Source organism: Streptomyces sp. NPDC002838 (assembly GCF_040295365.1).
Classification (GTDB): Bacteria; Actinomycetota; Actinomycetes; order Streptomycetales; family Streptomycetaceae; genus Streptomyces.
Window position 1 is genome coordinate 1 of record NZ_JBEOVF010000071.1, and the last position, 42,200, is coordinate 42,200.

The 42,200-nt window shown below is 68.8% G+C and carries 35 protein-coding genes and 3 pseudogenes; 10 read left to right on the plus strand and 28 right to left on the minus strand.

What is annotated here, in order from left to right:
* On the minus strand, positions 1 to 366 hold a 366-nt coding region (locus ABT063_RS45950), incomplete at its 3' end, for a transposase (RefSeq protein ID WP_502991025.1).
* A 117-nt stretch (positions 367 to 483) separates the two neighbouring features.
* Here ABT063_RS45950 and ABT063_RS45955 point away from each other — a divergent pair.
* Together ABT063_RS45955 and ABT063_RS45960 are read left to right on the plus strand one after the other, a co-directional pair.
* Positions 484 to 1,080, plus strand: a complete 597-nt coding sequence (locus tag ABT063_RS45955) for a hypothetical protein (protein ID WP_351067122.1) — start codon at positions 484 to 486, stop codon at positions 1,078 to 1,080.
* Between the two features lie 17 nt (positions 1,081 to 1,097).
* Positions 1,098 to 2,198, plus strand: coding sequence for a tyrosine-type recombinase/integrase (locus tag ABT063_RS45960; protein WP_351067124.1), 1,101 nt, complete (start codon positions 1,098 to 1,100; stop codon positions 2,196 to 2,198).
* 22 nt (positions 2,199 to 2,220) lie between these two features.
* Here ABT063_RS45960 and ABT063_RS45965 read toward each other — a convergent pair whose 3' ends face one another.
* The 5 genes and pseudogenes from ABT063_RS45965 to ABT063_RS45985 form a co-directional block, all read right to left on the minus strand.
* Positions 2,221 to 2,808 carry a DinB family protein gene (locus ABT063_RS45965; protein ID WP_351067125.1) on the minus strand — a complete coding sequence of 196 codons (588 nt, stop codon included), beginning with the start codon at positions 2,806 to 2,808 and terminating at the stop codon, positions 2,221 to 2,223.
* A gap of 69 nt (positions 2,809 to 2,877) precedes the next feature.
* Positions 2,878 to 3,069 (minus strand): annotated as a pseudogene (locus tag ABT063_RS52505) (transposase); the annotation flags it as partial.
* 420 nt (positions 3,070 to 3,489) lie between these two features.
* Entirely contained in the window at positions 3,490 to 4,836 is a 1,347-nt protein-coding gene (paaK, locus tag ABT063_RS45975) for a phenylacetate--CoA ligase PaaK (protein ID WP_351067127.1), read from the minus strand.
* Positions 4,837 to 5,207: 371 nt separating this feature from the next.
* Positions 5,208 to 6,227: a carbon-nitrogen hydrolase family protein gene (locus ABT063_RS45980; protein WP_283973607.1), complete on the minus strand. Its 1,020-nt coding sequence runs from the start codon at positions 6,225 to 6,227 to the stop codon at positions 5,208 to 5,210.
* Between the two features lie 50 nt (positions 6,228 to 6,277).
* The gene (locus ABT063_RS45985) at positions 6,278 to 7,318 is read right to left on the minus strand and encodes a phenylacetaldoxime dehydratase family protein (protein ID WP_351067129.1); all 1,041 of its coding nucleotides are present in this window, start codon (positions 7,316 to 7,318) and stop codon (positions 6,278 to 6,280) included.
* Positions 7,319 to 7,548: 230 nt separating this feature from the next.
* Between ABT063_RS45985 and ABT063_RS45990 the strand changes: the two genes are divergently transcribed.
* Positions 7,549 to 8,526 (plus strand): AraC-like ligand-binding domain-containing protein, encoded by a 978-nt coding sequence (locus ABT063_RS45990; RefSeq protein WP_351067131.1) that lies wholly within the window; start codon positions 7,549 to 7,551, stop codon positions 8,524 to 8,526.
* A gap of 629 nt (positions 8,527 to 9,155) precedes the next feature.
* Here ABT063_RS45990 and ABT063_RS45995 read toward each other — a convergent pair.
* From ABT063_RS45995 to ABT063_RS46050, 12 genes are all read right to left on the minus strand, one after another.
* On the minus strand, positions 9,156 to 9,338 hold the full coding sequence (locus tag ABT063_RS45995) for a hypothetical protein (protein ID WP_351067133.1): 183 nt from the start codon (positions 9,336 to 9,338) through the stop codon (positions 9,156 to 9,158).
* A 93-nt stretch (positions 9,339 to 9,431) separates the two neighbouring features.
* Complete coding sequence (locus ABT063_RS46000; RefSeq protein WP_351067135.1) at positions 9,432 to 11,384, minus strand: excinuclease ABC subunit UvrA; 1,953 nt, start codon at positions 11,382 to 11,384, stop codon at positions 9,432 to 9,434.
* A 148-nt stretch (positions 11,385 to 11,532) separates the two neighbouring features.
* Positions 11,533 to 12,492, minus strand: coding sequence for a TerC family protein (locus ABT063_RS46005; protein WP_351067137.1), 960 nt, complete (start codon positions 12,490 to 12,492; stop codon positions 11,533 to 11,535).
* A gap of 386 nt (positions 12,493 to 12,878) precedes the next feature.
* Positions 12,879 to 13,781, minus strand: coding sequence for an amidohydrolase family protein (locus tag ABT063_RS46010; RefSeq protein ID WP_351067171.1), 903 nt, complete (start codon positions 13,779 to 13,781; stop codon positions 12,879 to 12,881).
* A 5-nt stretch (positions 13,782 to 13,786) separates the two neighbouring features.
* Positions 13,787 to 14,821: an aldo/keto reductase gene (locus ABT063_RS46015; protein WP_351067139.1), complete on the minus strand. Its 1,035-nt coding sequence runs from the start codon at positions 14,819 to 14,821 to the stop codon at positions 13,787 to 13,789.
* Positions 14,818 to 15,576 (minus strand): SDR family NAD(P)-dependent oxidoreductase, encoded by a 759-nt coding sequence (locus ABT063_RS46020; protein WP_351067141.1) that lies wholly within the window; start codon positions 15,574 to 15,576, stop codon positions 14,818 to 14,820. The genes ABT063_RS46015 and ABT063_RS46020 overlap by 4 nt, the downstream gene beginning before the upstream one ends.
* Positions 15,577 to 15,596: 20 nt before the next feature.
* Positions 15,597 to 16,448, minus strand: a complete 852-nt coding sequence (locus ABT063_RS46025) for a fumarylacetoacetate hydrolase family protein (RefSeq protein ID WP_351067142.1) — start codon at positions 16,446 to 16,448, stop codon at positions 15,597 to 15,599.
* A 61-nt stretch (positions 16,449 to 16,509) separates the two neighbouring features.
* Positions 16,510 to 16,848, minus strand: coding sequence for an L-rhamnose mutarotase (locus ABT063_RS46030; protein ID WP_351067144.1), 339 nt, complete (start codon positions 16,846 to 16,848; stop codon positions 16,510 to 16,512).
* A gap of 128 nt (positions 16,849 to 16,976) precedes the next feature.
* On the minus strand, positions 16,977 to 17,804 hold the full coding sequence (locus ABT063_RS46035; protein WP_502991026.1) for a carbohydrate ABC transporter permease: 828 nt from the start codon (positions 17,802 to 17,804) through the stop codon (positions 16,977 to 16,979).
* A gap of 134 nt (positions 17,805 to 17,938) precedes the next feature.
* Positions 17,939 to 18,859, minus strand: coding sequence for a carbohydrate ABC transporter permease (locus tag ABT063_RS46040; protein WP_351067145.1), 921 nt, complete (start codon positions 18,857 to 18,859; stop codon positions 17,939 to 17,941).
* 12 nt (positions 18,860 to 18,871) lie between these two features.
* Positions 18,872 to 20,236, minus strand: a complete 1,365-nt coding sequence (locus ABT063_RS46045) for an ABC transporter substrate-binding protein (protein WP_351067146.1) — start codon at positions 20,234 to 20,236, stop codon at positions 18,872 to 18,874.
* Between the two features lie 94 nt (positions 20,237 to 20,330).
* Entirely contained in the window at positions 20,331 to 21,446 is a 1,116-nt protein-coding gene (locus ABT063_RS46050) for an enolase C-terminal domain-like protein (protein ID WP_351067148.1), read from the minus strand.
* A 127-nt stretch (positions 21,447 to 21,573) separates the two neighbouring features.
* Here ABT063_RS46050 and ABT063_RS46055 point away from each other — a divergent pair, with 127 nt between their 5' ends.
* Positions 21,574 to 22,341 carry a FadR/GntR family transcriptional regulator gene (locus tag ABT063_RS46055; RefSeq protein WP_351067149.1) on the plus strand — a complete coding sequence of 256 codons (768 nt, stop codon included), beginning with the start codon at positions 21,574 to 21,576 and terminating at the stop codon, positions 22,339 to 22,341.
* A 207-nt stretch (positions 22,342 to 22,548) separates the two neighbouring features.
* On the plus strand, positions 22,549 to 25,707 hold the full coding sequence (locus tag ABT063_RS46060) for a DUF1349 domain-containing protein (RefSeq protein ID WP_351067151.1): 3,159 nt from the start codon (positions 22,549 to 22,551) through the stop codon (positions 25,705 to 25,707).
* 702 nt (positions 25,708 to 26,409) lie between these two features.
* Here ABT063_RS46060 and ABT063_RS46065 read toward each other — a convergent pair.
* The 5 genes and pseudogenes from ABT063_RS46065 to ABT063_RS46085 form a co-directional block, all read right to left on the minus strand.
* Entirely contained in the window at positions 26,410 to 27,252 is an 843-nt protein-coding gene (locus ABT063_RS46065) for a carbohydrate ABC transporter permease (RefSeq protein WP_351067152.1), read from the minus strand.
* A complete protein-coding gene (locus tag ABT063_RS46070) occupies positions 27,249 to 28,160 on the minus strand; it encodes a carbohydrate ABC transporter permease (protein ID WP_351067153.1) in 912 nt (303 codons plus the stop codon). The genes ABT063_RS46065 and ABT063_RS46070 overlap by 4 nt, the downstream gene beginning before the upstream one ends.
* A 2-nt stretch (positions 28,161 to 28,162) precedes the next feature.
* Positions 28,163 to 29,422: an ABC transporter substrate-binding protein gene (locus ABT063_RS46075; RefSeq protein ID WP_351067155.1), complete on the minus strand. Its 1,260-nt coding sequence runs from the start codon at positions 29,420 to 29,422 to the stop codon at positions 28,163 to 28,165.
* Positions 29,423 to 29,480: 58 nt separating this feature from the next.
* Positions 29,481 to 30,704, minus strand: a complete 1,224-nt coding sequence (locus tag ABT063_RS46080; protein WP_351067156.1) for a hypothetical protein — start codon at positions 30,702 to 30,704, stop codon at positions 29,481 to 29,483.
* A 404-nt stretch (positions 30,705 to 31,108) separates the two neighbouring features.
* A pseudogene (locus tag ABT063_RS46085) lies at positions 31,109 to 31,219 on the minus strand (aldo/keto reductase); the annotation flags it as partial.
* Positions 31,220 to 31,892: 673 nt separating this feature from the next.
* On the opposite strand from ABT063_RS46085, the gene ABT063_RS46090 reads away from it, so the two are divergent.
* Positions 31,893 to 34,301 carry a right-handed parallel beta-helix repeat-containing protein gene (locus ABT063_RS46090; protein WP_351067158.1) on the plus strand — a complete coding sequence of 803 codons (2,409 nt, stop codon included), beginning with the start codon at positions 31,893 to 31,895 and terminating at the stop codon, positions 34,299 to 34,301.
* Between the two features lie 145 nt (positions 34,302 to 34,446).
* Here the strand turns inward: ABT063_RS46090 and ABT063_RS46095 are convergent, their stop codons facing one another.
* The 3 genes from ABT063_RS46095 to ABT063_RS46105 all read right to left on the minus strand — a co-directional run bounded on the left by ABT063_RS46095 (position 34,447) and on the right by ABT063_RS46105 (position 37,866).
* Positions 34,447 to 35,772 carry an MFS transporter gene (locus tag ABT063_RS46095; protein ID WP_351067160.1) on the minus strand — a complete coding sequence of 442 codons (1,326 nt, stop codon included), beginning with the start codon at positions 35,770 to 35,772 and terminating at the stop codon, positions 34,447 to 34,449.
* Positions 35,773 to 35,893: 121 nt separating this feature from the next.
* Positions 35,894 to 36,994: an LLM class flavin-dependent oxidoreductase gene (locus tag ABT063_RS46100; protein WP_351067161.1), complete on the minus strand. Its 1,101-nt coding sequence runs from the start codon at positions 36,992 to 36,994 to the stop codon at positions 35,894 to 35,896.
* Between the two features lie 104 nt (positions 36,995 to 37,098).
* Positions 37,099 to 37,866 carry an MBL fold metallo-hydrolase gene (locus ABT063_RS46105; RefSeq protein ID WP_351067163.1) on the minus strand — a complete coding sequence of 256 codons (768 nt, stop codon included), beginning with the start codon at positions 37,864 to 37,866 and terminating at the stop codon, positions 37,099 to 37,101.
* A gap of 86 nt (positions 37,867 to 37,952) precedes the next feature.
* Between ABT063_RS46105 and ABT063_RS46110 the strand changes: the two genes are divergently transcribed.
* The 3 genes from ABT063_RS46110 (at position 37,953) to ABT063_RS46120 (ending at position 40,284) form a co-directional block, all read left to right on the plus strand.
* Positions 37,953 to 38,570 (plus strand): CGNR zinc finger domain-containing protein, encoded by a 618-nt coding sequence (locus ABT063_RS46110; protein ID WP_351067164.1) that lies wholly within the window; start codon positions 37,953 to 37,955, stop codon positions 38,568 to 38,570.
* A 142-nt stretch (positions 38,571 to 38,712) separates the two neighbouring features.
* Positions 38,713 to 39,318, plus strand: coding sequence for an MBL fold metallo-hydrolase (locus tag ABT063_RS46115; protein WP_351067165.1), 606 nt, complete (start codon positions 38,713 to 38,715; stop codon positions 39,316 to 39,318).
* 576 nt (positions 39,319 to 39,894) lie between these two features.
* Positions 39,895 to 40,284, plus strand: coding sequence for a winged helix-turn-helix transcriptional regulator (locus ABT063_RS46120; RefSeq protein WP_351067166.1), 390 nt, complete (start codon positions 39,895 to 39,897; stop codon positions 40,282 to 40,284).
* A 97-nt stretch (positions 40,285 to 40,381) separates the two neighbouring features.
* On the opposite strand, the gene ABT063_RS46125 is transcribed toward ABT063_RS46120, so the two are convergent.
* Both ABT063_RS46125 and ABT063_RS46130 read right to left on the minus strand, forming a co-directional pair.
* Positions 40,382 to 40,777: a nuclear transport factor 2 family protein gene (locus ABT063_RS46125; RefSeq protein WP_351067168.1), complete on the minus strand. Its 396-nt coding sequence runs from the start codon at positions 40,775 to 40,777 to the stop codon at positions 40,382 to 40,384.
* Between the two features lie 46 nt (positions 40,778 to 40,823).
* Positions 40,824 to 40,958 (minus strand): hypothetical protein, encoded by a 135-nt coding sequence (locus ABT063_RS46130; RefSeq protein ID WP_351067170.1) that lies wholly within the window; start codon positions 40,956 to 40,958, stop codon positions 40,824 to 40,826.
* Positions 40,959 to 41,764: 806 nt separating this feature from the next.
* Between ABT063_RS46130 and ABT063_RS46135 the strand changes: the two are divergent.
* Positions 41,765 to 42,109: pseudogene (locus tag ABT063_RS46135) on the plus strand (alpha-L-fucosidase); the annotation flags it as partial.
* Between the last annotated feature and the right edge of the window lie 91 nt (positions 42,110 to 42,200).

The window sequence follows — 42,200 nt, forward strand, 5'->3', positions numbered from 1 at the left end:
GATGCCATCGCGACGAAACTCAACAACCGTCCGCGCAAGTGCCTGGGATTTCGCACACCAGCCGAGAGTGTTGCCTTGACCGGTTGAATCTAAGGTGGCCCGCTTGAGGATCTCCACGTCCTCCCGCAGCCGACGGTTCTCCCGCCGCAGCGCGGCCAGTTCCTCGCGCTCGCTGCTGGTCAGGCCGTCCCGCTCGCCCGCGTCGACCTCGGCCTGGCTGACCCACAGCCGCACCGCCGTCTCCGTCAGATCAAAGTCCTTGGCGACCTGGCCCACCGAGCGGTCACCACGTCGGCACAGCTCGACGATCTCGGCCTTGAACTCCGGCGTGAACGAACGGCGAGGCCGAGGCTTCTTCTTCCCCATGCTCTCCATGATGGACATCCTTCCGGGGCAGAACCCCTGATCTCGGATGTCCGTCAAAGCGGATCAAGCCCACTGGCCGACTGGGGCTATCGCCGTGACGCCGCCAAGCTGGCCGCGGTGATCTGCCAGATGCTGCTGCTGAACCGCAGCCCGCTGCTGGAGGATCTGTCCACCGAGTCCCTGGCCGCACTGCGTGTTCACCCGGCGATGAGTGGGCAGTGGGGCAAGGATCTCTACGGCCTCCACCGGGCGGTCGCGGCACTCGGCCACGCGGACCCGCCACCGTCAGGGCATGAGGCCGGACCGGCTGCGATGGAGGGAGTGCCAGCCCCGTGGGCGGCGTCGGTTGAGCATTGGTACGCGACATCGACGCTGACTCCGAAGATCCGCAGAGGCTACCGCAGCGTGCTCGCGAAGATCGGCCGCTGGTTCGCCGCCGAGCACCCCGAGATCACCGAGCCCAGCCAGTGGACCCGCCAGACCTGCGCGTCCTGGGTCGCCGCGGTAGACCGGATGACCGTCGGCGACTTCTCACAGTGGACCCACGGCATGCGCTCGCAGGATCGCCTGGGGAAACCTCTCACGCCGCAGACGAAATCCGGCTACCTCAAGGTGCCCCGCGCGTTCTTCCGCGACCTGCACGAATGGGAGTTGATCCCGCGCAGGTTCGACCCGGCCCATGCCCTGAGAACCCGCGAAGCGTTCGCGCCCTGATGGGGCCGGACCCGCGGGTGATCGCCGATGACATCTGGGCCAAGTTGCTCTGGGCGGGCCTGAACGTCGAGCTCGGCGATCTGCCGACCGCGGACGGCCGCACCTATCCGGTCGAGTTGATCCGGGCCATCACGTTGACCTGGCTGTTTGCCGGTCAACGCAGTGACGAGATCGCCCGGTTCCGGGTGGGGTGCATCCGCTGGCAGCACGACGGCCTGCCCATTCCCGGCGATTCCGGCGAGGTCCTCGCCCGCGACGCCGTCTGCCTGCTGGACGTGCCGACGCACAAGACCGGCACCGCGTTCACCAAGCCGGTCGATCCGCTCTTGGGCCAGGCCATCGAGGCATGGCAGGCCGTCCGGCCTGCCCAGCCGCCGATGCTCGACTCCAAGACCGGCGAGTACGCCGACTTCCTGTTCGCCCACCGCGCCCGCCGGGTCGCCAAGCACTACATCAACACGGCGATCATCCCGATGCTCTGCCGCAAGGCCGGCGTCCCCAGTGCCGATGTCCGCGGCAGCATCACCAGCCACCGGGCCCGGTCCACCATCGCCAGCCAGCTCTACAACGCCAAGGAGCCGATGACCCTCTTCGAGCTGCAGGAATGGCTCGGCCACCGGACGCCCGAAGCGACCGCCCACTACGCAAAGATCACCCCGAACACCCTGGCCAGGGCCTACCAGGACGCCGGCTACTTCGCCCGGAACGTGCGCACCATCGAGGTCCTCGTCGACCGAGACGCGGTCGCCTCCGGCGCCGCCGCCCGCGGCGAACCGTGGCAGTACTACGACCTCGGCCACGGCTGGTGCACCTACACCTTCTTCGAACAGTGCCAGCACCGCATGGCCTGCGCACGCTGCGACTTCTACACCCCGAAGGACTCCAGCAAGGGCCAACTGCAGGAGGCGAAGGACAACCTGCAGAAGATGCTTGCTGCCATTCCGCTCACCGATGACGAGCAAGCCGCCGTCCAAGACGGCCAGCTCGCGCTGGACCGCCTCCTGGGCCGCCTCGCGGACGTCCCGACACCCGCCGGCCCCACTCCCCACGAACTCGGCCACCCTCCCACCGCCACGATGCTGCCCATCGTGGAAGTCCGCCAAGGAAGAGGGGACTGAGCGGGGCCGGAAGGCACTTGATCTACGAGCCTGAGTCTGCCTCCTTGGCCACCTGCTCCAGTCGGCTCCGGTAGTCCTCCCACCAGGCCGAGTCGCCGGGCGCCACGTTGTCGCTCCCGGGCCGCTGTCCTGTGGTCCCGTCGATGAGTTCACGGACGATGTCGGCATGCCCAGCATGCCGCTGAGTCTCGGCGATCATGTGGACAAGAATCCGGCGGAGTGGCAGCTCAGGCCGTGGACCCCACGGCACCTGGCCGACAGCGTCGAGGGGAAGCGACTCGATCGTCACGTCCGAGTGAGCGCACACCCGGCGGTAATCGTCGACGATCTGCTCACGCGTCTCGTCGGCGGTCGCCCACAGGTCAGTGTTCGGCTTGGCAGCCCCCGTGATCCAGAGCGGCGGCGCCTCAACCGGCCGGCCGAAGGTCTCGCCGAAATACGCCGCTTCGGCGCCGGTCAGGTGCTTGACCAGCCCCAGCAGGTTGGTGGCTGTCGGAGTCATGGGTCGGCGGATGTCGTACTCCGACAAGCCTTCCAGCTTCCACAACAGCGCGTCACGGGCATCCTGCAAGTAGAGACGGAGATCCGCCTTCGTGTCTGATTCAGTCATCGAACCAGTGTCCCGTTCGCGTGATCACCGTCCACTGCTTTTCTTCACGGCAAAAGGGCCACAACCTTGAAAAATCTGATTCCACAGAAAGGCGGGGAAGTCCGCGGGCATCGCCCGCCAGGAGATCCCGCCCGCGACCAGGTAGCGGATCGCGTCCAGCAGTTGGCGGTGGCAGTAGCCCTCGGGCCGTCCGCCCCGCCCCTGAAGCCAGGCCGGCACCGGCAACAACGGCCGGATGGCCGCCCACTCCGCGTCCGTCATGTCCGACGGATACCGGCGAACCCGATCGGGATGATCGGCAGCGTTGCCGTACACGTGCGCGAGGCAATCGCACGACACGGCGGGCGAGTTGAAGTGGGCGGGCTCGGGCGCGTACAACAACGACAACAGGGCCTCCGGGAACCGCTCGGAATGGGGTCGCACCCCCGAGCTACCAGGAGGCCCTGCCTTCATGCGCGTACCGCCGGGAGATCACCCCCCCAGGAACTCCGTTCGATCCACACGTTCCAAGATCGGTTGAGATACGGCTTCTGATGTCGATCCAGGACGCTGGTGGGGTTCGTTCCGGCCGAAACCGATGCCTCTGTGATGCCGGTGAGCTTGCAGGTCAGCGTGGTGCTGGGGACCGTCCACAAAAACAGGCCGGCTCTGTCCACCCAGCCGTGTCCGCGAGGTCGGCGGTCACACCCGGCGGAGGTCCTTAATCCGGCGAAGCTTGCCGAGCGAACGCTCCAGGGTCTCGGGGTCGACCACGGCCACCTCGACGGTGACGCCCACCCTGTCCTTGACGCCCTGGGCGATCGTTCGAGCGGCCGTCTCGCGCCGTTCGGGGCTGGCGCCGGGGCGGGCCTCGACCCGGACGATCATATGGTCCATGCGGCCGCGCTCGGTGAGCTGGATCTGGAAATGCGGGGCGACGCCGGGTGTGCTCAGCACGATCTCCTCGATCTGACTGGGGAAGACGTTGACTCCACGCAGGATGATCATGTCGTCGCTGCGGCCGGTGATCTTCTTGATGCGGCGGAAGACGGGCCGGGCGGTGCCGGGCAGCAGCCGGGTCAGGTCGCGGGTGCGGTACCGGATGACCGGAAGGGCTTCCTTGGTGAGGGAGGTGAAGACGAGTTCGCCACTGTCGCCCTCGGGTAGAGCGGCGCCTGTGAGCGGGTCGACCACCTCGGGGTAGAAGTGGTCCTCCCACACGTGCAGACCATCCTTGGTCTCCACGCACTCCTGTGCCACGCCGGGGCCGATCACTTCGGACAGGCCATAGATGTCGACGGCGTGGATGTCCATGCGCTCCTCGATCTCGCGGCGCATCTCCTCGGTCCACGGCTCGGCGCCGAAGATGCCCACCTTCAGGGAGCTGGTGCGCGGGTCGATGCCCTGCTTCGCGAATTCGTCGAGGAGGGTGAGCATGTAGGACGGGGTCACCATGATGATCTCAGGCCGGAAGTCCTGGATGAGCTGCACCTGCCGTGCCGTCATGCCACCGGAGGTCGGGATCACCGTGCATCCGACGCGCTCGGCTCCGTAGTGCGCGCCGAGTCCGCCGGTGAACAGGCCGTAGCCGTAGGAGATGTGCACCTTGTGCCCGGGGCGGCCGCCGGCCGCCCGGATCGAGCGGGCGACGACGTCCGCCCACATGGAGAGATCGTTGTCCGTGTAGCCGACGACCGTGGGGCGGCCGGTGGTGCCGCTGGAGGCGTGGACGCGCCGGATGTCGGTCATCGGGACGGCGAACATGCCGAAGGGGTAGGTGTCCCGTAGGTCGGCCTTCGTGGTGAAGGGGTACCGGGAAAGGTCGTTCAGGCTGCGGCAATCGTCGGGCCTCACCCCGGCCTCGTCGAATTTCCTCCGGTACAGCTCCACGTTCTCGTATGCGTGCCGCAGAGTCGTGCGCAGGCGGTCGAGCTGGAGTTCTTCGAGCTGCTCGCGGCTCAGGCGCTCGCTGTCGTCCAGCAGGTTGTGAGGAAGCGGGTCTCCCCGGCGGGGTGTCGGGGCCGCCATGGCCATCGGCTGGTTACGCATCGCGACTCCTTCGTGTTGGTGCTCGGCGTCCTGGCCGCCTTTGTGTCCTTCGTCGTGGTCCTCTGATGCTGTGGCTGCGTCTGCGGAACTCGGCGATCACGTCGTCGCAGCGCCCGACGGTCACGTCGCAGATGCCGCTGCCGTCCGGGTGCGTTCCTCGGCGCTCCCCACGAGCACGTCGCCCTCGTACGCCCGGTCGACGAAATCGATGCCGCCGCCCGCCGCGACGGTCACAGGCAAGGGTGGTGTTGGCGAGCAGGGACACGTAGCCGCCGCAGGTGGTCTCGTGTCCGTTCGCCATCACCGAGGCCACGGTCATACGTGGTACGGCCGTGGCCTCGCCGTTCCAGCAGTTCGATGCCGGTTCCGGGTCAGGCGTCCGCCGTCTCCGGTTCCGCAGCGGTCAACTCGTCGAAGCCCTCGACGCCTGCGGCGGTGTTCTCGACAGGCCGGCGCGGTGCCGGGTTGAGCAGGAGACGGGTGACGTCGGGGCGGGAGTAGTGCCCGACGGGGTCGGCCGCGGACTTGGCGATGGGGATGGCGGACAGGTCGATGTCGGCGTAGAGGATGCCTTCAGCGTCCTCGGGCAGCGGCTCGGCCAACGGGCGGCCGTCGGGGCCGTAGACGCGGGCGAAGCCGCCGCCGCGCTGCAGCAGCTGCCGCTTGACGGGGTCGTCGCCACAGAACAGGTCGAGACCTGCGTCACCGACCATGGCGCACGGGGCAAGAACGAAGACCTGGCCCTCCACAGCGTAGAGTTGCGAGGCGGCCGTGTTGACCTCGGGACCGAGTGCGTAGGCGGCGCCCTTGTAGACGGAGAAGCTGGGCCAGGCGGCCACGTGTACCTGCTCATGCTTGCTGAACATGGCGTACTTGGTGAGCGGCTGGAGGTGTTCCCAGCAGCACAGGGCACCGACCCGGCCCAGGGCGGTGTCGTGGACGGCCAGGTCGGAGCCGTCACCCTCACCGAAGACGGTGCGTTCCACGTGGGTCGGCTTGAGTTTGCGCCGGGCGCCCACCAGTTCGCCGTCCGCGGAGATCACAGCCTGGCCCATGTAGAGGCTGCCGCCGCCGCGCTCGCTGTAGCCGGCGACCACGGCGATGTCGTTCGCGCGGGCGGCGTCGAGCAGGCGCTGGAAGCGCGGCCCGTCCAAGGTGAGTGAGTTCTCGTGGTAACGGCCGATGAACTGGAAGCCCGCGGCGGGCGAGTCCAGCCACAACCACCAGGGGTAGCCCGGGATGAACGTCTCGCCGAAGGCGATGAGCTGTGCTCCGGCCCGGGAGGCTTCCTCGATCAGGGCGATGCTCTTGTCGATCGTGGCGTCGGCATCGAGCCATACCGGCTCCGCCTGGACCACGGCGGCCTTGAAGGCGCCGGTGTACTCGACCATGGGTTGCTCCTTGATTCAGGCTCGTTCGTGCCGGGCGGCCCGGCACGTCGTCAAACGGCTGCGGTGATGCCGTGGTGAGCGGCGGGGAGGGGAAGGAATCCGGTGCGCGGGTGGCAGTTGACGTACTCGGCGGTGACCGATCCACTGGGTAGCACGGACACCTCGTGCCAGAACGCGACGTCCAGCGGCCCTTCGCCGCCACCGACCATCTGGAAAAAGCTGGCGTAGATCTCAAGATGGGTGCGGTGCGGCCGGCACCAGGTCATGAGGTGGTCCAGCGAGGCGAACCAGGCGATGGTGCAGGCCCGGTCGAGAGGCGCGCCGTCGGCCGACTCCTCGGCGAGGTTGCGGGCCGCGATGCAGCCGGATTCCGCGTGCGTGGCGAGGAAGTCGACACCTCGGTCCTTCACCGGCTTGACGTCGGCCAGGTACTTCTCGCGGTACAGCGCGCTCGCCGACCAGTCCTGGGCGGTGCGGATCAGGGCGACGTTCCCGGGCACCTCCACGGCGACGCGCCGGCCCAGCGTGCCACCGGCGTCCGGGTCGCGCGGTGCGAACACCGGCAGCGCGGGTTCCAGCGTCTCGGTCGCCGAAGCGGCGATACGGTCGCGGGCGGCGCCCCAGTAGTCGTGCACCGGGGTCTCGGGCAGTTCCACCGCAGCGTTCTGGGACAGTCCACCGGTGGCGTAGTCCTCGCGGCGGTGGGTGTGCAGGGTCTCGCTTCGCTCGAGCGGAATGACGGACACCTCGCGCCAGTGGCCCACGGGCCCCTCATCGGGCAGGGACTCCCAGGCGGAGCGGACGGGCGGCGACTCCTCCCACCGGCGGTGGGCCTCGAGGTCGTACCAGTACGCCAGCCAGAGCGCGTTGTGCGCTCCGGCGGCATCGGTGAACGACCCCCGGTCCAGCACGTCCGGGCCGTCCGGGCCGGCGAACAAGCCCGCGAGCGTGCCCGCACCCTTCGCGGCCTCGCCCGCCGACGCCGCCTGACAGCCGTACTGAGCGAATACGAACGTCTCCGTGCCCCGGGGGAACCGGGCACTGTACGCGGTGAAGCGGGGCGTATGCCCGGGCGTTGCGTTTCTGGCCATGTCACCTCCTGTGGAGTCTGTGCCGTGGAGGCTACGGTCGGCGCAGGGGGCGGTCTTGACCGCAGGCGTCCAGGTACTTGCCCAGAGACGACGAACCGGGTGACCCTGTGCTTCACAGATCTGCCGAGTGAGCCGGACGCCGTGACGCCTGTCCGAAACGCACCTGGGACATCCGGTGGACTCCGGCTTGACTACGCTGTTCGCGCGGCGGGTGAGAAGGGAGGCGCATCGTGGCCTTCGTCCTTTCCACGGATTCCGTACCGCCCAATGACAGGCTGTCCTACTGGCATGACGCCGTGTGGCGGACCTTCGTGCCGCTCGACGTCACCACGCCCAGGGACACGCTCTTCTCCGGAAGCGTCGCCACTGAGCAGCTCGGACAGCTGCGGATCTCCACCGTGGACGCCGACCGGGAGCTGGTCCGGCGCACCAGGAGCCTGATCGCCGAGTCGTCGGACGAGTACATGCTGCTCGGCCTGCAGACCCGCGGCAGGGGTGTGGTCGTCCAGAACGAGCGGACCGCAGTGCTGGGCCCTGGTGAGCTCGCCCTGTACGACACGACCCGCCCGTACACGCTCGACTTCCCCGATCGCTTCGAGACAGTGGTCTTCCAGATGCCGCGGCGGACGCTGGGGGTACCCGAATCCGACCTCCAACGCATCACCGGGGTGACGATCGGCCCGGATCAGGGCCTGGCCGGCATGGTGGTGCCCCTGCTGTACAAAGTGGCGGCCGAGGTGGATACATACCACCCTGAAATCGGCGAACTGCTTGCACGGAACATAACGGACCTGATCACCACCCTCATCACCGAACGCCTCTGCCAAGGCACCGCCTCGTTGGACGCCGCGAGGCAGACCCTGCTGTTGCGGATCCGGGCATTCATCGACGCCCGCCTGGCCGACCCGGCGCTGTCGGCGGAGGCGGTCGCCGCCGCCCACCACATTTCCGTACGCCACCTGCAGCGTCTCTTCCAAGCGGAGGGGACGACGGTGAGCGAGTGGATTCGCCGGCGCCGTCTTGAGGCGTGCCGCCGCGAACTCGGCCGTCCACGCCGGACCAGACCGGCCGTGGCCGCCGTGGCCCAACGGTGGGGCTTCGTCAGCCCCGCCCATTTCAGCCGGGCGTTCCGTGCCTGCTACGGCATGTCCCCGCGCGAATGGCAGAACCTGGCGGACGAGACCGGCGGTGGGTATCCAGGCCCGTGACCGCCGCGGCTGCACCAGTGACCTCTGAGGGCCGGTTCTCTGAGGGTGGCTGCTCGGTCGTAAGCCGCTCAGCGTCAGCCCGCTGGGAAGGGCTCCGCTCAGCAGGCCGCTGCTGACGGGCGGGTGGTCGGGGTCGACCCGGTCTTCTGGCTGACCAGCAGGTGGGGTTGGCTGAGGCGGGCCACCGCTGGTGACGCTAGGCGGTCCAGTCGTCGGCGAGTTGGTGGGTGAGTTCCTCCAGGCAGAGGGGGTCCGCAGCAGGCCGCCTCGTACTTCGAGGGTGCCGCGGGCAGGTCGAGGCCCGTGGCGTACAGGGTTCGGATCTCGTGTCCAGGCAATGTGTGGATGGCGGCGAAAGCAACGACGAGGCGGCCTAGCGGCGTCGCCGCCTGTGCGAGCACCCCCATCAGAAGGTCGGAGGGGATGGCTTCGGATGCCCTTGAGATCGCTTCGGATGCCCTTGAGATCGCCGACCGGACGGTTCCGGATGGGGTTGCGGAAGATCACTCGTTCGCGTTTGAGTGCACGGAACAGGCTGCGCAGGGCTGTTGCCAGCCCTCGGCGGTCATAGCCGGGCACACCGTCCAGGGTGTTCTCGACGTGGTCCTTCGTGATCGCCCTCAGTGAGTTCACGCCGGCCGTCGTGGTCCAGAGGCGGTGAGGGTGGGCTGGAGCGTGCTGAGGTAGCGGCGGATGCCGTCGTACCCGTGCGGTCCGCCTTCACGGCGGCCCTGCTCGCGCATGACCTTGCCCCAGGTTCCCCCTCGCTCGCGACCGGCTCCGGCGGAGCGGTGAGCGTCGACTCGATCCACGCCGGATCCGCATCCCGATGCAGGTCGGGGTCCTCCACCAGCAGGCCGCGGGTGCGCAGGAACCGGCAGACGGGCTGGGCAGCGAGGTTCACGTCAATCCTGGCCAAGTCGTGCACGTTCGAAAAGCGAGTGAAGCACAAGCTGCGCCATCGTCTCGCCGTCCGGCAGGCGATCCGCCCACTCCCCACTCCACCTGAGCAGGAAGGACCGCCAGTCGAATGCGGGTAGCCGGCCTTGTCGAGGCGCCGCCCCAGCGCCATCGGACCGCAGAACCCTCTCTGCCGGGCGGGTCCGGATGAAGCGAACCGCGGTCACATGGTCAGGCAGCGTTCTACCCGCGGCTTTCGCCTGGAGCGCGGGGATCAGGCTTTCGAGGATCAACGTGGTCTTGCCCGATCCGGACACGCCGGTCACGGCGGTCAGGCGGCCCCGGGGGATGTCGACGTCCAGGGCGTGCACGGTGTGCAGGGGCCGGGTGGAGAGGTGGATGCGCCCTTGGTCGAACACCTTGTCGCGGCCGGCCCGGTGGCGGACGAGGACGGGTTCGCGGCCGGTGAGGAATCCACCGATCAGGGAGTCGGGGTCCTTGCCGAGTGTGGTGACGTCGCCGGTGGCCAGGACGGTGCCGCCGTCGGTGCCGGAGCCGGGACCGATCTCGATGAGCCAGTCGGCTTCGCGCAGGACTTGGACGTCGTGGTCGACGAGGACCACGGAGTTGCCGTCGCGGAGCAGGTCGCGCATGACACCGAGCAGGCCGTCCACGTTCGAGGGGTGCAGGCCGATGGAGGGTTCGTCGAGGACGTAGAGCACGCCGGTGGTCTGGTTGCGTACGGCGCGGGCCAGTTGGACGCGTTGCCGCTCGCCGGTCGACAGGGTGGAGCTCGCCCGGTCCAGGGCGAGGTAGCCGAGGCCGAGTTCGACCAGGCGGCGGGCGGTCTCCAGCAGGGTGGCGACGATGTTGTGTGCCATCGGGCGCATCTCGGACGGCAGGGCGTCCGCGAGGGTGGGGGGCCAGGCGATGAGTTCGTCGAGCGTCTTCGCAGTGGCTTCGGCGAGGTTGATGCCGTCGACGAGGGTGGCGCGGGCCTGCTCGCTGAGCCGGGTGCCGTGGCAGGACGGACACACCTGGGCGCTGATGAACCTGTTCACCCGGTTCAGCCCGCGTTCGGTGGTGGCGTTGTTCAGGGCCTCCTCGACGGCCCGGCGGGCGTTGCGGTAGGTGAAGTCGAGCTCGAAGAGCTTGCCGTTCTTGGACCGGACGCTGATGTGCCGCTGCTCCGCGGGGCCGCGCAGGACGATTTCCCGCTCGCGAGCGGTCAGTTCCGCGTACGGCACGTCGGTGCGCACCCCGAACTCGGCGACGACCTGCGGCATCACCGTCAGCCCGAACATCGACCACGGTGCCACCACCCCTTCGGCGATGGTGCGTTGCGGATCGGGGACGAGAGCCGCTTCGTCGACTTCCCGGACGATGCCGGTACCGGTGCACTGCGGGCACGCTCCGTCCGAGTTGAAGGCCAGCGACTCCGCGCCCGGCGGATAGAACGTCACCTCGCACACAGGGCAGGTCAGGTCCAGTCCCGCGGCCACGTCGATCGTCGGGTCCTGTCGGTGGCCATTGGGGCACAGGTGTGATCCCAGCCGGGAGAACAGCAGACGCAGCACGTTGAGCAGCTCGGTCGACGTACCGAAAGTGCTGCGCGCCCCGGGCACTCCGGGACGCTGCCGCAAGGCGAGGGCCGCGGGCACGTGCTCGACGCCGTCCACCGCCGCACGCGGTGCCTGCGCCATGCGCCGGCGGGTGTACGTGGACAGCGCCTCGATGTAGCGCCGTGAGCCCTCCGCGTACAGCACCCCCATCGCCAGCGACGACTTCCCGGAGCCGGACACCCCTGCCACTGCAACGAGTTGACGCAGCGGCACCGTCACGTCGACGTTCTTCAGGTTGTGGACCTTCGCCCCGTGCACCTGGATGGACAGCGGCGGATCCGCCGGGTCCGCACCTCGTGCGCCCGGGACCCCGCCCGTCACCTCGTCGTGCGCCATCGCGCTTCTCCCTCCTGAGCGTATCGCCCGACATCAGGCAGGCCGAGTCACAACTTGCCCCGATTTACCATATTTCCGGCTGACCACCGAGGCGGATGCCATGACGCGCGATCTGTTCGCTCTGATGCCTCGGTGATGCGTCAGTCCTCTATGCGGCCTCAGCCGCCGCCTGCTTCTTTGAAGCGCGCAGGCTGGTGACGGTGGTGACCGTCAGGACGAGCACGATGAAGCCGAGCGAGAAGGGGATACTGATCTCGGGCACGTGGACGCCCGACTCGTGCAGGGCGTGCAGCACCAGCTTCACCCCGATGAAGCCGAGGATGATCGACAGGCCGTAGGAGAGGTGGACCAGCTTCTTCAGCAGGCCGCCGATGAGGAAGTACAGCTGGCGCAGGCCCATGAGGGCGAAGGCGTTCGCGGTGAACACGATGTACGGGTCCTGCGTCAGGCCATAGATCGCGGGGATGGAGTCGAGGGCGAACAGCACGTCGGTGGAGCCGATGGCGAGCATCACGACCAGCATCGGGGTCATGATCCGCTTGCCGTTCTCGGTGATGAACAGCTTGGTGCCGTGGTAGCGGTCGGCGACGCCGAAGCGCTGCTCCGCCATCTTCAGCAGCTTGTTCTCCTGGTACTCCTCCTCGTGGTCCTCCTTGCGCGCATCCTGGACCAGCTTCCACGCGGTCCAGATCAGGAAGGCGCCGAAGACGTAGAACACCCACGAGAAGGCGGAAATGATCGCCGCGCCGGCCGCGATGAACACGGCCCGCAGCACGAGCGCCACCAGCACGCCGACCATCAGCACCCGCTGCTGGTACTGCGACGGCACCGCGAACTTGGCCATGATCAGGACGAACACGAAGAGGTTGTCGACGCTCAGCGACTTCTCGGTGATGTAACCGGCGAAGAACTCACCCGTGGGCCCGCTCCCAGCGAAGTACCACAGCCCCAGCCCGAACAGCACGGCCAGGACGATCCACACCACCGTCCATGTCCCGGCTTCCTTGACGGACACGTCGTGGGGCTTGCGGCCGACGAAGAAGTCGACGGCGACGAGCAGGCACAGGGCTGCCACGGTCAGCAGCCAGACGGCAAGGGAGACGTTCACTGGTACTCCGGGTACAGGTGGGGAGATGGGACATCGTTTTCCATGTCGCTGCTATCCGCGTTGGCCCGGAGCTGGGGGACGGCGGGCGCAGTCGAAGGCCGGAGGCGCTTGCGTCGATCAGCGCTCCGGCGAGAAGCAGCGGGGCGCGACGATCAAGGCGAACGCTTGGAACACCCGGCGGCTTCGACGGCACGCGTCGGCACGGGCTGCCCGACGGTGCGAGAATCCGCGCAGTTCGGCATCGTGGCTCCATCCTCGTGACGCATGGAGAATGGTGGCGAAGGCCGGTCAGGCACCTCAACGTAACTAATGAACGAACGTGGCGCACGTCATAACAAAACATCAGTCCGCCTCTACTGGAGAGCGCCGAGCCGCTGTTGGCGGCGCTATGCGCATGGTTCTTCCTGAGCGGCCGGGGAGCCGGTGACGGTCAGTCCGTAGGTCCGCAGGGCGGTTCCGGCGAAGACCTCGTGGCGTTCGGCAGGATGGAGTGCTGACGTCAGCTCCTGTGCGACGGCGGCGACTTCGGCGTAGGTGGCGGCCAGCCGACAGACGGGCCAGTCGGAGCCGAACATCAGCCGCCGCGGTCCGAAGGCGTCCAGCACTGTGTCCGCGTACGGCCTGAGGTCCTCGACGCTCCACTGGCCCCAGTCGGCCTCGGTCACCATGCCGGAGAGCTTGCAGACGGTGTTGGGCAGCGAGGCCAACAGGCGCACCGCGTCCGCCCACGGCCGCAGCCCGCCCGAGGCGACGGGGGGCTTGCCCATGTGATCGAGTACGAAGGTGAGGCCGGGAAGCAGTCGGGCGGCCTCCTGGGCGGCCGCGAGCTGGTGGGGCCTGACGACGAGGTCGTAGACGAGCCCTGCCTCGGCCACTGCGGCGAGCCCACGCAGCACGTCCGGCCGCACCAACCAGCGCGGATCGGTTTCGCCCTGCACCTGGTGGCGGATGCCCACCAGGTGCTCGCCACCGGGCCCCGCCCGCAGTGCCGCGAGGGCGCGGGCGACATCCGGGGAGGTCAGGTCGGTCCAGCCCACGACGCCGGCCACCAGGTCGCTGTCGTGGGCCAGGGCCAGGAACTCGGGCGTTTCCTCCGGGACATCGATCGTCTGGACCAGGACCGTCGCGGCGACGCCGGCTGTCCGGGCCTCCGGCTCCAGGTCGGCGAGTGTGAAGTCACGGCGCAGCGGGGCGAGTTCCCGTCCGGTGATCCAGTCCTGGTCGCGGACGGAGAGGTCCCACACGTGGTGGTGTGCGTCGACGACGCCCTCACCGGTGTTCGCCTCCATGGTGGTCACCCCCACGACTCCTCCTTCGGTCGATCGGCTTCTTCGGGTCGTGGGGCGTCAGGGACGGGGACGCGCCGGGGCAGCAGCCCCTCGGCGCGCAGTCCGTCCCAGACCGCGGCCGGTACCGTTCCCCCCAGCTGATCCACCGTGTCGCGGACCTCCTCGGCGGAACGCGCGCCGGACAGTACGCTCGCGACCGCCGGATGGCCGAACGGGAAGCGCAGAGCGGCTGCGCGCAGCGGTACGCCGTGGCATTCGGTGACCGCTTTCATGCGCAGGGCCCGGTCGAGCACATCTGGTGGGGTGGGCGCGTAGTCGTACATGGCCCCGAGCCTCGGGTCGGTGAGCAGACCCGAGTTGAACACCCCGCCGACGATGACGCTCCTGCCGCGGGCGGCGGCCTCCGGGAGTACCTCCGCCAGCCCCTCCTGCTCCAGCAGGGTGTAGCGGCCGGCGAGCAGCACCACGTCGATGTCGGTCTCGCGCAGGAAACGGGCGGGGAGCGCGCACTGGTTCACTCCGATACCGATCGCCTTGACGACGCCTTCGCCGCGCAGCCGTTCCAGCGCCGGGTATGCCTCGGTGAGGGCCTGCTCGGCGTGGTGGTCCGGGTCGTGCAGCAAGGCGATGTCCACACGGTCCAGGCCGAGACGGTCCAGGCTCGCTTCCAGGGAGCGCAGGACTCCGTCGGAGCCGAAGTCCCAGACTCGCCGGTGGGTGTCGGGCACGGCGAAGCCGTGGGCGAGATCGTCGTCGCCGCCACCCTCCGGGTTGGGTTCGAGCAGTCGTCCGACCTTGGTGGAGACGGTGTATGTGTCGCGGTCGCGTCCGCGCAGCGCGGCACCCAGGCGTCGCTCGGACAGCCCGAGTCCGTAGTGCGGGGCGGTGTCGAAGGTGCGTACGCCCGCGTCCCAGGCCGCCTCCACCGCGGCGGACGCGGCCTCGTCGGTGACCGGGCGGAAGAGGTTGCCGATGCCGGCGGCCCCGAACGACAGATCGGTGACCTTGACACCGGTGCTCCCCAGTGTCGTCGCTCTCATGTGCCGACCGCCGGGCGCAGCCGGAGTCCCTGCATGCCACCGTCGACGGCGAGGGCGATGCCGGTGACGGAGGCCGCGGCAGGGCTCGCCAGGTAGACCACGGCCGCTGCCACCTCGTCCGCGGTGACCAGGCGGCCCAGGGGCTGGCGTGCGTCGAGGGCGGCGCGTTCCGCCTCCGGGTCGTCTGCGGCGTCCAGGAGCCGGGTCACCCAGGGTGTGTCGGCGGTGCCTGGGTTGACGCAGTTGACGCGGATGCCCTCACGGACATGGTCCGCGGCCATCGCCAGGGTCAGCGACAGCACCGCACCCTTGCTGGCGGAGTACAGGGCGCGCTGCGGGAGGCCCGCGGTGGCCGCGATGGAGCAGGTGTTGACGACCGCCGCGTGCGACGAGCGCCGCAGATGCGGCAGGGCGGCCCGGGTGGTGCGCACCGTCCCCAGGACGTTGACATCGAGGACGCGGTGCCACTCTTCGTCCGGGTTGTCCTCGACGGTACCGACGGCGCCGATGCCCGCGTTGTTGACCAGGATGTCCAGGCCGCCGAGCTGCCCGGCGGCGGTCTCCACAGCAGCGCGTACCTGGGCGTCGTCGCCGAGGTCGGCCTTGATGGCGATCAGCGGCTCGGGGGCGCCGGAGGGGTCAAGGTCGAGGACGGTCACCGTGGCGCCGTGCTCGGCCAGCATCCGGGATGTGGCCAGTCCGATGCCGGACGCGCCGCCGGTGACGACGGCCTTCAGCCCTGACAGGCCGCTCACGCTGCTCAAAGGGGTGCCTTTCACGCTTGGGCGAAGGTCTGGCGCTGGGCGCCGAGGCCGTCGACGGCGAGCTCGACGGTGTCGCCGGGGCGCAGGTAGGGGGCGCCGGGAAGGCCGAGGGCCACGCCCGCAGGAGTACCGGTGTTGATCACGTCGCCCGGCTCAAGGACCATGTACTGACTCAGGTACGACACGATGTGGCCGACCGGGAAGATCATGTCGCTGGTGTGGCCGTCCTGCCGCTTCACGCCGTTGACACTCAGGTGCAGCGCGAGGTCCTGCGGATCGCCGGCCTCGTCGGCGGTCACCAGCCACGGGCCGAGCGGGTTGAAGGTCTCGCAGGACTTGCCCAGGTCCCACTGCGGGGAGTACTCCAGCTGGAACTCGCGCTCCGAGACGTCATGGCTGATCGCATAGCCGGCGATCACGGCCCGCGCGGCCTCGGGTCCGTCGAGGTAGCGGGCCCGCCGTCCGATGACGACCGCCAGCTCGACCTCCCAGTCGGTCTTGACCGAGCCTCGGGGGATCAGCACCTCGTCGTGCGGGCCGACGACCGTGCCCGGGTCCTTCATGAAGACCACCGGGCGGGGTGGGATCGCGGCGCCGGTCTCGGCGGCGTGGTCGCGGTAGTTCAGACCGACGCAGACGATCTTGCCGGGACGGGCTACGGGTGCTCCGATCCGCAGACCATCCGGGTCCAGTTCGGGCAGACTGCCCGCCGCGACGGCCGCCCGGGCCCGGTCGACACCTTCAGAGGCGAGGAAGGCGCCGTCGATGTCGGAGGTGATGGAGGACAGATCAAGCAGCCGGCCCTCCCCCGTGCGAACGGCGGGCCGCTCATTGCCGGGCGCGCCGACTCGTAGAAGCTTCACTGGGCCTTCCTTGCCATGGATGATTGTCAGGTGGCTCGGGCGAGGGGCGGGGGAACGACCGTCAGGGTGTGCCGGACTCACTCAGATGCCAGATCTCGGTCAGGTCCGACCAGCTGCCCCCGGCGCCGGTATCGGCCCAGGGCTCCTGGCAGGGGCCGGTGAGCTTCCACCAGGCCTGGGTGGCCGCGTCGGCGCCGATCGCCGCCATGTCTGCCTCGAAGTCGTCGCCGTGGTACTCGAAGTAGCCGAACAGCGTGTCCTCGCGCAGAAAGATGCTGTAGTTGCGGATGTTCGCGGCCCGCAGCGCGGCTTCGACGCCCGGCCAGACGGCGGAGTGCAGGCGCAGATACGCGTGACGGTGCTCAGGCCGCAGGCGGATCGTCTGGGCAACCCGTTTCATCGGGGTCCTTCCATGGGCCTGCCTGGTGACGCACTGGCGTGGCCGTCCGCACCGCGTGGGGCCTGGCACGACGCCGGTATCAGGGAATGCCGGTTCAATACGGCGGCGCCGAGGTTGCGGCTGCCGCATCACTCCTTTGTCGCGCCGGCGAGCATGCCGGACACGAGAGCGCGTTGGGAGAAGAGGAACACGATCAGAACAGGGACGATGGTCACCAGGGTGGCCAGAGCCAGTTCGGGCCGCATGATCTGGTTGCCCGCGCCGCCGGCGGTGTTGAACAGGGGCGAGGCGGCGAGCAGGTTGTTCAGCCCCACCTGCGCCGGATACTGGGAGCTGTCGGGCAGCATCACGAACGGCAGGAAGAAGTTGTTCCAGTTGCCGACGAAGTTGAAGAAACCGACCAGGGCGATCACGGGCTTGGCCAGCGGCATGGCGATGAGACGGAAGACCTGCCACTCCGAGCAGCCGTCGATGCGCGCCGCGGCCAGCAGGTCGGAGGGGATGTTGGAGGAGAAGTAGATGTAGGTGAGGTAGACCCCGAACGGGAAGAAGGAGAAGGGCAGGATGACCGACCAGATCGTGCCGTCCAGGTGCACGGCGTTCATCCCCAGGTACAAGGGCAGCACCATCGCGGCCGTCGGCATGAGCATCACGAGCATGGTGACGGTCAGCAGCATCCGCCGCCCGATGAACTGGGTGAGAGCCAGCGCGTATCCGGCGGGGATCGACGTCACCAGGGTCAGGGCCAGCGCGCCGAACGTGTAGAGGGCCGAGTTCAGCAGCCAGGTGAGGATGACGCCGTCCTGGAACGCGTAGAGGTGGTGCCAGGTGTCGGCGACCGCGCCGAGAGAGCCGAAGGAGAACGGGTTGTCCCGCACGATCTGGCTGTCGGTCTTGGTCGGGGCCAGCAGGAGCCACACCACCGGCACACAGAAGAACAGCACGGACAGGCCCATGACGATGAGCCAGGCCAGCCGGGCGGCCAGTGACCTTGGGCGGCGCTTTTGGCGCATGGGCTTCCTCGGGCTGGTGTGGGCGCCGGCGGTACGGGGCGGCGGGGTTCGGCGGGCTGTGGTCGTGGGGGCCGTGGTCATCCTTCGTCCCTGTCGAACAGGCCGGTACGGAAGACGACGAGCGCCGCGCAGGCGAGCCCCAGGATGAGGAGATCGACGGAGAGCGCCGCCGCGCCGTTGAAGTCGCCTGCCTGGAAGGCGTACTGGTAGGAGAGCTGGTTCGGTGACCAGCTGTCGGGAATCATGCCCCAGCTGGCGAGGGAGACCAGTTGTGGCTCGACGAAGAGCTGGGTGCCGGCCGCGAAGGCCAGGATCAGCATGTACGCGATCCACTTGGTGATCATCGGGATCTGGATGCGCAGGGCGATCTGGAGCGTACTGGCGCCATCGATGCGGGCCGCCTCCAGGATCTCGTCGGGGATGCTGTTGAGCGCGCCGTACATGACCACGATCCAGCCGCCGGCCCCCGTCCAGAAGGCGATGACGGTGAAGAGCACCGGCAGGTGACCGGGGGCGTTGACCTGGGCCAGGGTGTTCCAGCCGAAGCCCTTCAGCAGCCAGCCGACCGGACTGGCCGCCGGGTCGAGGAGGATCAGGAAGAGCACTACGCTCGCCACCCCGGCGAGGGCACCCGGCAGGTAGAACAGGAACCGCAGGCTGGTGGAGGCCCTGCGCATGCGGCCGTGCAGCATCAGGGAGAGCAGCACCACCAGAATCATCAGGCTGGCCAGCCACACCACCAGGTACAGACCGATGTGGAGGAAGGCCGGACCGAAGCGGTAGTCGGTGAACGTCCGGGTGAAGTTGCCGATCCCAACGAGCTGGTTGCGGGAGTTGGACAGCGACAGCCACACCGCGTAACCGGTGGGCAGGACGCCGAAGGCGAGCAGGAGGAGGACATAGCCGGAGACGAAGACGTAACCGGCGCGTCCGACCGGGTTGCGGGCGGAGCGGCCGCCGCGGCGACCGCTCCGCTCCCTTGCGAGGTGGGTGGTCATCGGTCCGCTTCGCTAGTTGACGGTGTATCCGAGGGACTTGGCCTTGTCGGTGATGGCCGTCTCCCAGGTGTCCAAGGTGTCGGTGAGGGTCTTTCCGGAGTTCAGGGCCGGGATCACGGTGGAGGAGTAGATCGCTTCCTGGCTGTACTGGGTGGCGGACCAGCCGGGCCAGATCAGTTCCGCCGCCTCCTGGAAGACCGGGCTGACGTCCTCGGCGAAGTAGCCGGTCCTCTGCTGGCCGGCGAGCCAGGCGACGGCTGCCTCCTTGTACGCGGGATACGTGCCTGCGGTGGCCTGGTAGGCGTTGGAGGTCGCCATCCAGGTCACCAGGTCGGAAGCCGCCTTGAGGTTCTTGCTGTGGGAGGAGACGAACCACAGTCCGCCGCCGACGTTGCCGGTGTAGTTCTTGGCGTCGCCCTCGAACTTCAGCGGTGAGGCGGCGGCGATCTGCCCCTTGGGGATCTTGAAGGTGGAGTTGAAGAGCACCTGGCCGTACCAGGAAGGACCGGGGAGCATGAGGACCTTGCTCGCCTTGCTCTTGATGAAGCCGGCGCTGAAGACGGTGTCCTTGGAGACCGAGCCCTTGGCTATCAGGCTGTCGAGCAGCTTGGCCATCCGGGTGCACTTGGAATCCTGCAGGTCGACCTTGACCTTCTTGGCGCCGGTCGCCGTGCTGGCAGGGCACTGGCTCGCCCAGAAGTACACCTCGGGGCTCCAGGCGTCCCCGGCGGTTCCGACCAGGTAGCCGGGGTGCTCCTTGGCGACCTTCTCGCCGAGTGCCTGGTACTCCTCCCAGGTGGTCGGGACGGAGTACCCGAACTTGTCCATGAGCTTCTTGTTGTACCAGAGCACGTTCTGCGCCAGGTCGTTGCGCAGGCAGTAGGTGTCCCCGTTGACGGTGCAGGGGTCGAGCGCGCCGTCGGCGAAACCCTTGAGCGTGGACTGGGAGACCACGCCCTGGTTGACGGGCGCGGCATAGGGGGTCTTGCCCTGGGATGCCCAGCTGGCGTCGTTGACGTTGGCACTGAAGGCGACGTCGGGCCAGCCGCTGCCGGTGCGGTCGAACAGCTGCACCTTGGTCTGCAGGTCAGTGGCTCCGTTGGCGTTGCCGCTGTACGTGACGATCTTCATCTTCACGTCCGGGTGCGCCTTCTGGTACGCCTGCACGCCGGGCACACGGGCGGCGTCCGCCCAGACCGTGATCTCGCTGCCTTCCTTCTGCGCGACAGGTTTGAAGACGTCGTGGGAGGAAGCCGTCGTCGGTGTGGGGTCCGCGCTGCCGCAGGCAGCGAGCGCGAGCAGGGAGACGGCGCTCAGGGCGGCGGCGGCCGTGTGTCTGAGCTGGCGGCGGGAGGAAACCGGAACGTCGTCGTTCATGACTGACCTCAGATCTTGGGAAAGGGCGCACAGCGGTGAGAGACGCCGCGTTCGGGGTCTTCGGGACAGGCAGTCGGGCCTGGGGCTCCGGTCATCAGGCCCGGGGCGGGGTGACGGTCTCCTTGTCGATAAATGCCTGAAGAGCGGGAGGGTAGTCCAAGCCCGCCGGAAGGGCGACGCCCGGACCGGTGGGGGCATGAACGAGGCCGTGGGCGTCGATGCCGCTCTCACGGCTGATGGGATTGCCCATGACCAGCGACTCGTAGTAGGTGGTGTTCGAGATGGCCATGCACAGGTGCCGGTTGGGGATCTCCGGCCCGTGCACCTCGGCGCGCAGCCGGTAGGCGTCGGCGAGGTGGGCGGTGCGCATCGCGCCGGTGAAGCCGCCGCGCAGTTGGGTGGAGGCGCGGACTCCGAAGGTGGCGGCGCCGGCCTGGATGAAATCGGCCGAGTTCATGTGCGCCCCGTCGGAGGTCTCGGCCACGAGGAGGGGAACGGCCACCGCGCCGGCGAGGCGCTTGTACGCGGTGACACTGAACTCCCTCATCGGCTCCTCGTACCAGAGGTAGCCGGCGTCCGAGAGAGCACGCCCGAGATGGATCGCGTCGGGGAGGTCGAAGCCCGCCGACCCGTCGAACATCAGCGGGATGTCGTCCCCCACATGCTCGCGCAACGCCACCGACAGGCGGGCGTCGCGGCGGGCGTCACCCCAGGCGTGGAGCTTGATGGCCGGGTAGCCGAGCTCCAGGGCCTGGTCGGCGATGTCCAGGTACTCCTCGACCGAGGAGTAGGTGACGGTGGAGGCGTAGGCGGGTATCGAGGTGCGGTAACCGCCGAGCATCTGCCAGGTGGGCCGGTCGGCGAGTCGTCCGGCCAGGTCCCACAGCGCGGTGTCGACCAGACCCAGCAGGTAGAGCGGTAGCTCCTCCGTGCGGTCCAGCTCCCACATGCGGTGCCAGAGCCATTCCCGCTGCAGGGGATCCTGCCCCACCAGCTCCTTGCGCAGTACGCGGTTCAGCAGGTCGGCCAGGATGACACCGCTGCCACGCCGGGGGGACATCGCCACCCCCTCGACCCCTTCGTCCGTGCGGATGCGCAGCACCGCGGCCTCGCCCTCGGACGGGCTGCCCAGGAGTCCGTCCCGCCAGACGAAGGGCGGACTGGCTCCCGGCACCCGGACGGGATGGCACTCGACTTCGGCAATGCGCACGGCTTGCACCCCTTGTAGCGGGAAGTACTGCTGCGAAATTTTCGTGTAACGTAAGTCGTCATACGAATGCTGTCAAGAAGTCCCACGCAGTAGACTCACCGCCATCCGCATCAGCAAGGGGGACCCCATGGCCAAGGACAGCACCGGCACGACAGGAGAGGCTCCCGTTCTCAAGCCCTGGCCCAAGCGTCCGGCCCGACTGGCGCAGGCCGTCATGGAGAGCCTCACCGACACGATCGTGTCGGGCGCCATTCCTCCAGGATCGACCCTCCCGGTCGAACCCGAGCTCTGCGAGACGTTCGGCGTCAGCCGCATCACCGTCCGCGAGGCGGTCAAGTCCCTGGAGGCCAAGGGGCTGGTCCTGGCCCGGCAGGGCTACGGCACCACCGTCACCTCGCCCGAGGAATGGAACCTCCTCGATCCCGTCGTGCTCGCCGCGACCGTCCAGCATGACGACCAGCTCGTCGTTCTCGACCAACTGGTCGACATCCGGTCGACGCTGGAAGCCCAGATGACGGCCCAGGCCGCGGAGCTGGCCACCGACGACGATCTGCGAGCCGTCGAGCGGCTGCTCGCCCGGCTCGACGAGGAGACCACCGTCCCGGCACGCTTCATCGAGACCGATGTGGCCTTCCACGACCGGATCATGCAGGCATCCCACAACAGGCTCGGCCGTTCCATCATCCGGATCCTCCACGCCCAGGCGCGCACGACGTTCCTGTACAACGGCACTCCGGACGCGACCGCCTGCGAGCGGGCCAACGAGGAGCACCGCGCGGTCGCCGAGCGGCTGCTGGCCCGCGACTCCGACGGGGCGGCGCAGGCCATGGCGGCACACATCCAGACCGCCTGGAGCCGCCGCCGCTCACCGAACGTCGGCTCGCCCGCCTCCTGAGAGCACTCCCCCCGACTCGCCCCCGAGCCAAGCAGGCCGGGGGCGTTCGCATGTCCAGGTCCAGCCGAGCCGGTTACGCGCGACCTATTGACGAAATTCATATGACGTCTAATGTTGCATCGCTCTTACCCCTTCCCCCTCTTGCCGCTGGGCTCTCCCGCGCCCGCCAGGAGCACCGCGGGCCCTGAACCTCCCGGAAGGTGTCACATGCGAACAACCCGCATACGTCCCGCGGTTCCTGACCGTCTCCGATCATGGCTGGCCACAGCCGCCGTCCTCACTGCCTCGACCGCGGCAGTCCTCACCCAGGCCGGCCCCGCCCACGCGGCCGGCACGACGCTCCACGCCGCACCGAACGGCTCCGGCACCGCCTGCTCCACGAGCCAGCCGTGCTCCCTCACCCAGGCCAAGGCCCAGGTGCGGGCGAGCAACGGCGCCATGACGGGTGACATCACCGTCGAGCTCGCCGACGGCACCTACCGGCTCTCCTCGCCACTCGCCTTCACCTCGGCAGACTCCGGCACAGGCGGCCACACGGTGAACTGGAGGGCCGCGCTGGGCGCCCGTCCCGTCATCACCGGAGCGCAGAAGGCCACCGGCTGGACCGTGCAGGACTCGGCCAAGAACATCTGGAAGAGCAACGTCGGCACCGGCTTCGACACGCGCCATCTGTTCGTCGACGGCGTCCTGGCCACCAGGGCACGCTCCTCGGTCCCCCGCTCCCACCTGACCGCGACCACCAGCGGCTACACCTTCACCCACAGCTCGCTGAGCTACCTCAACAGCCTCGCGCAGCCCGGCCGTACCGAAATCCACGGCATCGGATCCTTCACCGACCGCTATGCCCCGGTGACCGGCATCAGCAGCGGCACCATCACCATGTCCCAGCCCTCGTGGGACAACAACACGTTCGGCTACGACACCCTGACGAGTCCCTTCCACGCCGGCCCCCTCTACATCGAGAACGCCTACGAATTCCTCGACACGGCCGGCGAGTGGTACCTCGACACCGCTACCGGCACCCTGTACTACAAACCGCTCGCCGGGCAGGACATGAGTGAGGCCGACGTCGAAGTGCCGAAGCTGGAGTCACTCATCGGCGTCGGAGGGACGTACTCCTCCCCCGCCACCCACATCGCCTTCTCAGGGCTGCAGTTCTCGGGCACCAGTTGGCTGGACCCCACCGTCCACGGCTACGCCAGCCAGCAGACCGGCGCGTACCTCTCCGGTACCTGGGACCGCCCGTCGGACGCACTGACCTCGTGTCAGAGCGGCTGCCGGCTCTTCGAGGCGACACGTCCTCACTGGGACCAGATGCCCTCCGCCGTCCAGGTCTCGGCCGCCGACCACATCACCTTCACCGGTAACCGGTTCACCCAGCTCGGCCAGAACGGCCTCGGTATCGGCAACGACGCCAACGCCCACACCACCGGCGTGGGACTCGGCGCCGACACCATCACCGCGACGGGCAACGTCTTCACCCAGGACGCGGGCGGCGGCATCGTCGTCGGCGGCATTCAGGCAGACGCACACCACCCCAGTGACAGCCGGATGACCAACCGGAACATCACATTGAACAACAACCTCATCCACGACGTGGCGCTGGAATACCGCGACATGTCGGCCATCCTCGTCACCTACGTGAACGGCGCGACCGTCTCGCACAACGAGGTGTACAACCTGCCCTACTCCGGACTCACCATCGGCTACGGCTGGGGCGTCAACGACATCGGCGGCAGCCAGGACTACGTCAACCGGGGCCTGTACAACTACCAGCCCACCTACACGACAACGACCACCGCCGCGAACAACCACGTCACCGACAACTACATCCACGACCTCATGCAGCAGATGACCGACGGCGGCTGCATGTACACCTTGTCGGCGTCACCGGGCAGCACCTTCGAACGCAACTACTGCCACAGCAACAACGGTTGGTTCGGCTTCTACCACGACGAGGGCTCCCGGAACTTCACGGACACCAACAACGTCTTCCGCAACACCGGCAGATGGGCCCAACAGAACAGCACCTCGGTCAACAACACCGGTGCCCTGACCCTGACCGACAACTGGACGAGCAACAGTTCCTCGATCATCAGCAACACCGACGGCCGCGGTAACGTGGTGAGCGGTACCGTCGTCGTCAGCAACGGCAACTGGCCGGCAGCCGCCAAGACGGTCATGAACAACGCCGGTATCCAGCCCCAGTACCGTCCGCTGACCACCGACCCCGTCAGCTCCCCCTACAGCGCCTACTCGTCCACCCCCGCCAACACCGGCCAGAACGGCGGCTACTTCACCATCACCGACGCGGGCGAGGACATCTGGGGTGCCGGCGGACAGCACGACGACGAGTACGGCACCGTCTTCCGAAAAGGTGCAGCTGTCAACGGCACATCGGTGACCGCCCGGGTCGACAACCTGGACAACACCAACGACTGGGCCAAGGCCGGCGTCGTCCTGCGCAACGACCTCACGGACGACGGCGCCTCCGCCGGATACGCGGCTGTGGTGGTGACCCCGAAGAAGGGCGTCAGCTTCCAGCGGGACTCCGACGCCGACGGCTACCTCGACCAGCTCACCAACACGGCCGCCACCGTCAAGGCACCGGTCTGGGTACGCCTCACCCGCACTGCCACCCAGGTGTCCGCCTCCTACTCCACCGACGGATCCACCTTCACTCAGGTCGGCTCGACGGTGACCCTGCCCTCCATGGCGACCACCCAGGACGCCGGTGTCATCCACACAGCCCACAGCACCACCGCCGGCAGCGCGACCTTCAGCAACCTGCGCGTCGTCACCTCTCCCTACAAGGCATACAGTTCGATCCCGGCCGCCGTCAGCCAAAGCGGCGGGGTGACCTCCCTGACCAGCGCGGGCATCGATATATGGCGCTCCGGCACGGCATACGACGACGAGTACTCCGCCGCCTACCGGTCGGGGGCCGCCGGAACGTCCTCAACCGTCACCGTCCGCGTCGCCAGTCAGGACGAGACCAACAGCTGGGCCAAAGCCGGCCTGATGCTGCGAAACGACATCGCCTCCGCCGGCTCGTCCACCGGCTACCTCGTCCTCGCCACCACCCCCGGCAACGGAATCGCCCTGTCGTCGGACTCCAACGGTGACGGCTACCTCGACACCAACACGATCAAGACCGGAAGCGCCACCGTCGCCCCGGTCTGGCTCCGCCTGGTCAGGAACGGCACGTCGGTCACCGGCTCCTACTCCGCCGACGGCACCACCTGGACCACTGTCGGCACCGCGACACTGACCGGGGCGAACAGCACCCTGGACGCGGGCATGTTCTCCACGGCCCACGCCGGAAGCATCGGCACCGCGACCTTCAGCCAGTTCTCCGTCAGCTGACGAAGCGGTTCGGGTCACGATCTCCGAAACGAGCTCCGTGTGCCGGCGCGGCCTCCGCACCGGCACACGGAGCGCCGTCATGTCCGGGCCGACCTGCGCGCGGCATGGCAAAGCGCACGCGGCATCGACGGTGCCGCGTCCACCCCTGCAACGCGCTGAGTGTTCACGGCCGCGCCGACGAGCCGGTCGGCCGCCCCGGGTACGGGCGGCGGGCCCACAGAGCGTGGGTGTGAGCAAGAATCTCAGCTGAGGATGAAGCCTGGATCCGGACTCGCGTTCTGCGGGCGCAGTGTGCTCGGGTGCCCCGCGTCGTGTCTCCGCGGTCCGGGATCACGCCCGGACCGAGACGGGTGGATATCAAGCCGCCGCGAGGTCGAGCCCCCGAAGTGTGAGCCGGGGTCCGCGGTCAGGGCCTGCCTGTCTCGGCTGCCTCCTCTGCGCTTCCGCAAGATCGGCTCGCCTCATGGTGCAGGGCGTCCGCGAGGTGAAGAACTCATCGATGCCCTCGCCCGCGCGGGGCGCCGCCGGCTGCTGCGAGCGGGAGCCGTAGCCGGGGCGGGCTGGAGCGACGGCGCGCTGGTCGAGCTCGGCCGCGGCGGCCCGGGCGGCGGCCCGCGCCCCTGCAACTCCTCAGCCCTGAGCGCGGGAGCCGCTGTCCTCGCGCGCTGGCGCCTGGACCCTGAGCCGGCCCTGGAACCCCCGTCAGCCCTTCACCGACCCCGCGGCCAGGCCGCTCATGACATGGCGTTGCAGCACGACGAAGAGGACGAGGATGGGGATGACCGCCAGCAAGAGGGTGGGGAACACCTTCGTGTAGTCGGCCGAGTAGGCGCCGACCGCCGCGTAGACACCGGTCGTGACCGTGTAGACGTCGCTGCCGGGGCCGAGGATGACCTGGGGGCCGGCGAAGTCGTTCCAGACGCTCAGCGCGTTCAGGATGAACACGGTCGCGACGATCGGCCGCATCAGCGGGAAGATGATCCGCCACAGGGTGTACTGGACGCCGGCGCCGTCGATGGCCGCCGCTTCGTCCAGTGCCCGGGGCAGCATGCGGATGAAGCCGACGAACACGAACAGCGTGAACGGGATCGTCGTCGCCGTGAGGAACAGGATCAGGCCGGGCAGCGTGCCCATGAGGCCCAGCCCGCGCAGCACGAAGATCACCGGGATGAGGATGACCTGCGTGGGCACGAACATGCCCGCCACGAAGAACAGCAGCACCAGCCGGAACACCCGGGTGGGCGTGCGGGCCAGCACGTAGGCGGCCGACGTGCACACACCGATGGACAGCGCGTTCACGGCGGCCACCAGCAGCAGCGTGACGGCGTAGCCGTAGGGCACGCTGAAGTCCGGGTTGCTCCAGGCGTCGGCCAGGTACCTCGTGGTCGCCGAGCCGAGGTCGATGGTGAACGGGCTGGTGAGAATGGCCTGCTGGTCCTTGAAGGCGTTGATGACCAGGATGTACATCGGCGCCAGCATGAACAGGGACAGCAGCGACACGAACGTCACGCGCGCCGCGCCCGCCAGCCGTGGGGAGGTTCTCATCCGACCGACTCCGCTCCTTCCTCGGCCCGGCGGCGCAGCGCCAGGACGGTGAACGCCAGGACGGCCGCGGCCACGACCAGCACCACCGCCTGGGCCGAGGCCAGCCCGACGCGGCGCTCCGGGAAGGACACGGCCAGGATGTTGTACGCCAGCGTCTTGGTGGACCCGGCGGGGCCGCCTCCGGTGAGGGAGACGACCACGTCGTACGTCTTCAGCAGGGAGAGGCAGGAGGTGATGATGGCCACGGTCACCGTGGGGGCGAGCGAGGGCCAGGTCACGGCGCGGAAGACCTGCCATCTGCCGGCTCCGTCGATCCTGGCGGCCTCGACGAGGTCGGGAGAGATCGTCTGGAGACCGGCGAGGTAGATCACGAGCTGCACGCCGAACAGGGCCCAGGCGATCACGAAGATCATCGTCCACAGCGCCCACGTCTCGTTCGACAGGAACGGCAGCGACGACGCCCCGGCCTTCTCCATCATCGTGTTGACCACACCCTGCGGACCGAGCAGCGCCTGCCACAGGAAACCCACGACCAGCGCGCTGAGCACGTGCGGGTAGAACATCACGATGCGGCCGAAGGTGTTGAACGGGTTGGTCTGCCGCAGCAGCAGCGCCAGGCCCAGGGCCGCCGCGTTGACGATCGCCGCTCCGGCCGCGGCGACGATGCCGGTGACCACCATCGCGGCGGTGATGTCCGTGGAGGTGAACACCTCGCGGTAGTTGTCCAGGCCGGTGAACTCCGGTGTCTGGCTGGGGAAGCCGTTGTAGTCGGTCAGGCTGTAGTAGACGGCGTAGCCGACGGGCACCACCAGCAGGCCGACGTAGATCATGACAGCGGGGACGACCATGCCGGTGCGCGTCGCCGCCTGGCTCCATACCCGCCGCCCCGCCATTGCTTTGTATGCCATGGTCAGCGGTTCTCGCTTACCCACTGGTCTATCGCATTGGCCGCCTGCCCGGGCGCCCGGCCGGTGTACAGGCTCTGGACGATCTCGGTGAACTTCGGGTTGAAGCCCGTGACCGGCAGCCGGTTGTCACCGGCGCCCTCGCCTACCGAGACCAGTTCCGGCGCCTTGTCGACGATGGCCTGCACCTCGTCGGACAACTCCGAGGCGTCCGCCAGGTCGGTGCCCTGGCGGAAGATGCCGTCGGCGCGCAGCTGGGTCTCGATCGCCGTCTTGTCGGTCGCCAGGTACTTGACCAGCTGCTTGGCCCCGTCCACGTTGCCGGAGCCCTCCCAGATCATGTACGGGTCGGCCATGGTGGCGCCCTGCGGCCCCGGGTAGGGCTGGCCGTCGTCCACCGGTGGCGAGAAGACGCCGACCTCGAAGGGCAGCTTCCCGGCGGCGTCCAGGCTGGCCAGGAACCAGCTGCCGTTGGGGTAGACGCCGACCTTGCCGGCGACGAAGTTGCCGTCCGCCGTGGACGGGTCGAGGCCCACGTCGTCCTTGGCGATGTAGCCGGCCTCGAGCCAGTCGGCGTAGTGCCGGAACATCGGCTGGTAGGCGTCGCCGATGTTCAGCTCCTCCTTGGTGACGGCGGTCTGCCACTTCGGGTGGCTGGTGTTGAGTGTGGGGTGGAAAAGCTGCTGCAGCTGAAGGCCGGTCATGTACTGCCCTGCAGTCTGCATCGGCGTGTAGCCGGCGTCGTCGAGCCGCCCGAGGGCGGCGGTGAACTCCTTCCAGGTGGTGGGCGTCTTGTCGATGCCCGCCTTGTCGAAGGCGGTCTTGTTGTAGAAGACCAGGGACTGTGCCTGGGAGCCGACGCCGACCACGTAGCGCTTGCCGTCGAGGGAGTAGGTGTCGACCATCGGTGTGCCGTCGACCCAGTCGAGGTCGGAGAGGTCCAGCAGTTCGGGCGCGGTGTTGGCGTCGGGGTAGATCGACTGGATCACGTCGGGGGCGGTGCCCGCGGCCAGCTGCTGCGGGAAGGTCTCGGCGACCGACTTCCCGGTCGGGCCCTCGATCTCGACGTCGATGCCGGTGCTCTTCTCGAAGGGGCTGACCAGCTTCTCCCAGTACGCCTGGTTGAGGTTGTCGGTGAGGTTCACCAGCATGCGCACCTTCTTCGCGTCCCCGCCGGCGGAGTTGTCGCCGCATCCGGTGAGGGTGAGTGGGAGCAGCAGGCTCGCGCCCGCTGCCAGCGCGGTGCGCCGTCTGAGTGTCGACATCATTGTCTCCAGATCTTTGAGCGTCGTGTGGGTGCGAGAGGGGGTCCCTTGCCGGGCGTCAGAGGGTGCCCTTGTAGGGCAGTGGCCCGATGACGGACACCTCGGTGGGGCGGTCGCTCGGGTCGACGCGATGGATGCCGTCGCCTGAAACGAAGAACATCGGAGGGTCCGGGTAGCGGAGTTCCGCGGGCAGTTCCTCGCGGTCGGTCCAGGCGAAGAACTCGCGGGCGAAGGTGGCCCTGTCCTTGCGGCCGTACAGATGCAGGTCGCCTGCGGTGAGCGGGCTGAGGACGCACCAGTGCGGGCCGTGCTCGGCGTAGAAGGCACGGTCGCTGGCCAGCACGGACTGCCGGTGGTCGGGGGTGAGGACGGTGTCCCAGAAGCCGTCGGGCAGCCCGGCCCGGCCGAGGCCGTGAGAGGTCAGGAACAGCAGGTCGTGTGCGTGCCAGGCGGTGGAGGGCGCGATGTCCGCCTCGTTGTGCCAGCCGGTCGCGGAGGTGAAGTAGCCGGCGGGCGTCTGGTGGCGGGCGTAGGTGCGCAGGCAGCGGGCGACGAAGTCCGCCAGCTCCGGGTCGGGATGTTCGGCGAGCGCCTCGTCGATGCCGTGCAGCGTCAGGCCCATGCCGGCGATCAGCATGGGGGTGTCGGTCTTCAGGGCACGGCCGTCGCGGGTGATGTACCAGTAGCGGTGAAAGCGGGTCAGGCCGTCGCCGTCGGTCCAGCAGGAGCGGGCCACGTGGCGGCACAGGCGCAGCGCCTCGTCCAGGTAACGGCGTACGCCGTAGCAGCGGGCGGCGTGCACCAGGGGCGCGGTCATCAGCCCGTAGTACTCGGTGGGTTCCAGGATGCCGCCGTCGTGGCGGTCGGTGACGGTGCGGAACGCGCCCGCGCTGTCGGCGTCCGGCACGCCCGGGTGGTGGAACAGGTCGATGAGGGTGTCGAGATCCTCGGGGATCTCGTCGGTGAAGGCGGGGTCGCCGGACAGCTCGGTGTACAGCAGCTTCACCCACACCCGGGCGTATTCCTGGTTGCAGGTGCCGAGCTCGCCGGGGCGTCCGCCGCCGTATTTCTCGCAGGCGTCGAGGTTGCGCCGGACCGTCGCGAGCACGTGGGTTGTCTCGTCGGCGGGCAGCAGGTGGCCGGCGTGGCGCAGGCCGAGGAGGAGGCCGAGGCTGCCGACGGCGTTGTGGATCAGGCCGTTGGTGGCGGACTCGCCGACCTGGAAGCCGATGTGCCGGTACTGGCCGTCCGGTTGCAGCGCGTGCGCCTGGTAGCGCATCATCCGGCGCCACAGTTCGAGCCCGCGCTCGTCGGGATGAGCGGCCAGCGCCTGGGCGTACGCCCCCAGCGCGGGGCGCGGAGAACGCGGCGTGCCCGCTGGTGAAGTCCTGGAAGGTGGCCGGGTTGGTGCCCCACACGCTGTGGTTGTGGAACCCGTTGATCGCGCCCTCGCCGGTGACCCAGCTGCCGAGCCAGCGGGCCAGGGTGGCGACGTTCGGGGCCGTGGGGACGGAGTCGGTCATCGGGTGGCTCCTTCGCCGGGGATGAGGTGGCAGGTGGCGAGTTCGTCCCACGGCGCCGCGGGCGGGCGGGCGCGGTAGCGGGCGGCGTTGGTCTCGGGGCTGGGCACCAGGAGCCGACCTTGGTGGGGACGGTGAACTTCTCGCGGGGGCGGCCGGCGAGCGCGGCGCCCGGACGGCGTTCCGACGGGACCGGGCCGTAGTGCGGTGCCGTGTCGAAGCAGCGCACGCCGGCGTCCCAGGCAGCGGCGACCGCGCCGGCGGCCTCCCCGACCATCGTTGACGTCGAGCATCATCGCGGGCCACCGCGTGTTGCGCCGCAGCAGCTCGGCGACCGCCTCCAGGCGGACTGCGTCGCGATCGACGCCCAGTCCGCCCTTGATCTTTGCGCGGGTGAAGCCGCGCTCGGCCGACGCTGGCATAGCGCCACCAGGGCGTCGTCGTCCAGCGCGATGCCGAGCCCCGAGGCGTGTCTGGGCACGAAGCGGTCGGCGGCGCCGAGGGTGCGCCACAGCGGCTTCCCGACAAGCTTCGCCAGGTCCCGCAGCGCCATGTCGACACGCCGATGGGACCGAAGACGGACCCGCCGTGGTCGCTCTTGAAGGCGCGGTCGACGTCCGCGTGCGGGCCGAGGCTCACGCCGGTGAGTCCGCAGTCGGTCTCCACCAGGAGGACCGGAACCTCCGTCACGCCGATGGCGACGACGCCGTTGCCGTCCCCCAAGGGGCGGCCCCACCGGTGGAGCGTCCGGAGGCTGCTGCGGTATCCGGGGATCTTCATTCGCTATGCGCTCCTTGCCTGCGGCGGCCAGCGGAGCCGAAAATTATCATACGAATGACGTCTTATGAACCCCGTTCGCGTCCATTGCCTCACGGGGAGTGGAGCGCTACGGTCCCCGAAGCCAAAAGATCATACGTGTGATGTATGTCGTTTCAGGAAGGGCGGGAGACATGCGCAAGAGACTGACCGGCGCCCTGGCCGCCGCGGCGGTGGCCGTGGCCACGGCGGGGATGCCGGTGGCCGCGGCGGGCGGCCAGAAGCATGCCGAGATCGTGGTGTACGTGGCGGCCGACGGCAGCGCGGACGCCTCCGGCACGCGCGGCGACCCGTTTGCCACCGTTGAGCAGGCCAGGGACGCCCTGGCGGGCCGCACCAGCAAGAGCCGCCAGGGGCGCGTCTGGATTCGAGAGGGCACCTACGAGATGTCGGAGTCGGTGGCGCTGTCCGGCGAGGAGAACAGCCACGTCACGTACGCCGCCTACCGGGGCGAGGACGTGGAGTTCACAGGCGTGACGACGCTGTCGACCGACCGCTTCGTGCCGCTGGCCGGGGCCCCGGGGGACGACCCCCGGTTCTCCTCCCGCTCACGCGTGCCGGAGGAGGTGGCCGACCAGGTGTACGTGTACGACCTGGGGGCGGAGTCCATCCTCACCGGTCAGATGAACAAGAACGGCTTCAACTGGAAGCCGCAGCCCTACCCGCCGCAACTGCTGACCGACAACGTGGTCCAGACGCTGGCGCGGTACCCCAACGGCGGCGCCCTCGGCCGGGGGGCGCTGAGCGTGCGCGATCGAGGCGAGAGCGCGCGCGACCACTTCTCCGACAAGTCGGAGGACGGCACCACCTTGCCGTACGAGGAGATGCTCCGGCTGCGCGGCCCGGCCTTCAGCGTCCAGAGCTCGGGGGTGCGCGAGCGGTTCGCCTCGTGGGCCCCTCCCTACGACCCCTCGGGCGGCGGCGAGGTGGACAACACCGCCTACGAGACGGACGGCTGGCTGACCGGCTACTTCGGCTTCAACTGGGCCGACGACCGGGTGCGCATCGCCTCCACCAGCCCGGAGGGCCTGAACGACGAGGGCGAGCCCGACGGCTGGCACATACGCACCGCCTACCCGTCGATGTACGGCGCCTCCGCCAATGCGCTCTCCCTGGTCGCGCAGAACATACTCGGCGAGCTGGACGCCGAGGGCGAGTACTACATCGACCGCTACGAGGGGAACGACGTCCTCTACTACTACCCGCCCGGCGGGACGGTGGAAGGCAGACACATCAGCCTGAGCTCGCTCGACCAGCCCTTCTTCACGCTGGAGAACGTCACCGACGTGACCATCAAGGGGGTGGGGATGAACGGCTCGACCAGCAACGGCATACGGATGCTTGACTGCGAGTTCTGCACGGTCGACGACGTGGAGATCCGCAACGTGAGCCTGGACGCGATAACCATCGGCGAGGCCACCGACACCATCACGGCGGTCACCGAGTACAAAACCAGCCGGGGCGGGCACCACAACCGCGTCATCAACAGCGAGCTGCACCACCTCGGCAGCGGCGGGGTGTTCCTGGCCGGCGGCGACCGCAAAACGCTGGAGCGCGGCAACAACCTGGTGGCCCACAACGAGATATACGAGTTCTCCAAGCAGGCCACCACCTACACGCCGGCCGGTTACCTCTACGGCGTCGGCAACACCTTCCGACACAACCACGTGCACGACGCGCCGCACATGGCGATCCAGATCATGGGCAACGACATGCGGGTGGTCCACAACCGCTTCGAGAACCTCGTGACCGACTCCGGCGACATGGGCGCGATCTACTCCGGGCGCGACTTCACGTACCTGAACAACGAGATCGCCTACAACTACTTCCGCGACATCGGCCGGGCGAACGACACCCATGCCGTCTACATGGACGACGGCATGTCGGGGATGATCATTCACCACAACGTCTTCGACACCGGCCAGGACGCCCTGTACTTCAACTCCGGCCGCGCCAACGTCGCCTCGGACAACGTCTTCCTCGACGTCGAGAAGATGGGCCACGACTGGTTGTACCACCATCACAACAAGCAGTTGCCGGTCCCCAACGCCAAGGTGATCATCGAGCGCCTCAACGACATGCTGCAGGTCGGCGACGGCAGCGGCTTCACCAACACCGAGCAGAACGTGCGGCGCTGGTACGAGCACTACGAGGACCTGTACCCGAGCCTGAAGGACTGGTACGTGCCGGTGGACGCCGCCGGCGAGCCCTGCACCGCGGTGGGCACCGACGAGTGCACCTCTTCCTACGTCTGGAAGGACCCCAACTCGCTCTACGTGCCCTCGAACAGCGTGCTGACTCGCTCGGTGCGCATCAACACGGGCGAGTTCTACCACACCAAAGACCCGTCGATCGCGACCTTCAACCCGGACTGGGACTCCTACAACGTCTCCGGCGACGACCCGGCGGACTTCGCCTTCGCCCCGGAAACGGGCCAGTTCGACGCGGACACCACCTCCCTCAACGAGACGGACGGCTTCGGCTCCGCGTGGGTGGAGGAGTGGAACAGCAACGTCAGCCTGGCGGGCATCGGCCCGCGATGAGGTGATGACGCTGTGTCCCCGTGCGGCGTCCGGCCTCCGCACGGGGACACACGCGTGTCAGGGCGTCCGGGCACCGGGCCCGCTGCGCTCACGCCTCCGCCGCTTCCCGCAGGACAACCTTGCGGGTTGACGGTTCGGCGCTGGCTCACCGGCGTTCCAAGGAAGGTGTGCGGGGCGGCTTCTTCTGGGCGGTGACGATGACTGCGGGGAGGAGAGCAAGTGCGAAGGCGGCGCCGGTGAGGGCGAGGAGGGGGTAGCCGACTGCGGCGACGACGATCCCGGAGGTCATTCCGCCGGTGGCCCCGGCGATGGCGATGGCGACGTCGATCATGCCTTGGGTCTTGGCTCGCGTGGCCAGGGGGACGGCGTCGGTGATGATGGTGGTGCCGCTGACGAGGCCGAAGTTCCATCCGATGCCGAGCAGGATGAGAGCGAGGGTGAGCATGAGGACGGAGTCGGCCGGTGCGGTGGCGGCGAGGATGCCGGCGGCCAGCAGGGTCAGGCCGGAGGCGGCGGCCATCGAGGTGGGGCCGTAGCGGTCCGTGAGTGCGCCGGTCAGGGGTGAGGGCAGGTACATCGCGCCGACGTGCAGGGCTATGACGAGGCCCGAGGCGGCGGTGCTGTGGCCGTGGTCGTGCATGTGCACGGGGGTCATCGTCATGATCGCGACCATGACGAGCTGGCTGAGGACCATCACCAGTACCCCCAGGGGCAGGCTGGGGCGGCGGTGTGTGACGGGCTGCGGGACGGCGGGGGCCGGTCCAGTGCAGGTGCGCTCTGGCGTCTCCGGCTCGGAGGGGAGGGTGCGCGCGAGAAGGAGGGGGTCGGGACGGAGCCAGATCAGCAGGGTCAGTGCGGCCAGGGCGAACGCGGCGCCGGAGATGAGGAACAGGCCGCTCAGCGGGGGCAGTTCGAGGGCGGCGGCGAGGTGCCCGGCGGGGGCGGTGAGGTTGGGGCCGACGACGCCGCCCAGGGTGGTGGCGACCAGGACGGTGGACAGGGCGCGGGCGCGGTGGCGTGGGTCGGCGAGGTCGGCTCCGGCATAGCGGGCCTGGAGATTTGCGGCGGTGCCGGCGCCGTAGAGGAAGAGGGAGATGAACAACAGGGCGGGGCTGTCGAGAGCGGCGGCGACGACGACCCCGGCACCGCCGAGCGCGCCCGCCAGGTAGCCGGCGGCCAGGCCGGGGCGGCGCCCGCGGGTCTGCGAGATGCGGCCGATCGTGACGGCGGCGAGGGCGGAGCCTGCGGTGAGCAGGGCACTGGGCAGCCCGGCCAGGGTGGTGGAGTGGAGCATGTCCTGAGCCAGCAGGGCGGCGACGGTGACCCCGGCCGCGAGTCCCACGCCGCTGAGCACCTGGGACGCCAGCAGGACGACCAGGATGCGCTCTTGCGTCTCAGGCCGAGAAGGTGCAGGAGTGGCCGAACGGGCGCCTGTCGGCCCGCCGGGTGGAGTGGTCGCGGTGTTGTGCATGGTGTCTCCGATACGAGCCCAGCGGTGGTGGGCGAGGTGTGCGGCGTCTGGCGTGGTTGGGCCGACGCTGCGCGACGGGCGGGTCCGCGCGAACCGCTCCGAGGGCGTGGCGGGGGCCCTGTCAGCAAGCGGACGCGGGGACCGGCGCGGTGGGCAGGTTGTAAGCGTCGGCGATGAGTTGAGTGGAGTGCAGGAGTGCCTGGGGGCTGTGGCCCACGCTGGCGATCATGATCTCGTCGGGGCGGGCCGCCTCGTGCAGGCGGTTGAGGTGCTCGGTGACCTGGTCGGGTGTGCCGTGCAGGACGCTGTTGGTCCAGCGGTCGAGAACGTGCTGCTCGGCGGCGGTGTAGGGGTAGGAGGCGGCCTCGTCGGGCGTCGGTACGAGATAGGACTTGCCGTGGAGCATGCGCATCATGCTGTGGGCGTAGCTGCGTGTCTGGCGCAGGGCCTCGCGCTCGTCGTCGGCGGCCATGACGGCGAAGCTGACCAGTGCGTACGGCTCGGCGAGGACGGCTGAGGGGGTGAACCGGTCGCGGTAGAGCTGGAGCGCGGCGGCGACGTGATCGGGAGAGAAGTGCGCGGCGAAGGCGAAGGGCAGGCCGAGGTGGGCGGCGAGTTGGGCGGAGTATCCGGAGGAACCCAGCAGCCAGACCGAGGGGCGTCCGGTCGTCGTTGAAAGGCAGTTCTCCCTGTCCTGGCCGGGTCCTGGCACGGCGTAGACAAGCGCGCGGTAGGGGTGTTCTTCGGGGAAGTCGTCGTCGAGGAAGTGCAGAAGCTCGATGACCTGCTGCGGGAATGCGTCGTTGTCCGAGCGGCCGCGGCGCAGAGCTGCGGCCGTGGCCTGGTTGGTCCCCGGGGCGCGGCCCAGTCCGAGGTCGATCCGGTCCGGCGCGAGGGCCTGGAGCAGGCCGTACTGCTCGGCGACGATCAGTGGGGGGTGGTTGGGCAGCATCACTCCGCCCGCCCCGAGCCGCAGCCGCGTGGTGTGGGCGGTCAGCCGGGCCAGCAGAACGGCGGGGCTGGAGGAGGACACGCCGGGCATGGAGTGGTGTTCGGTCACCCAGTAGCGGGTGAAGCCGCGCCTCTCCGCGAGTTCGGCCAGGGCGATGCTGCCGGACAGGGCGTCGGCGGCACTGATGCCGCGGCCAGCCAGGGCGGTGTCGAGGACGGACAGGGGCGCGGGAGCAGATCCGCGGGTTATGCCGTTGATCGGGTCGTTCACGGGGGATTCCTTGTGCGGTGCGCCGACCGGGCGCAAGTGGCCGGGCCGGGGAATGGGCCGCTGCGGTGGGCTTGTGGCGCACCGCAGCGGCCGGGCATTCGGGGTCAGGCGAGTTCCACGCGGTCGATCAATCCGGCGGTGGTGAAGGCGTCCACGAGCTGTTCGCGGCCCTCGGTGAAGTGGGCCCAGCTGTCGAAGTGGACCGGCACGATCCGCCGGGCGCCCAGGGTGCGGGCGGCCTCGGCGGCCTGGGCGCTGTCCAGGGTGAGCAGCGCGCGATCCAGGACATCGGTGCGGACTGCGCCGGCGAACAGCACAGCGGTGTCCACCGGGCCGAAACGGTCGGCGATCTCGCGGACCAGGGAGAGCTGGGCGTTGTCACCGCTGACGTAGAGGGTGGGCAGGCCGTCACCGCTCAGGACGAACCCTACGACCTCGCCGACGACCGGTTCGAGGTCCTCGCGCGCTCCGGGGCCGTGCAGGGCCGGGACGCCGGTGACGGTGACCGTGCCGCCGCCGGGACGGTCCAGGTCGATGGACTCCCAGTCCTTCAGGGGGCGTGCGGTGCCGCCCAGCCTGTCCGCGCCGCTGGGCGTGGTCAGGGTCAGAGGGACATCGGCGAGCAGGGTGCGGCCCGAGGCGTCGAGGTTGTCGTCGTGCTCGTCGTGCGACAGCAGCACCACGTCGATGCGGCCCAGATCGGCGGGCGTGGCGGAGGCGGGCGCGGTCTTGGCCAGCCCCGAGGGGTAGGTGCCGGGGGCGTCGAAGGTCGGGTCGGTCAGGAACCGCAGCCCGCCGTACTCGATGAGCGCGGTGGGCCCGCCGAAGACGCGGACGGGGACCTGCTCGTTGGACGCGTCGATTGCTGCCATGACGAAATCACCTCACGGATAGATTGGCTGACATCCGTGACCATAGGCGTTTGTCACGGATGAAAGCAAGCTGTACCGTGAGAATCGTGAGTGAGACCGATACCGCCGCGACCGCCGGCACCGTAGATCCCGGGCTGCCGCCGGCGCCGGGCGCCGAGCGCTACCCCGCGCTCGACCTCGCCAACAGCGCCATCGCCCTGCCCGGCGGCCAGTTCCTCGACTCGCTGGGCACCCCGTCCGGCGCGACCCAGTGGCTGGTCGACCACGACCTGGCCCCCGCGGGCGCCGGTCTGCAGGAGATCTGCGCGGCACTCCTGCGCTCCCTGCGCGAACAGGTACGCGCCCTGCTCGCCGCCCAGGTCGGCGGGCACCCCGCCCCCGCCACCGCGCTAGCCGCCGTCAATGACGCCCTCACCCGGGTCCCCACCGCCTCCCCGCTCGGATGGGACTCCGTCCGCGGCATGCACCGCACCGCCCCGCACCCCATCGATCAGATCGTCGACCAGGCCCTCGGCATCCTCGCCGCCGACGCCGCCGACCTGCTCACCGGGCCCGACGCCGAACGGCTGACGGCCTGCCCCTCCTCCCCCTGCAACCGCTACCTGCTGCGCGCCGGACGCCGCCACTGGTGCTCGGTCCGCTGCGGTGACCGCGCCCGCGCCGCCCGCGCCTACGCCCGCCGCACCCAGACCACCGCCGACTGAGTTCGGCCGCCCCGCCCCGCCGACGGTTCACGAGGCCCGCGCCCGGGTGCGGCTTCGCACACCCTCAAGCCCCCCCGCATGGATGGCCCACCCGCCCTCCATCCGGCCGTTCCCCACGATCAACGAAGGACCATCACCTCACATGACGGCGACATTCACTCTGCTGACCACCGGCTACGACAGCCTCGACACGCGCAACGCCCACCGCGACGGCCGCGAGAAGCCGTGGCACGTCGCCTCGACCGTCTCCCTTCTGCGCGATGGCGACACGATCGTCGTCGTCGACCCCGGCATGGTCGAGGACCGCAAACTCATCCTCGACCCGCTCGCCACCGCCGGAATCAGCCCCGAGCAGGTGACCGACGTGGTCTTCAGTCACCACCACCCCGACCACACCCTCAACGCAGCCCTCTTCCCTCACGCACGCGCCCACGACATCTGGGCCGCCTACCACAACGACCTCTGGTACGACCGGCCCGCCGACGGGTACCGGCTCTCCCCCTCGATCCGCCTGCTCGAAACACCCGGCCACACCCCCCAGGACATCTCCACCGTCACGGAAACCGCCGAAGGGACCGTCGTCCTCACCCACGCCTGGTGGAGCGTCCACGGCCCCGCCGAAGACCCCACCTCCGACGACCATGAGGGCCTGCGCGCCTCCCGCCGCAAGATCCTCGCCCTCAAGCCCACCCTGGTCGTCCCCGGCCACGGCGACCCCTTCGTCCCCGACGAGAACACCCCCATCTGACCCGCAGAGGCCCCCGAGACCGGCTTTGGTGCGCCGTAGGGCAATGCGGCCGGTATCTGGGTTTTCCGATCTCGAGGAGAAGCCATGCTGTCCGGTTGCGCGACCGCGCCACCGGCACATGACGTACGGCACCCAGCCCGTACATGGGCTGGGTGCCGTACAAGAAGCAGCGCGCCACAAGTTCAGAACCGAGGTTCCGGGTGATACCAGAGGGACAGGAAACCGAGGGGCGGATGGCAGCCAACACGGCGATGCTGCGGGGCTTACCGAGGACAGCACTCGCTCAACTCGCCATCTCCACAGATGTGTTGAGCGTCGGGCGCTGAACTGCGCCCGCCGGCCGGCAAGTCCCTGCCCCGCCGCAGTGCAGGAAGCCCCGGCTCGCCGGCGCTCACACCGTGGCCCTCGGTGTCGCGCTGAGGGGCCCCCACCTCCCGAGTCGCCCCACATCGCCCCACCGCGGTGGCTGCCGGAGACGGGGTGGGCACCGGGCTGGCGCCAGACGACGTCCTCGGTAAAAATGCTGCCTGCCGGATCTTGCACCTACCGCCGGTAACAGTCGCCTCGACCCAACCCATGAGGACGTGTGACGTGCCACATTTTCCGGCCTTCGATGTCATGACGGCGACCTGCCCGTCCCGCACCTCACTCGCCCGCATTGCCAACAAGTGGACGGCCATGGTGGTCATCGCGCTCAGCGCAGGCCCCATGCGCTTCCGCGACCTGCGCACCGACGTCGACGGCATCAGCGCCAAGGTCCTCACCGAGACGCTCCGGGACCTGGAACGCGACGGACTCGTCACCCGGCACGTGTACGGCGAGGTCCCGCCCCGGGTCGAGTACGAACTGACCGCACTGGGGCGCACTCTGCATGCCCCGCTTCAGGCACTGGCGCTCTGGGCCGAGGAACACTTCACCGAGGTACTCGCGGCGCGCGAGAGCTACGACGCCCGCCAGCGACCGTGACTGGGCGCCAAAGGGAATGAAGCGTAGGGAATGAAGCGTTCGGGAGCAGCCTGCACGACATCATCCAGGGGGCAGCATCCCCAGCGGTGCGGGCGGCCTACTGCCCCCAGAAGGCGTCCTCGGCCGCCTGGTCGCCGGAGAACAGCCACATCTCGACGATCTTGCCGTCCTTGAGGCGCAGGACATCCACGCCGTCCATGCTCATGGACGCGTCCTCGCGCCGCCCGGCGAAGTGGATCGAGGCGGCCACCATGTCGCCGTTGCCCATGAGAGCGTGGATCGTGTCGATGGCGAAGGAGCCCTGACTGGCCTCCATCATCCCGCCGAGCATCGCGAAGACGGCGTCGCGCCCCTTGTGTTCACCGGAGAACCGGTTGGCACCCGGCTGGTGCCAGACGATCTCCTCGTCCAGAAGCTCGCCCACCTTGGGCAGGTCACCGTTCTGAACGGCCTGGAAGTACTCACGCGCGATGTCGACGTTCTTACTGGCCATGACAACACTCCTCACGCCTCCGACATGGAGGCAGTACGACTTACTGTTACAGATTGGATGCGAGGCGCGACGAGCGCGACTCGGGATGGATCGACAACGCGCGGTCAGTCTTCGGCAGACCGGCCCCCAGGCACTGCGCGACCGTCATCACGCCGCCGAACGTCTCGCCGATCATGAGCACGAGAGCGGCCCCATTCCATGGTCGGCCCCTCTCCTTCGGCGAGTTCTCCCGTTGCACCTCCATACTCACCATCGGTAATCAGTCACCTCAACGTAACCAATGGGGTGATGTGATGCACATCACTCCCCGTTTCGATGGTGCCCGGGAGTTACGCGGCCCGCTGTTCACGGCGCCTTCCGGCCGGAGGGCGCTCAAAGCCGTGACCACCTGCTTTCGCGAAGACGTGGACGGCAACAAGCGCTGAGTGAAAGGGACTTGTGGCACCGCGGCCGGGGCCAGGCGCGCCCGCAAGTTCGCTACTCAGGAGCAGGACCCCAGCGGGGGCGCGTCCAGAGGCGCGTTCACCAGGGCCCCAGCCACCCTCATTCACCCGATCTATCGGACTTCCGCATCCGGCACCTCGGCAGCTGACCCTAAGGCTTGAGCATGCCATCAGCTGTGATCGCGGAGTTTCTGTCGATCCTCTGGACAGACTCCACGCTGAAGCTCGTTAATAGATCCGATGTCACTGCGGCGGAGCACACACCGTGCGGGTGGTCTCTTTCCTGCTCGCCGTCCGAGGATGGCTGGTCACTCCTGCCCGCGAGCCGATTGAGCCACCCCACGACGGCCTGGAGGCCAACCTTGGGCGGTCACCTTCCGCTTGACACCCGCCTGGCCGGCAGGTTCCAGCAAAGCGCCGTTTCACAGCCACATTGACCATCCGCGCATGTCCCGGCACCCAGGCCGACGTCGACTGCGCCTGGGACGTCGTCACCGCAATCAATGCCATCGATCCACAGGAGTGGGCCATGTCCTCATCACGAATGAATCGCCGCACGTTTCTCGGCGCCGCGGGTGCCGCGACCGCCGCGACCGCCCTGCCGATCGTCCCCGGCTTCTCCGGCCTTCTGGCGCAGGCGGCCGCCGCGGACACACAGACCAACCTGAGCAAGATGGTCGACATGCGGTTCGGCATGTTCAACCACTTCAGCCTGGGCACCTTCACGAACCAGGAGTGGGCCGAACCCAACCAGAGCCCCACCCTCTTCGCTCCCCCGAGCGTCAACTGCGCGCAGTGGGCCGACGCGGCGGTCGCCGCGAAGATGAGCTACGGCATCCTGACCACCAAGCACCACGACGGCTTCGCCCTGTGGCCGAGCGCCTTTGGCAGATGGGGCAGCAGGCGGTCTCCTACCAGAGGATCCGTAACCTGGTGAAGGAGCTGCAGCCGGACTGCGTCATGCTCGACATCGGCGGACT

Coding starts and splice junctions, on each gene's coding strand:
- ABT063_RS45965 (WP_351067125.1), bottom strand. CDS start 2,808: ATGACTGAATCAGACACGAAGGCGGATCTCCGTCTCTACTTGCAGGAT.
- paaK (WP_351067127.1), bottom strand. CDS start 4,836: ATGCGTAACCAGCCGATGGCCATGGCGGCCCCGACACCCCGCCGGGGA.
- ABT063_RS45980 (WP_283973607.1), bottom strand. CDS start 6,227: ATGGTCGAGTACACCGGCGCCTTCAAGGCCGCCGTGGTCCAGGCGGAG.
- ABT063_RS45985 (WP_351067129.1), bottom strand. CDS start 7,318: ATGGCCAGAAACGCAACGCCCGGGCATACGCCCCGCTTCACCGCGTAC.
- ABT063_RS46000 (WP_351067135.1), bottom strand. CDS start 11,384: ATGGCGCACGACGAGGTGACGGGCGGGGTCCCGGGCGCACGAGGTGCG.
- ABT063_RS46010 (WP_351067171.1), bottom strand. CDS start 13,781: ATGGAGGCGAACACCGGTGAGGGCGTCGTCGACGCACACCACCACGTG.
- ABT063_RS46015 (WP_351067139.1), bottom strand. CDS start 14,821: ATGAGAGCGACGACACTGGGGAGCACCGGTGTCAAGGTCACCGATCTG.
- ABT063_RS46030 (WP_351067144.1), bottom strand. CDS start 16,848: ATGAAACGGGTTGCCCAGACGATCCGCCTGCGGCCTGAGCACCGTCAC.
- ABT063_RS46035 (WP_502991026.1), bottom strand. CDS start 17,804: ATGGGCCTGTCCGTGCTGTTCTTCTGTGTGCCGGTGGTGTGGCTCCTG.
- ABT063_RS46040 (WP_351067145.1), bottom strand. CDS start 18,859: ATGACCACCCACCTCGCAAGGGAGCGGAGCGGTCGCCGCGGCGGCCGC.
- ABT063_RS46045 (WP_351067146.1), bottom strand. CDS start 20,236: ATGAACGACGACGTTCCGGTTTCCTCCCGCCGCCAGCTCAGACACACG.
- ABT063_RS46055 (WP_351067149.1), top strand. CDS start 21,574: ATGGCCAAGGACAGCACCGGCACGACAGGAGAGGCTCCCGTTCTCAAG.
- ABT063_RS46060 (WP_351067151.1), top strand. CDS start 22,549: ATGCGAACAACCCGCATACGTCCCGCGGTTCCTGACCGTCTCCGATCA.
- ABT063_RS46065 (WP_351067152.1), bottom strand. CDS start 27,252: ATGAGAACCTCCCCACGGCTGGCGGGCGCGGCGCGCGTGACGTTCGTG.
- ABT063_RS46070 (WP_351067153.1), bottom strand. CDS start 28,160: ATGGCATACAAAGCAATGGCGGGGCGGCGGGTATGGAGCCAGGCGGCG.
- ABT063_RS46075 (WP_351067155.1), bottom strand. CDS start 29,422: ATGTCGACACTCAGACGGCGCACCGCGCTGGCAGCGGGCGCGAGCCTG.
- ABT063_RS46080 (WP_351067156.1), bottom strand. CDS start 30,704: ATGATGCGCTACCAGGCGCACGCGCTGCAACCGGACGGCCAGTACCGG.
- ABT063_RS46090 (WP_351067158.1), top strand. CDS start 31,893: ATGCGCAAGAGACTGACCGGCGCCCTGGCCGCCGCGGCGGTGGCCGTG.
- ABT063_RS46095 (WP_351067160.1), bottom strand. CDS start 35,772: ATGCACAACACCGCGACCACTCCACCCGGCGGGCCGACAGGCGCCCGT.
- ABT063_RS46105 (WP_351067163.1), bottom strand. CDS start 37,866: ATGGCAGCAATCGACGCGTCCAACGAGCAGGTCCCCGTCCGCGTCTTC.
- ABT063_RS46115 (WP_351067165.1), top strand. CDS start 38,713: ATGACGGCGACATTCACTCTGCTGACCACCGGCTACGACAGCCTCGAC.
- ABT063_RS46120 (WP_351067166.1), top strand. CDS start 39,895: ATGAGGACGTGTGACGTGCCACATTTTCCGGCCTTCGATGTCATGACG.
- ABT063_RS46125 (WP_351067168.1), bottom strand. CDS start 40,777: ATGGCCAGTAAGAACGTCGACATCGCGCGTGAGTACTTCCAGGCCGTT.